The sequence below is a fragment of the Cnuella takakiae genome (genome assembly GCF_001953305.1).
Taxonomy (GTDB): domain Bacteria; phylum Bacteroidota; class Bacteroidia; order Chitinophagales; family Chitinophagaceae; genus Flavisolibacter; species Flavisolibacter takakiae.
Genome location: NZ_MTFE01000010.1, coordinates 923,683 through 975,966 on the forward strand (window position 1 = coordinate 923,683; position 52,284 = coordinate 975,966).

Sequence of the window (52,284 nt, forward strand, 5' to 3'; positions counted from 1 at the left end):
GCCGCGGTGGATTGGCATTCTTTGTTTTTGGAAGCTACTGGGCCAGTAGGGGATGCCGATATGCGTTGGTATGACCTGCACTAACAACACCAACTAAAACCTTGAAGGTTTGAAAAGAGCCTGGCAACTGCGCAAAGCAAAAACCTATAAGGTTTTTAAAACCTTATAGGTTTGCAACTAAGGCATTAGCTAACACCGGCCGCCATTGCGGGTTGTTCTTCTTTTTGGGGCAAACCCGCCTCCAGGCACTGGAACACCGCGCGGTAAAAATCGGGGTGCGACTGCCAGGTTTGACCCGTTACGATGCTGCCATCGCGTACACACTGCGGACCGGCGCAATAGGTGCCGCCTGCCATTTCCACATCACCGCGCACATGCTCGTAAGCGGTAAGGTTGCGGCCTTTGGCCAGCCCGGCGGTAGCCAGGATTTGTATGCCATGGCAAAGGGCAAATACCCATTTGCCCTGCTGGTGAAACTGGCGCACCACTTCCAGGAGCTGGTCGTTGTGACGCAGGTACTCGGGTGCCCGGCCGCCCAGCAGCAGGATGGCGGTATAATCGTCGGCTACAATTTCGTTGATGGTGATCTGCGCTTCCGACACATAACCGGGCTTCTCGATATAAGTGTCCCAGCCGGGTTCAAAATCATGGATCACGAGGTGCAGGCGGCCCGTGCGGGGCGCGGCCACTACGGCAGGTATCTGGGCTTCGGCAAAACGGTGGATGGCATATAGGGCTTCGTAGCTTTCGCCGCCATCGCCGGTAACAATCAGGATCTTGTGTTGCATGGTTGGAGCAATCTGTTTTTAGAGATAAGTGAGGTATGGACCATGGTCCATCGTCCATGGACCATGGTCTACATCGTACTAAACTTACAAAGCCCGCAGCGGATGGAAAAATAAAAGAAGATACCCTGCACCCGGCAGCCCGGTGCCGCAGCCGGCAAAGCCCGATGTTTATCCCCATCCGAAATAAATAGCCGCCTCTTCCGTTTTCCACCGTATTGTTGCGCCCCAAAGCCAGCAAGCCGCCTATCGCTATGAAAAAAATTATTGCGCTCCTGCTCCTTTTGCCCTTAGCTCCTGCATTGTATGCACAGGAGGCCAGTACCCTCGTATTGCCTGAAACAGCAGGTGCCGCCAGCTTTATTCCCATCCCCAAGCTGCGGCAGCACAACTACGGCGCCATCATCGGCATCCAGCGGGGCCGCACTACGGCATTTGAAATGGGCGCCGAAATGCACTGGCGCAAGATCAGCCTCTTCAAGCCGCATATCTGGGGCGCCAACGCACAGGTGGAATACAGCTTTTCCGATCATATTGTAGGCTATAAAGCAGGCGTATGGCGCAAGCAGGGCCGCGTCAACCTTACCTATGGCGCCAACCTGGTTTACTTCAACAATTTTGAAGGCGGCCAGCAGTTTGGCATCGGGCCGGCGGTAGGCTTCCGCTTTGCAGGCCTCCACCTCATTAACGGCGTAAATATCCTTGCCGGCGATATGAAAAGCGATAAGACAGGTGCCGCAACCATGGGTGCCAACACGCTGTACATGAGCCTGCGGTACTATTTCCCGGTACAAAACAAGTTTACCTGGGACCGCAAGAACAAGAACAAAAAAGGAAAAGAAGGCGGCGGGCTGTTTCGCAAAAAAGAAGAAGAAAAAGCACCCGAACGCAAAGGCCTTTTTGCACCTCGTAAACAGGAACCCGAAAAGCGCAAAGGTTTGTTTGGCAGTAAAAAGGAAGAGCCCAAGGAAGAACCCAAAGGGCTGAAGAGGATATTCGGCAAAAAGAGCGAATAATAGCGAGGAGACGACGGACGACAGGTTGTCCGTCGTCCATTTCGATTCTGCCAACATAAAAAATGCACAGCCATGTTTGGCGAACCCATTCCCGACCTCAACCTGTATGCTCAGAAAGAAGGGGTGTACTGTTGCAGCAAATGCGGCCAGGCGCTTTTTGCCGCCAACAAAGAATTTGCCGCTGGCTGTGGCTTTCCTTCTTTTTATGAACATTGGGGTGATGGCGTAACCTTAAAACCTTTGGATACTAATGGCAGGCACCGCATCCAATTATTATGCAATGGCTGCGGCCAGCACCTGGGCCACCTTTTTCCACACAAACACACACCAACCAGGGTGCGTTACTGCATCAATGCGGATAGCATCATACCCAGTTCTATTGTGTAGTGGAAAAGCAGCAAGCTGTTAGCTACAAGCTGCAAGTGAAATTGGAGCGTATAAGCCTATTTTCACCTGCATGCGGTCCTGCACCCTGCTTAACTGTATTTGTACCTTGTGGCTTGCAGCTACACCCCTAGAATCCCGTCTTGCCCATCCGCACATACACAATGCGGTGCCTTGAAGTAGAATATTCACTGCCGGCCAGGTACTTCTGAAACAGGATACCGGCTCCCAGTGCACCCGTAGAAATACCCAGCTTGCGGATATTACCGCTGCTGCCGATCGGGTCTTTAAGGATGGCGCCGTTCAGCAGGTTGAGGAGCAGGTAACCCCCACCACCAATGATGAGCAGCGGCCCTGTGCGGCGTTGCCAGAAGCTGCGGCGTTTATTGAGCCATACGCGTTGTATGGCCAGGTAATGGATGGGCAATAAGGTGGTACCAATGGTGTCGAGCTGGAGCACGCCCCAACGCATATACCGCTGCACCCTGTACTGGCGGATGATCAGGCTATCGTTGCGGATGGCTTCGATGGGGCCTTCCAGCCAGCCGCCGCTCTTTGTTTGCAGCACAATGGGCAGGCCGGGCATAAAGCTGCGTACCGTGCGGCCATTGGGTTTGCGCACCGAAATAAAATCGGGCGACTGTGCCTGGGCATACAGGGAAATAAATAGCAAGGGGAGCAGCAGCAGCCGGTTCATGCCCGACAAGATAGCCCATGCCGGGATAAACCTCATGTGCAGGTTTGTTAAACTGAATGCTAGCATAGAAATACGGCTTGGAGCTGGTGCACTCCGCCTCCTGTCCCATGTCATTTTCCGACAGGTATGGCTCCTGTTTGCACAATTCAATACCTGTTTTCCCCCACTCGTACAACATGTGCTAGCTGCCTTTACTAACCCTGCACAATTTTGCACCACCCGACCCCCACTGTCCGTTTTTAATTCATTTCATCACCCCAAACCAACTGCATGATGCCCTTAACCATTACCCGGAACAAACCCCCATTGAAGCTGCGCAAAGCAGTTGTGCTGATCCTCCAGCTTGCGCTGATGTTGTTGAACATACCGGTAAGCGCACAGGATGTTTTAATGGGTTTAACTTCAAACGGCGGTCCCGAAGGAAAGGGTACCGCCTTTACCATTAAGAGCACAGGCAGCAACTTCGGCATTGTAAAAAGCTTTGCCGACTGGGGCGCACATCCCAACGGCGACCTGCTGCGGGCAACCGATGGCAACTACTACGGCCTGACCTATGATGGCGGCATCTATGGTCATGGTACGCTCTTCCGCATCACCCCGGCAGGCGCCATTACCATCCTTAAAAACTTCAACCTTCCCGTTGATGGCGGCTACCCCAAGGGCAGCCTGATGCAGGGCACCGACGGCAACCTGTATGGCACTACCAGCAGCGGCGGCCCCAACAATGGCGGGGTGGTATTTAAAATCACAACCGGTGGCCTGTACAATATTGTTCGCAGCTTCCTGATCAACACCGAAGGCGGCAGGCCGCAGTCGCGGCTGGTGCAGGACGCCAGCGGCAATATTTATGGCACCAACAATACCGGCGGCACTTATGGCTACGGCACCATTTTCAAGATATCGGCCACCAATGCTTACTCGGTATTAAGGCATTTGGATAAACCCGATGGTGCCAGCCCTTACGGCGGCCTGCTGCTGGCCAAAGACGGCAACCTGTATGGCATGACCAGTTCGGGCGGGCTGTACAGCCGCGGTACTGTTTTCCGGATTGCTACCGGCGGCGGCTTTGCCGTAATCCACCATTTCAACTCCGACGGCAAGGATGGCCAGTACCCTTCCGGCGACCTGATACAGGGTAAGGACGGGCTGCTGTATGGTATGACACCCGATGGCGGCGTCAACTATAACGGTACCGTTTTTAAAATCAATTATACAGGCAGCACCTATAATGTTATGCGCAGCCTGTCGGCAGCCGTGGAAGGTGGCAGCCCCGGCGGGCGCCTGCTACAAACTTCCGATGGCAGCTTTTACGGCATGGCCTACAGCCTCAGCGGCAGCTACTCGGGCAGCATCTTCAAAATGGATGCAGGCGGCAATACATCGGTGGTAAAAAGGCTTACCTGGGCTACCGATGGTGGAAGGCCTTATGGCAGCCTGGTGCTGGGTTCTGATGGCCTGCTCTATGGCATGAACAAGGAAGGTGGCCAGCTGGGCAACGGCACCATTTTCAAGGTAAACACCAGCGGCACCACGTATACCGTGCTGGCCCACCTAAGCGGATGGTCGGCAGGTGCCGAACCAAAGGGCCAGCTGGCTATTGGAAAGGACAGCGCCTATTTCGGCGTTGGCGAAGCAGGAGGCAGCTTCAACAACGGTACCGTATATAAAATCTGCGGCGGCACTACCACCGTTCTGAAATCTTTCAACCGCAACCTGGATGGCGGAAAACCCGTGGGCGGCCTGGTGCGTGCCCACGACAACAACCTTTATGGCGTAACCACAGAAGGGGGCGCCAACAGCGGCGGTACCATCTTCCGTATTTCTCCTTCCGGCTCCTTTGGCGTGGTGCGCCACCTGAAAGGCACTACGGATGGCGCCTCGGTAAAAATGGGGCTTACCCTCGGTGCGGACAGTGCCCTGTACGGTATTGCCACCAGCGGCGGCACCAACGGTGCCGGTACTATTTTCCGCATCACTACCGGTGGCGCGTTTTCGGTATTGCGCCATTTTTTGTACACCACTGATGGCAGCCCCGCCGAAACAGGGCTCACCCTTGCCAAAGACGGCTATTTCTATGGGCTTACCAACAGCAAGTTTTTCCGCATCAGCAAGGACGGCAAAACCTTCAATTTGCTGGGCAGTTACAGCTATAGCACCGAAGGCAGTGAGCCTTACGGCAAGCTGATACAGTCCACCGACAATAACTTTTACGGCACCTTCCGCACCGGTGGTACCAATACCCGCGGCGTTATCTTCAGGGTTACGCCAAATGGCGTGTTTACCAAACTGCGGTCGCTTACCGAAGCCACCGATGGCGCCTATCCCAAGGCAGGCTTGGTCCGGGGTGTTTCCGATACGGCCTTCTTTGGTATCACTACGCAAGGCGGCACCAAAAAGGGTGGCACCATCTTCCGCATCACCCGCACGGGCACCTTTAGCGTACTGCGGCACCTGGACCTTGAAAAAGATGGCGGCATGGCCCTGTCCGGTCTTATTGTTTCCCCTGTGGTCGTAAATACGGCCACCGCGCAATCGGGGCTCACCACCAATGAAGACGTGACCAAAGCCATTACCCTGAGTGGCACCGGTCCTGCAGGTACTACTTATACCATCATTACACAACCGCGCAATGGCACCATCAGCAGTGGCACCAGCGCAGCCCGCACCTACAAGCCCAAGGCCAATTACTATGGCAAAGACTCCTTTGCCTTTGTCTCCAATTTTGGCTGCCTGGCATCATCACCGGCCTGGGTAAAGATTGATGTCCTTTCGGTAAACGATGCGCCGGTGCTGGACTCCATCCGTAAAAAAAGTGTAGTGCGCGGAACCGCCCTTGCCTTTACCGCAACGGCTAAAGATGTGGATGCAGGGCAAACCAAAACCTTCTCGCTCGTAACAGCACCCGCCGGGGCAACCATTAATGCCACCACCGGTGCCTTCAGCTGGACGCCCACTGCTACGGGCAGCTATACCCTTACCGTACGCGTTACCGACAATGGCTCGCCGGTACTGTACGACCAGGAAACCCTCACCATCACCGTTACCGCACCTGCACTCAATGCCATTGCGCCGCAGGATGAACGGAACAGTACACTACAGGAAAATGCCCCTGCAGCATCCGGTTCGGTATTGTATCCAAACCCTGTGCAGCAAAGGTTTACCATACAACTGCAGGCACCCGCACAACAGGCCTTGCTCCGCATATACGACAGCAAGGGCAGCTTGGTGCATGTGGAAAGTATAAAACCTGCAGGCAGCAAGCTGGTACAGGCCGATGCAAGCCAGCTCAGGCCCGGGCAATACTTTGTGGAGCTAAAAACCGAAACCGGTACTGAAACACTCAAGATGATCAAGAACTAGCAGGTGGTTTGTTGAAAGGGGACCGGCGGCTGTAATGGCTGCCGGTTTTTTTGTGCCTGCTGATTTGGGTGCAAAAAGCATCAGCAATCGGGTGTTCTTTATTCGTTTTAACGAAAGAAAAATGCAGTTTGTAAACCGGATGTTTGCATTTGCAAGGCCTGATGCGAATGGTTATTGCAGGAAACATCCAAAGTCAAAAAAATGGGTATCGCAAAGACCGCTGAGGAGTGGCAAAGGGGGTGCGAAGAAGCGGCTTTGCGTCCTTTGCGATCCCTTTGTGTTCTTTGCGATACTACAGTCAACACTTAGAAGGTCTTTGTCTTCTAACCGGGAATGCAAACAAAGGCCGCTGGTTGCAGGAACATACCCACCTTGTTACTATACGAGTCCAGGTGGGTACTGGTTGAAAAATTCAAAGCACATCGGGCTTAGACCTTTTAATATCTGTTGTAACAGGTAGAAAAATCACTCAGCACCCCAGATAAGTTGAACCTACACATTTTTGCTGCAACACTTATTCATCCATGTCTGAAAAAGATCAAACGTTTTGGTACACTCGCGCTCTTTTTTGCCAATCAGACAATGTCATGCCGAAACAAGTTCGGCATGACAAGCACCTGGTGGCAACCTGGTTCTTATAGCTGCGGAAACTTCATACAAATCACAAACGCAGCGGAGTAAAAGATTGCTTGTTCACTTGCTTTTTCAAGTTGCTATTTCCACTGGCTACACCAAGGTTTAACAGGGATAAAAACAAGTAAGCTTAATGCAAACAACTCCTCATACCAGCATAAAAAAACCGCACACCTTACGGGGTGTGCGGGATGCTCATAAGCGGTTGCTGGTTGGGAGCAGTTGTTGGTTAAGGGCAGTTGTCTTGGTTGTCAGCAGTAGTTTTGGTAAAGGCCTTACGGGGCCTTTGATACCGGATGCAGACCTTACGGGGTCCCGTTCCGGTAGTTAGGAAGCTTCGCGTTTCACAAAGCTTTCCAGTATAAAATGGGTAGCCCCATCTTTCTTTTGAATCCGCATTTTGGTAGGATACCAGCCGCTTTTTTGCACTTTGGAAGGCTGGGGTATATCCCTTACAAACGTGTGGTTGTTCTTGATAAATTCCTCGGTGATCATGGGTTCATAGAAAGTAACCTTACCATCGTAAGAACCATAAATAAAAGTCTGTGTGAAAGGGCTGCCATTGAGTTCGGGAGCCGTGGCATCCAGCCAGTGTACACCCATTTGCGGAACGCCTCCGGGACCGGGAATATAGGTGGTCGGGAAGTACGCAGGTGCAGGATGGTTGTCGAACTTTTCCTTGGCCGCTTCATAGATTGGAATGGCCAGGCGCTCTGCCTCGGTGCTGGTGTAAAAATGAAAGTCGAAATGCGGCTTGTCGTAAATGGGTGCCGGCTCATGACCACTGGGGTTCCAGTCGAGCAGGGCATGGGTAAACGGCGTGGCGCCAGCCTCGGAATGGAGTTGCAGCGATACCGCGTTGGCATGGTTGTGCCCACCTCCTGTATTGCGGTCAAGACTGGCCATGGCAGCATCGTCAATTACGATGGCTATGCGCATCGGATCGCCCTTGCCGTTTTCTTCGTACCAGGTCCAGCTTTTACCATGCTGGAAAGTTTGCTCGGGACCTTTAAACAGTTTTTCCTTGGGCTTGTCGTCCTTGCTACAGGAGGCTAAGGCCAGGATAGAGGCAGCGGCAAAAAGCCATACTTGTTTTTTCATAACAGTTCGTTGGTTTGGGTTTGATGCAACAAAGATGGCCTGCAAAAAAGGTGAAGAAAAGTGACGCGGTAATGAACTGCAGGTAGCCTTGTATGAAGTGCAGGTTTGCAGGTATTGAATCGAAAGCTTACACACCATGCATTTTGTATTTCGAAACAGCAACCTCAAATACAATACTGCTTTTTCTCGCATTGTAACATCATCGCTATTGCCCTACTGGTGCGCCTTTGTATATTCATAGCTCCAAACCATCACCTTGAACCGAGCCTTGCTCCTTTACTTCCTTTGCCTGCTGCTGCATACAGGTTTTGCACAAAGCCTGAAGCCTTTTGCATTTGCACACTACACCATGCAGGAAGGGCTTGCCTCCAACGAAATAAATGCCATGGTGCAGGATGCAACAGGTTACCTGTGGATCGCTTCCAACAACGGGTTGCAACGGTTTGACGGGGTGCAGTTCAAAACCTTCCGCAACCGCAAAGGGGATACAACCGCCATACCAGAAAATGTGATCAACGAACTGCACATTGATAAAGAAGGCACCTTATGGATCCTTACTGGCAACGGCACGGTGGGCAGTTTCGACAGGGACCGTTTTCGCTTTCGCAAAGCCCCCCTTTTGCCCCGCACCGATACCGCATTTCTTGCCGAAAAACATTTCCTCTCTGACCGGGATGGGCGCCTGTTCCTGATGATGATGGGCCACGAGCTGCTGGGGCTTGACAAAAAGAGGCATGCGTTTACACCGCAGGCTTCGGTGGTGCCCTTGCCTAAAGGCATGCCCATCATGTGGATGTCGCACCAGCCCGGCACGCAAAAGTACTGGGTGAGTGTCTTTGGCCGCAGCCTTTCCATTTACAACCGCCAGACCAATACCTGGAGCGATGCGGAAAACAACCGCGAAAACGAACCGGCTGTAAGCCAGTTCAAAGGCAAGCTTGGCGTGATGTATTCCTTCTTTGATAAGCAGGGCAGGCTTTGGTTTCAGAACTGGGATAAAGGCGGGTTCCCGTTTGTGATGAACTGGGACACGCGCAGCAATAAACTGCAGCAATTTGAGTACATCACTTCGCTGAAAACCTACCACGAGGTGAACGGTTTTATGCAACAACAGGATGGCCGCGTGTGGGTGCGCGGCCTCCAGGTGTTTGGCTATATGCAGGAGGCAGAGAACAAATTTTACCTCATACCCAACGATGCCCGCAACCCCGAAGGCATCGCCTACGAAAGGGTTAACTGCCTCTACGAAGACCGGGAGCACAACCTTTGGGTGAGTACCCAAAACCATGGCCTGTACCGGTACAATCCGTCGGCCCAGTACTTCGCCAATTTCACCCACAAAAACCCGGTTACCAAGACGCTTGGTGAGGGCGCCATCCTTTCTTTTGTACAAACAAAAAACGGCGACCTGTTGGCCGCCTCCTGGGGCGATGGGTTGTTCCGCTACGACAAACAATTGCGGCCCGTACCACTGGGTGTCCGTGATCTTTCCGATGGGCTGCTGCACCCGTTCTGGAGCTTGTATGCATCAGGCGACAGCAATACCATCTGGATCGGTTGCCAGCCCGGTGTATACCAGTGGGACCAGGCTAAAAACACCATGTACCACCGCAACCCGCCCATCCTGAAAGACCACACCGTGCGGCAGCTGGTGGAAGACCGTGCAGGCAATCTTTGGCTGGGCATGCATGGCTTTGGCGTGTACCGGTGGATCAATCCCAAACAACCGGGGAAAGATTCGGTGGTGCATATTGAAGCAACCGGCAAAGCCATGGTCAATGTGGTGTATGCGGATACAAAAGGTTGGATATGGATTGGTACCGGCAGCAGCGGCTTATTTGTTTACCATGGTGCTTCCGCAAAATTACTGGCACATTATACAACCGGCACCAAATTGCTCAATGGCGCCTTTACCAGCGAAATCGGCGGCATAACGGAGTACAACGACAGCATGATGCTGGTGGCAAGTCCCCGCGAGTTGTATTGGTACAACCGGCAGCAGCAAAGCCTGCGGCTGGTGCAACTGCCCGACGCGCTGATGGGCAATATCATGGCCCTGCAAACCGACAAAGCCGGCTCTATCTGGATCAGCACCACCAACGCATTGTACCGCTACCATCCTTTGCGTAAGGTGCTGGTGATGTTCAACCGGGTAGACGGTATCAACAACGATCATTTTGTACACAGCGCCACCTACCGCCGCCCCGACGGCCGCCTGTTTTTTGGCAACTCCAATGCCTTTATCAGCTTCGACCCGGCGGCCATCCGTATATCGGAGCAAACACCCGGCGTTGTGCTTACCAGCATACAGGCGGGCAAACGCGAGCTGCCGGTAGACTCAGTATTGCGGTTGCCGCAGTTGGAGTTGGGCGCCCGCAACAATTCGCTGTCGTTTAGCTTTTCGGCACTTACCTATACCGGCTATTACCTGATACAATACCGCATGGAAGGGTTGGATGATGAATGGCAGCTTGCCGACCGTGAAAACCGGGCTTCCTTCCCCATCCTGCCGCCTGGCAAATACACTTTGCAGCTGCGGGCCATCAATGCCGAAGGAGTGTCCTCGCCGCAACTCACCGCAATAAGCCTGCAGGTGCTGCCACCTTTTTATCAAACCTGGTGGTTTTTTACGCTGCTGGCGCTGCTGGTATCCGGTGTGCTTTTCTTTATCGACCGCCAAAGAATGCGGCGTAAGCAGGCGTTGGAAAAAGTGCGTACCGATATTGCCAACGGCCTGCACCAGGAGGTAAATACCGCGCTCAACAACATCAATATCCTGAGTGAAATAGCCCGCCTGAAATCGGACCGCGAGCCGGAGAAAGCGAAGGAATACATTGAGCAGATACACACCAAGAGCCACAATATGATCATTGCCATGGACGATATGCTCTGGAGCCTCGACCCCGACAACGACACCATGGACAAAACCATCAGCAGGGTGCGCGAATTTGCCGATGCCCTCACCCAGCGTTATGGTGTGGCCATCGACATGCTGATTGATAAAAAAGTGGAACGTTTGGAACTGGATATGAAGCTGCGCCACGAAGCATTCCTCCTGTTCAAGGAAGGCTTGCGCAGCCTGGTGGCGGCAGGCACACCGCACTGTATCGTCAACCTCTCACTCGACAAAGCAAAGCTGCTCTTCACCATCGAATTCGTTACCGAAGGCTGCGACATGCAGCAGCTCACCAACCTCCTCCACCGCCGCGATATGACCGCCCGCATCAACAACCTCAAGGCCAAGCTACAGGTGCAGGTGCATAAGAGCAGGAGTATGTTTATGTTGCAATTGCCGTTGAGTTAGGTTTGGGGTTGGGAGTGTGGGGTTTGGAGTTGAGGAGCAGAGTTTGTACTTTTTAGTATAAAACTCAGGTTATGCCGACTGTTGAAAAGTTTGAAGAATTGGAGATATGGCAATTAGCAAGAAAGGTTTGTCAACGTATTTACCTGTTAACGTTTTTAGAACCTATCAAGTCAGACTATCGATTCAAAGATCAAATAAGGGGCTCCTGCGGCAGTATGATGGATAATATAGCAGAAGGCTTTGGTAGAGGAAGCCAGTATGAATTCATCAACTCCCTCACTATTGCAAAAGGAGAAGCAGAAGAATTGAAGTCTCAGTTATACCGGGGTTTGGATATCAAATATTTTCCGCCCGCACTTTTCGCAGAATTGTATGACCAAGTTGAATTGACGGCAAGAAAAATCGGCACACTAATCAACTACTTAAATCAAAGCAATATCAGGGGTAAAAAGTTTTCTGGCAGAAACAATCCTTCAGCCACCACCAAAAATCCCAAAGGAAACACTCCTACTCCCCCAGAACAATCCCCCAACACCTAACTCCTAACCCCAAACTCCTAAACCTATTTCCCCATCCACTTCTTAAACTCCCCAACCTTTTCCCTGCTTACCAGGGCTTCTTTCTCCGTACTGGGTTTGAGGGAAAGAATGAGGCGGTTGCCGAAGTAGTCTTCCATCTTTTCGATGGCTTCGATGGCTACGAAGAAAGAACGCGAGATGCGGAAGAAGCGGTCGGGGTCGAGCATTTCTTCCAGCTCGTCCATGGTGTAGTCCACAACAAACTTTTTGTTGTCGGCGGTTTTGAAGAAGTTGAGGCGGCCATCGCTGTAGAAATAAGAGATTTCATTCACTTCTACCGACACGAGTTTTTGTGCCAGCTTTACGAGGAAGCGCTTGCGGTATTCGCGGGGCTGCATCTGTTGCTGGATCTGCTTTACCAAGGAGTCGATGTTGACATCGCCGCCCCTTGAAGCCGCCAGCTTTTTGTATTTGTCCAAAGCCACCTGCAGGTCTTCCGACTGTACGGGTTTGAGCAGGTAGTCCACGCTGTTTACCTTGAACGCCTTGAGGGCATACTCATCGTAGGAAGTAGTAAAGATCACCGGCGCCTTTACATCTACGAGGTTGAATACTTCGAAACTTTGCCCGTCGGCAAGCTCGATGTCCATAAGGATAAGGTCTACCGTGGGGTTGTTTTGCAGCCAGCCCACGGTGCTTTGAATGCTGTCGGTGATGCCCACCACTTTAGCGGAAGCATCTACAGCACCCAGTGTTTTCTGCAATTTTCTTTGTGCCAGTTCTTCGTCTTCAACAATGAGGATATTCATATCAGAAGCTTTTTTGTTCTTTGAGTAATGCAAGGCGGCCTTCAGCCGAATTGTTCCAGATCAGCGGCAGCACCACGGTAAAGTTCTTACCGTCTTCAATCACCTGGAAACCGTCCTGGTTCAGCAACTCGTACTTGGCGCGGATATTATCCAGCCCGATGCGGTTGCTGGGCGCCTTTACGGTGCGCCGTTGCAGGTTGTTGTTCACCACCAGCTTATTGCCCGCCGTGGTAAAAATCTCAATCACCAGGGGCTGTGTTTTCGACAGTTGGTTGTGCTTTACCACGTTTTCCACCAGCAGCTGCAAGGATAAGGAAGGCAGCAGGTATGGATGGTACCGCTTATCAATATCCAGGGTCATCGAAAGGCTGTCGCCATGTCTTGTTTTCAGGAGTCCATAGTAGGAACGGATAAACCGCACTTCACTTTCCACCGTACTCAGGCCGTCTTCATTGTTGCGCAACAGGTAGCGGTACACCTTGCTCAGTTCATTGAGGAACTCTTCGGCTCTTTGTTTATCCTCTGAAATTAAGGAAGACAGGGTATTAAAACAATTGAATAAAAAGTGCGGGTTAACCTGGTTCTTCAGCACGTCAAATTCGTGCTGGAGCGCCTGCTGCTTGAGGTTCTGCTTTTCCTGCATGCTCTCCTTCAGCCTTTCCACCACGTAGTCCAGTTCGTAGAGGGTGATGAAAATAAGGTTGACGCAAAAGCCTACCAGCACACCGTATTTGAGGTCTTCGAAATTGAAACGATAACCCAGGATGCCGAAATAACTATAGCTGTAAAAAACAATCGAAATAGAAATGGCCATGATGGGCATGATCAGGGTGCCAAGCCATATAACCCGTGTACGGGTTTGCTTCAGCGATGGCAGGCGCAACTGCAACAAGTTGTGCACCGTTATCTGCGAACGCCACGAGCCGATGCCTACTACAAACAACAAAGGATAAGAATAAAGCCAGATGCGCCCATCATGAAAGAGCGCTTCATCGTACAGGATGTAGTTGAGTACAAAATCAATCACCGGCATGCAGACCAGGAAGCTGAACACCTGTAGCCGGGTGGGTTTGAGTTTATTTTTCATAGAGTACTTCCTTGTTTTCGATTAGGGGTAGATAGATACAGCGTTGCTTTATTTCATCGCGGATCACCACTTCCGAGGAGTTGAGCAAACGGTATTTGGTAACGAGGTTGTCGAGGCCGGTTTCGAAGTCGATGACATTGCTCACCATCTTGGGCTGGCGGCTATTGCATACCAGCAACTGGCTGCCATCCTGCGACTGGATGCGGATATGCAGGGGCTCGGTGCGCGTCATGCTGTTTTGCGAAAATGCGTTTTCGATGATTACCTGCAGGCTGAGTGGGGGCACCAGTTTATCAAGGTCCACTGCTGCTATTTCAAGGGTCACCTGCAGGCTGGAACCAAAGCGTTTGTTGAGCAAAAAAAGGTAAGACTCTATAAAGCGCAATTCGGTGCGCAGGGTTACCAGTTGCTCATCGTCGCCGCGCAGCATATAGCGGTACACTTTGGTCATTTCGTTGAGAAAACCTTCCGCGGCCACCTCATCTTCCTCAATCAGCGAGGACAGGGTGTTGAGGCTGTTGAACAGGAAGTGCGGGTTTACCTGGCTTTTCAGCCCCAGCAGCTGGCTTTGCATGATGGCTTTGCGCAGCTGCTCTGTTTCCTTCAGGTTGTCGCGCCAGCTGTTGTAACGGTGTATGCCTTCAATGAGCAGGGTAAGGAAAATATTCATGATGCTCATGAACACGTAGGCCCACACAAACCCATTGAGGTTGAAACTGTAATTGAAGCTGCGGAACACCTCGTAGCCATTAAAGGCAATGATGAGAAAAAGTCCGCTCATGGCCACAAAGGCGAGGATCATGTAAAACAGGCGGCGCGGTGTGTCGGAACCGCGGGGCATCCGCCTTTTGAGCGATTCGGCAATAAAGCCGCACAACACAAATTCAAGTGCCAGCCAGAGGCTGGTGAGGATGGTAGCCGGCATAAAAATGCCGACATGTATAAAATAACGGCCGCCAAATATCAGGCTGTTGATGGCCAGGGTGAGCGGCAGTATCACTATTGCCAGTACGAAATAATCTTTTCCGCTGTATTGTGGAAGCCTGATCTTCATGCCCGAATAAATTAAGCACATTACTGCATTGTAGCCACCGTTCCAACCTGTACCGCATAGCTTTTTGTATGAATTGTAGAAAACAGCGGATGAATTGTGGAGGAGACCATGGACGATGGACGATGGACCGTGGACCATGGAAGATCGACCATTGACCACGGACGACGGACCACAATGGCCGGCTGTCGCCTATGGTCCATGGACTATGGACCATAGATTAATTCAGCAATGGCACAAAAGGAAAGTCAAACGAAATATTTCCCTTTTCAGCCGGCATAGGGCTGTTTGCCACTTCGCCGCCAGCGATACCGGTTTTAACCACCGGTTGTTTGTAGGCATGTATGGCTATTCCAACCGGCAACAGGGTTACCAGCAAAAGAGCCATCATCAGGCAGATCATCCAAGTTTGTTTACCGTGGCGCATAACATTTTCTTTAATCGGGTGCAAACTAAGCCGCCACAACCCCGTTGCCAACCTGCCGGTGTATGAAATGTAATTACCGATGCATGAATTGCGGGGAACCCTCCACATCAGGGAAGCCATCATTGTTTTACCAAAATAAAACAGGGCTATCGGTCCGCTGGCACTGCCTTTGCTACAGAAGCCCACCCGATTTCCACTTCAACCAATCTATTTTCTATGGAACCGAATACAAAACCAATAACAGGCAGTGTACCCGAAGCCCCCGGCAGTGAAGAGCAGCGCCTGAAGGATTATTTCGGGCACCATACCGTGGATGAAAAAGAAGCACTCAAATTGCACTCGGCCGATACTCCCGAAGGCCTCAGCAGGGCACTGAACGAACAGATGGGCGGCGGCAATACGCCGGTGCGGCCACATCCCAATGAATTATAGCGGAGCAGTCCGGAGTTAAAAGTTCATAGTAAGGATTCCCTGTTTTAAACTGCAGCCTTTGAACTATAGACTTTGAGCTTTGAAACCGGCACTCCCCGCTGCCGTTTCATTTCCTTCTGCGGCGGCATCTGGGGCAGTCTGCCTTTCCAGCCATCAAGGCGGTATACGTAAAAGCGGCGGGCTTCCTGTCCGTTGCGGTGCAGTGCAATGGTTTGTACCCATACAGCCCTGCGGTAATAAGGAGCAAAGGTTTGCTGCGGGTTGTAATACTCATCGGAAGGCACGATGCAAAATGCCTGTGTAAAATCGGTTTGCGCCTTGCGGATATAATTGGTCCATAGGTAATGATGGGTATGCTGCAGGCTGCCCAACCCAATCATGGGAGCACCGGCGGGGCGGGCAAAATAGTACTCCACGTGTGCACCCCACCAGGTAGGACAGACCAGCGGTGTGCCGGGGCGGACGGCACCCGAAGCCACCTGCTGGCCGTACCAGGCAGCAAAGTCCCCACCGCCCCGCTTCCAGCCATAACGATCCAGGCTTACATCACCATCGCCAAAGGCGGCTGTTTTGGTTTGCCCCCAGGTGCCGGGATAAAAATGCAGCACCACCGGCCATCCGGTCATAAACAGGGCGGTACCGAAAAGGGCAGCCTTGAGCCATGCCGGAAATAAGACACCTGGCTTTTGCCGTGCCAGCCAGATTGCTGCCAGCGGCAGCAGGCTCACATATGCCGGTCCGCTCCAGTGCGGGTACACCGTTCGGAAAAGGGAAAGGTAAAGCAGTACCGCCACCAGGGGCAGGGCCATATACACCAGGAAGGCGAAACGGCGCCACCACCGGCGCATCCCTTTTGCCAGGGCAGCAAGGGCAAAACAGGTAAGCAGATAATTATAGGGATTGTTGAAAAGGATCTGGCCCAGCACTTCTTCGGCAAAGCTGCGCCAGTTGATGCCCCAGCCTGCCACCACAACCCGCTCGCTATGGAAACGGTAGGTAACAAAATCGTACTGGAAATTCCAGTAGAGTATGGGACTTGCCAGCAACAGGCTGATGGCCGCTGCTGCATAAAGCCGCGGGTTTTGCAACCATTGCCTGCGGTGCAGCAATACATATAGCCCCATGCCGCCCCACAGGAATACACCATGCACCTTGCACAGGATGCAGAGGCCCGCACCAAGGCCAAAAAGCAGCCAGTTGCGCCAGCTGTCGGCGCCGGTCACCAGCCGTGCGGCCATCCATATTGCAAAGGTCCAGCACAGCATTTGCGGCGAGTCGGGCATCAGCAGCATGCCGGCTACCAGGCCCGCATAAAAAGAAGTGTTGTACAATACCGCAGCATACCAACCAGCTTTGGGCGAGTAGAGGGTGGCAGTAGCCTTATAGATAAAAAGGGAGGCAATGGCCGCACCCAGGATACTGCCCAGCCGCACTAGGGGCACATAGTCGTTCAGAAGGCCGCCTGCAGTAGTAAGCCAGCCTTGCAGGGCCACCATCGGCGGGTGATCAAAATAGTTCCATTGGAGGTTGCGGGTATAAAGCCAATAATAAGCTTCGTCGTTGCCCAGCTCCACTACCGATGCCAGCAGCAGCCGGGCGAGGGTAAAAAGCAGGATGAGCAGGAGCAGGGGCTTGCGGTAGCTTTGCATGCCTGCAGCCGGCAGGGATGACGCAGCAGGGGCAGCCAGCAGGTATGGTAATTCGGCGGCTTTATCCATCGGGTGAACTGAATAGGCAGGGGGCGGGTGAACCCCCATGAATAAAATGTCCTGAAACAACTTCAGGACAGGCAGAAAGGTAATACGTTTCATCCGGAATGCTAAGCGTCATCCCTGCGGGCCTGCTTACCGGCTTCGATGCCTTCCCGCCACTGCCGTTGTCTTTCCTCATCGGCTTCACTCAGCTGGTTGCTGCTGTCCGCATCGTCGCTGTTTTCCACATCCAGGAAGTTGATGTGCTTATCCTGGTTGGCTTCCGAAGGGATATCCAGGTGCCGGTCCTTATCTTGCGGCTGTTGGTTATTTTGTTCCATCGTGCTTTTTTACAGAGGTTGCCAATATGATGCCACGCAATGTTTTTCGTAAATTGAAACAATAGGGATCATGCCCCTCATTGCCGGCAGCCGTGTACGGGTGCAGCCCGCACTCTTTGGAACGGTTTCCGCCCACCCTAAATACCATGATATGACCAAGCAAAACGAGAAAACACCCGCCCCAAAAACAACGGACAAAAAGACGGTACCACCCAAACACCAGACCGAAGAGCTGGGCAGTGACTATTGGGACCGTATTGCCAATGACGTGGCTTCGGGTTACGAGAGCAAGGAAGATGTGAACGATGTGCTCAATACCGACCAGGAAGCCGACGACCATACCCGGGGCGATGCCGGCGTCTGAACCATTGGTCCGGAATTTTGTTTGCAGCAGTACACCCCCAAAAATCAGCTATATATGCGTGTTACTTTCTCCATGGCAGCCCTGCTATTGGCGGGCAGCCTGGCCCTTTCCTGCGGCAACAATGCCGGCGACAACGAACCCCAATCTGAGCAAAAGAGCGACAGTATGACCCAAACTGCAGCAACCGGGGCCATCCGGGAAGAAGCCGTTAGCTACAATGTAGGCGATCAAACCTTTAAAGGCTATGTAGCTTTCGACAGTGCCAGCACAGCGCCCCGCCCCGTGGTACTGGTGGTGCACGAGTGGTGGGGACTTACCGATTACCCCCGCATGCGTGCCAAACAGCTGGCTGAACTGGGCTACCTCGCCATGGCTGTAGACATGTATGGCGATGGTAAAACCGCCAATACACCCGACGAGGCACAACAGGCTGCCATGGTGTTGTACAAAGACCCGCAGGCTGCCAAAGCGCGTCTGGATGCAGCGCTGGCAAAAGCCCTCAGCATGCCACAGGCCGATACGGGCCGCACCGCTGCCATCGGGTATTGTTTCGGCGGATCGATGGTGCTTAATGCCGCCAAACTTGGAGCGCCATTCAAAGGTGTGGTGAGCTTCCACGGCGGGCTGGAAGGCGTGCCGCCACAAAAAAACATGCGCACACAGGTGTTGGTATGCCATGGCGGCGCCGACAATTTTGTTCCCGAAGCACAGGTAGCTGCCTTTAAGAAAAGCATGGACTCGGCAGGTGCCGCCTACGAGTTCAAAGTGTACCCAGGCGCCACGCATGCTTTTACCAATCCCGATGCCGATAAGAAAGCCGCCGAGTTCCAGATGCCTATCAAATACAATGGCGCTGCCGACACGGCTTCCTGGAATGATATGAAGGCGTTTTTTGCAAAAGTTTTTTAAGGTGAAATTCTAAACCCGGAAATGGCAAGGCTACCGGGCTTTGAACCACACAGCTCTTAGATCATTCAAACCAGTTGCTGCGGGTCTGTGCTGCGCACCATTCGTGGCACTCTTTGTGTTGCTGGAAAACAACAATACATACAACCATGAGCGATCAACAAAACAATAAGGATGTGCGCCGCGACGACCTGCGGCAAAAAGACGAGGGCGGCAAGGACGTAACCCGCACGGGTAGCACCGGCGGCAATGTACAGGCTGGTGAATGGCAACTGGGAGATGAAGAGGCGGAACGCACCACCAATCCTGATGCTGGCAGCTATACCGGCCGCGGTACGAATGCAGGCAATGGCGGCGATATGTCGGACGCCAAACAAACTACCTGATCAGGCCTGCCCGGCTTTATTAAATTTTGCCAGCCTGCTGCAACCATTCAGCAGCCTGTATTGTCTTTGCATTACGGCGACAACGATTGCAACTTACCGGAACAGTTAAAGCAGAATTCATCGGTTTCCCTGCTTGGCTGTTCCGGTTTTTTTGCGCCTTGTGTAAAATGCCGGCCTTGATTGTTCCTACATCCACCCGCCAACTTAGCTCAGCTGGCAGCGCATTTCACGCGTAATGAAAGGGCCCTCGGTTCGATTCCGGTAGTTGGCTCAAACCCTGGAGGTTTCCAAAAACCTCCAGGGTTTTTTCTGCCCGGCAAACCTATAAGGTTTTAAAAACCTTATAGGTTTTACAGGCGAACGCGAAATAGATTGTACAGAAAAGATCACTTTCAGCTTGCCGCTAAAAGCTAACACCCAACAGCCAACAGCTTTCTCCTAAAAACTGACCCTACCGATTTTCATCCATCGCCTTTTGCAAGGCAGCTTTTGCTTTTTGATACAATGCGGCATGGCCGTTGGGAATCACGGCCAGTATCTTTTTACACTCCCGCAAAAACACGGTTGCAAAGCTGGGATCGTGCACTATTATCTCGGAGCAGTTGTCCAGTATATCGGCGTACTTGATGGTTTGCGCATCGGGGCTCGTTTTACGGATGCGCTCCCGCTCTTCTTCCTTCCTTTTTTTGCGGTTCCACTGCGGGTAGTTGGCTTTGATATACACATCCGTTAGTTCCACTACCAACTGCGTTGTTTTTGCCGCCTCCTGTTGGCTCATTACCGATAATAAATACCGGTGCATTTCGTCCTTTGTTACCGGGGTGTCTTCCAGTACATCGTGTAGCAGGGCAGCGGCCAGCACCGGCAGGTCATTGGTATAAGCCGCACACAACTCCATTACCCTTACCGGGTGTACAATATAGCGGTCGGGTGTGTACTTGCGCATCTGGCTGCCATGTGCCGCATCGGCATAGTCGCGTACTTGTTGCAGTATTGCATTCATGTGGTAATACAGGCAAAGAAAAAGCCAGTACCGCAATTTATTGCTACCTCATGGGTAAACAACGGCTGAGCCCCGCCTGCCTGTTGCGCCACAGTAGCTGTAACACCAGCATTCCATCTCCGGCAACGTATTTGTATCTGCTAACCAAAACCTTTTTATGAGCAACAAAAGAGAAGACGAGCTGGCTGGCAAGCACCGCGATATGGGGATCAAAACCGCCGACGGACAGGATAATGAAGGCCACCTGGCAGGCAGCAACCTGAGCACCTTCAACGAGCAAAGCGCACAGGAACACGAACGCAACGACAACAGCGAGCTCAACCGCCTCGATGCACGCGGCGATGTAAAAGGCACAGAGTCGGTATAATACAGCATTGCTGAAACCCCGTTTGGCCTGTAAGGCTTTGGCAACAACTATTCACCCTAAACCCATACAATATGATTGAACACCAGAATATCGACGGTAGGGATGTTTGGCTTAAAGTAGATCCGCACCCGGCAAACAGGGAAAACCCCAACATCATCCCAACGGAATACTTTACCGCCACCTACTATACACAGGAGCCGCTATCAGGCCCGATAACAGGCGAAACCGTTACCGATGATGATGGCACACCCAAGCTCTTCGAGTCGCCGGTGGCAGCGCTCACTTTTGCATGGAAACGGTTAAAAGGATCGGCATGATGATCATCAAAAAGCCGGTGCGTTGGCACCGGCTTTTTGCTATTTATTTGTTTTTGACCTCGGGGAGTAATTTAAAGTAGGTAGCCACAAACCGGTCCTTTTCCACGCGCCCCTTTACCTCGGCCTTACGGATGGCATTGCAAAAGCCATCCTGTGCATGCGCATCGCCATGGTCGTCGATGGCAGTGCCGTCAACAAAATAGGCTTTGCCATTGATCCGCACCGCCAAGTTGCAGCCTTCACCTTTCATTCCAAAACGGCACTGCCCGCAGGAGGCTTCCACTACCTGTTTCTGGGTGCTGTCGGCAGACTGGGCATACAACAGGTTTCCGGTAAATAGCAAGGCGGCAGCCAGGAGCATTTGTTTCATTGTACTTGAATTGAACCAAAGATAAATGCAGGCGGGCAGCAACGGCGCATTTAGTTGCCCGGCCACCAGCATGCATTTTCTTTTTATGTTTAAGCATGAAAACGATCTTGTCTTTCCTGCGTATTGCCTTGCTTTCCTTCATCCTGTTGCTGGCCGCTTTCAGCCAGCGCGAACATACCTGGGTGGCCATTGGCGACTCAATCACCTACCTCAACGATCATCCCAGTGAAACAGGCAACCGCATTACCAAAGGCTATATGACCCTGGTGCAGCAACAAGTACCGGGTCTGCACGTCATCAACCAGGGGCACAATGGCTGGACGGCTGGCCGCATTGCCGACAGCATCCACAACCTGGGCCTTGTGAAAGCCGATCTCTATACCATCTTCCTGGGTACCAACGACTGGTGGCGTGGCCGCCCGCTGGGTAGCTTTGCCGATTACAAAAACAATTCAGGCAACGCCACCGTGAATGGTTCTTTCCGCATCATCATCAATAAGCTAAAGGCCCTGAACCCCGATGCGCAAATCATTTTGATCACACCCATGCCCCGGGTGGATTTCGTGTATATCAACAATCCCAAAAACAACGCATGGGGCAGCTACCGCGACAAGGAAGGCCAGCACCTCGAGCAGTTTGCCAATGCCATCAAAGCCATCGGCAGGGCCGAAGGGATCAGGGTGGTGGACCTGTACCACGAAAAGAAACTGGCCCATAAAAACCTGGTGCGTTTCAAGCGCCTGAAAGACCCGCAAACAGCAGGCGCTTACCGCAACTATTCCTACCCGGATTTTATCGGTGTTCCTTTCAACCCGGATACAGACGAATACCCTTACCCGCTAGATGCTGTTGCCATGACCTATGATGGGCTGCATCCTTCCGACAAAGGATATGAAGTGATAGCAGGCAAACTGCTGCCGCTTATAAGGAAAAGTATTCAGTAATACCAAGTTAAGGTTACAACTGAGTTGGGGTTGAGGTCATAATAATTAGCCCACGGTTTCAACCGTGGGTAATGCCGCCAAATTGAAAAACAGGAAACCGTTTCAACGGTTTCCACAACCCGCATGACCTACACAAAACGAACACAGCAGGCAACATCACCATAAAAAAACCGCCCTTGGATCCATCTATTTTTCACTCAAGAAAACGTGACTGCAACTGCGGCGCAGGCACCCAGCAGGTTTGTTTTTGCCCAAACCAGCGATAGCGGTTTTTGGCAATAAAACGGTATACGCCGTTACGAATAAATGGAGGCACAATCATCAGCCCATACAACAAAGGCCAGGCGCCATCGAGCCGGCGTGCAATGTGCAAAGCTGCCGTGGAGTACCGGTACACCCTTCCGCTTTCCACCAGCACTACGCTACCCATATCATCCTTCAAACCGGTCTGTGCCAGCAGGTGTTTGCCGCTTTCCGATTGTAGGGAAGCGAAGCGGAACACTCCATTTTTATCGTTGCGGATCACAAACTGTACGGTGCTGTTGCAAAGGTTGCAAACACCGTCGAACAGGATGATGGGATGGTCACCGGGGGGCTGCATACGTTTTAAAATTTACTGGCTGTAAAAACCTTTTAGCAACTGGCTAATCAGGAGCAGCTTGTTTCTGATTGCAGCAATTTACGGCTATAACGACAATGCGACCGGATGCCAGTTCGGTATACCCTATACAGGTTGGGCATGCCAGGGGATTTGGGAAGTTTGCCTGCACGCAAACAATCAAAGAAGCGCAGTGCCAACTGCTTCATTTGGCTACACTTTTAATGAAAAACAACCTGAACATTGTATTAAACATCCGGGTGTGCAGCAGCAAAAAGAACAGCAACAACACCGACAGGCTATGAATGATCAAGTGGTTGAAGGGAGTGAACCGCATTGCCGATGCCATGACTTTTAGCAGGGAGCGAAACTCAAGTGCATACTTGTTGCCGGCAAGACTAACCAGCCAGAAGACCAGAAAAGCCGTTGCCAGCAGCAGGGTGGCGCCATAAAACAACTTCTTTAAACGGGAGTAGGCAGGCAGCAATTGTGTGCTCAATTTATCCCAATTGGCAAACGGAAGATAAGCCAGCAGGTTGCCGGCAAATGAAATGTTGAAGGTGAGCAACACAACAAGATGGAACACGACGGCTGTTCCCAAAAACACCCGGAAAACACGGGCGTTGATGGCCGCAGGTAAAAATCCTACTTCGAAAATCAGCGTGGAATAATCCATCAGCTTCCAGAAGACATGGTTATTGATGCGCATCAGGTGACTTGCGAGAAAACGGGTCCTTCCCGATGTATAATAATTTTGAAACAACTGGTACTTCACACCCTCCACGTGCCACTGTCCCCATCCGCCGATGATCTTGATGCTGCCGGCTGTGAAAAAGCCAAAGCCCAGGCAAAGTGCCAGCAGGGCAAGGGCGAAGCTCCGCGAATCCGATGGTACGGGCGGCACCCAGATATCCTTACGCCGCGCCAGGTAATCATCGACAGAAAAATGACGCTCCCAGCCGGTGAAGGCCATGAACAATGGCGTGAAGTACATCAGACTGCCATGGTCAATTTTGCCAAAGGAAAAACCAAAACTGGCCAGCAGGATATAAGTACCCGAAAAGACCAGTGATGCCCACCTGGTATACCAGCCAATGAACATCAGGAAAAAAGACAGCAGGTTGACAAGGGTAAATGCAATAAAAAAACCGGCCCCAGGGAAACCCCGGAACAAGGCAGCAAAACTGAAAGCAGGTGGATGGAATATATAATTGAGATGGGGTCCAAGCCAGGCAAAAGACGGAAGCCCCATGACCAGCACCACAAACATGCAGTACACCAAGCGGTAAAGGGAAAGGCCTTGTGCTCCGTACTGGTAGGTACCAAACAGCTGTTGCGCCAGAAATTTCATAACAATGGAATTCGGGTGATTTGCTGATCATGCAGTCCGCCGTCAGTAAGGCCACTTCTTGCATCATGCCGCTTCCTTCCAACAACTACCACCAGCATCAGGAAGTTTTTTTGGGGATACAGGGTCTTCAGGTGTGCACGGGTCATCTTCAGGAATTGCGCCCGCTCCCGGCGCATGTTTTCCAGCGTAGGATCCCGTGGCCTGGCCCTGATAGCTTGCTCTTTGCGCATAAGGGTTTTGAAAATGGTAGGGGCGTAAATCAGTTTGGCTTTTCCAAACACATGGCGTTTATTCAGCACTACCGAGTCGCCCCGGTCATCGAGGGCATACACTTCCATCACATCGGTATGGTACAGGCCGGTGATGGGCGCCACACGGGCAAATGCAGGAAAAACAAAGGAAGGAAAAGGCTCCTTGAATAGTTTGGAAAGACCAAAATGGAGCACTAATGCCATACCCGCCAGTAAATAAATCAGCACACTTTTTCTTCTGCTCATAATAGCAAACTGTTGTTCCCGCACAGCAGCACCGCAACAGGCGGCCCCGGAAGTCAGGATTGGTTTATGCACGGTTTACAATCAGTATGGGCTGGACAATAAAAACGGGGAAGAAATGCATTCCACCCACATTGGTTTTAGAAAGGAACTGGGGCGGGTAACAGATGTGCTTTGGGGTGCTCTTTTTCTGAGCAGTATTATATTTCGACAAACAAATTATCGATTTTCAGTGGAAACAAATGCATTTTTTTTATGCGAAAAGGCATAACAAGCCTCATTAGAAAGCATAACAAAATCCGGGGATTGTCAGTATTTGCAGTACCATAATTGCACCGCAAAGCACTGCTTATGCTTAAATTGTGTGCTGTATGAAAAAGTCGAATAATGTGGTACTGTGTAGCGTGCTGCTGGCCGCCATCAGCAGTTGCGCACAAAAGGAAAAAAAGGATGAATGGATTGTGGGAGCCCAAAACGGCAGTACCCGCGATACAACCCTGCATGGCAACCAATACCGTTATTTTGGCGGCTTCTGGTACCCATTGATACTTGGCCGCATCAGCCCTGCATCTTACCAGGGGGCTACTGCCACACAGATCAGCAACCCTGGGTTCAAAGCAGGAAAAATACGTACCGGAGGCTTTGGCCGCTCAGGCCGTAGTGGTATCAGTTGATGGTTGCTTATACCAGTTGTAAATAATTGGGTAAAAGCTACAAGCTTTTAGCTGCAAGCTGCAAGATTTCCATGTTCACGACCAATGTAAAAATGGTATTAGTGATTCCCTTTTCCAACTATTACAGCCTTTTGCTCGTTGCAATACCTATGTAGCCTTGTTGGCTTTTTTACTGCAAGGCTACCCAAATACAAGGGCGGCCACACCCCATCAAAACAACATTAAATAGCTCTCCGAAACCAAGCTTATGCAGCGCATACCCATCACCCCACGACCCAACTGGACCCAGAAAATAGCAGACCAGGGTTTCCTGTTTTACGACATTGATTCGTATTACAACGAAAGCGCAGCCTATGCATTTACCGCAGCCGAAATTGATGTTATAGAAAAGGCTACCTCCGAGCTGCAACGGATGTGCCTGGAGGTGGTGGATCATGTTGTAAACAAAAAGCTGTACAAAGAATTTCATATACAGCCCGCCTTTGCCGACTTTATTGAATGGAGTTGGAAGAATGATAATCCTTCGTTTTACGGCCGCTTCGACCTGGCATATAATGGCACCGACATCAAGATGCTGGAATTTAACGCCGACACACCTACTTCCTTGCTGGAAGCTTCGGTGATACAGTGGTACTGGCTTCAGGAGTTTGACCCTATGTACGACCAGTTCAATTCCATTCACGAAAAGCTGGTAGCCCATATGCAGGCGTGCAAGCAATGGCTATACAATGGGCCGCTCTACTTTGCCTGTATCAAAGACAGCGTGGAAGATTATATGACGGTAAAATACCTGGAAGACTGCGCCTTCCAGGCAGACATACTTACTGGTTTTACCTATATGGAAGACATTGGTGTTGACGACCCCGGTCATTTTCATACAGCCGCGGGCCAGCCACTCACTAATGTATTCAAGCTATACCCATGGGAGTGGTTGTTCAACGAGGAGTTCAGCTCCTACCTGCCTCACAACATGGACCATACCTTGTGGATTGAACCGCCTTACAAGGCCATTCTTTCCAACAAGATGCTGCTGGTGTACCTGCACGAACTTTTCCCGGACTCGCCCTATATCCTGCCGGCTTATTTCAACAAGGACGGTGGTATGCGCCACTATGTAAAAAAGCCCGTGTACAGCCGCGAGGGCGCCAATGTGAGTATTGTTTGGAATGGCCGCACCATAGAAGAACAGGGTGGCGATTATGGCAGTGAAGGTTTTGTGTACCAGGAGTATTTCGAACTGCCCGACTTCAAACACAACAAACCCGTACTGGGCAGCTGGATCATCGGCGGTATGCCCGCAGGCATGGGCATCCGCGAAAGCAGCGGGCTTATAACGGGCAACGGCAGCCGGTTTTGTCCCCATTATTTCATATGAAAAAACAAAGCGTCCTTGCATGTGCAAGGACGCTTTGTTTAGGAATGCAACGAACTAAAATTTCTAACTGCTTCCAATCTTTTGCTGCGTATATCCATTCAACTTGCTACAGCTTCAGGATTGGTGTTGCCTCTAATACCAACGGTTTACTGCAATGAAGCCTTCAGCCTCGATGCAGCAAAGTCCTGTGCCGCTTTGGCTTCGGGCACCACGGTGGCCATTCCAAAGAATTCGTGGGTAACACCGGTGTACAACTGGCGGGTTGCATCCACACCGGCAGCACGCATCTTATCGGTCAGCAGTGCACCTTCCGTTTCCAGCGGGTCAATTTCCGCGTTGATGATGGTAGTGGTAGGCAAACCGCTAACATCGGCAGCCAGCAGGTTGATCATGGGGTTGGCGGCCTCATCCATGCTATTCAGGTAATGACCCAGGAACCAGGGCAGCATGGGCGTGTTGAGGGGCTTGGCTGCGGCATAGGTAATCTTTGAAGGCAACGACAGATCGTTACTTGCAACGGGGTACACCGACAGGATGTGGCGAGGCATCTTATAACCATTATCCCTTGCCATGATGGCCACATTCACAGCCAGGTTGCCGCCAGCACTTTCGCCTGCAGTGGCCACCTTGGCTGAGTCGGCACGGAGGGAAGCTGCATTTTCAACGGCCCACTGGTAAGCGGCATAAGCATCCTGGTGTGCGGTAGGAAACTTGAACTCGGGGCCTTTGCGGTATTCTACCGACACCACTACAGCATCTGTTTTTTCGGCAAGGGCCTGCGCCGATGCATTATAGGTATCGATGGTAGCGATCACCCATCCACCGCCATGGTAGTATACAATGAGGGGATAGTTGGACCTGCCGGTACGGGGGGTATACACACGTGCATGAATGGTACCACCGGCAACGGGAATTTCACGGCCCATGGTATCAACACCTGAAAGCGGCATGGGTATCCTGAAATTATTCATCACCCGCATCACAGCTTCTGTTGGGCCGGGTTGCAGGCGTGCCTGCTCGGGTGTGAGGGATTCGATGGGTGCAGGCGCAATGGTATCGAGGGTTTCAATTACAGCTTGCATTTGCTGCGTTAACGTCGGACCCCAGGCTGGTTTTGCCTTGGAAGGTTGAATGCTTTCGTAGCCGGGAGCCGGTGGTTCGTAATCAGCTTTTTGGCAGGCGGTAAAACCAGCCACTACCATCAGCAACAGCGACATCATTACGGCTCCTTTGCGCATACCAAACAAACGCTGGGAGTAAGGGTGTTTTTTCATGTGTTTAATGTTTAGCCAACTAAATACCCTAAATCTGTACCACGAGTTTGTTCACTGATTATCACAACCATGCACAGCAGGGCTTCTACAGGGTAGCTTTTCGTTGGGCTAATATGTACACAGAAAAAAGCTATAGGTCACTCCTTACCAAAGCATTTGTTTTGCGGCCTGCTTTGGACCTTGAAATTTGGCAGACTCCAGGAGTTGCACATACATTTTGGTACCGAGTATAATTACACACTTATTAAAACGTCTTCCCCGTAGCCTTCACCGGGTGCTGCTCGCCGCCAGCGCTCACCGAAGAAGAACCAAATACCTGTATGCTGCTCTTGATAAAATCCTTCTCATCGGCTTTGTAAATATTCTCCACAAACTTCTGCGGGTTGCGGTCGATATAAGGGAACCAGGTGCTGTGTACCTGCACCATGATGCGGTGTCCTTTTTTGAAGGTATGCAACACATCCTGCAGCGGTATGCTTACATCGGTAGGCTGGCCGGGTACAAAGGGCTCGGGTTTTTCAAACGAATTGCGGAAGCGGCCGCGGAACACTTCGTGGCGCACCAGCTGCTGGTAACCGCCCATCACGATGTTCTTGGGATTGTGTTCATACTGTGGGTGGTTGTCGGGGTACACGTCAATGAGCTTTACCACGAAGTCGGCATCGGTGGTGCTGATGGCCACTTTTAGTTTGGCCAGTATTTCACCGGCAAGCGTCACGGCATCGGTGAGGGGCTCGGTTTGAAAGGTCAGTACATCGGGGCGACGGCTGGCTTCGCGCTGGTCGTCGCTCATAAAGGCGCGGGGCGTAAAGGTGAGGCCTTCTACCTGCGAGGTATAAGGTACCGGTTTGGCAGGGTCGCTCACATAATCGAATGCGGTGCTTGGGTCAACGGGTTTGTTTACCGACAACTGGCCGTTGGGGCCGAAATACAATTGTACCTGCGGTGTGTTCTTAGGCGGCCACACATCAAACTTTTGCCACTCCTTGCTGCCGGTGTTGAACAGCCATGCTTCGGGCAGGGTATCGGTGCCTTTGTCCTTGAGGTAGTAGTTGAAAAACGGCAGCTCTATGTTTTTCTGGTAAAATGAGGCAATGCTGTCGCCAAAATAAATGTGGTTGTGGATGCCTTTTGCGGTTTCCCTTGCCCAGTCGCCATGTGCCCATGGGCCCATTACGATGCGGTTCTTGGTGCCGGGATTATTGCGCTCGATGGTTTTGTAAATATTTAAGGGGCCATAGAGGTCTTCGGCATCAAACCAGCCGCCAACAGTGAGCACCGCGGGTTTGATATCTTTCTTCAGGTGGGGCAGGATGCTGCGCTTTTGCCAGAAGGTATCGTAGTTGGGGTGGTTGATCACCTGGTTCCAGAATACGTCTTCGCTGTAATAGTCTTTGGTGATGTTTTTCAGCGGTCCTTTTGCCAGCCAGAACTTATAAGCATCCCTGGGGGCATTGTTGTACAGCTTCATCAGCTGTGGCTCGTACCATTCCTCGCGGGTGGTGTCTTTTTTCGGAACGCCAAACACAGGAAAAGCAGCCGTATAGCTTTGGAGGTAGGCACCCATGTGGTGGAAATCGTCGAAGAAAAAGTCGGATACCGGCGCCTGCGGGCTGGCAGCTTTGAGTGCAGGGTGCGCATCGGGAAGCGAAGCGGCACTGTAAAAACCTGGATAGGAAATACCAAAGATGCCGGCCTTGCCATTGTTGCCCTTGATGTTTTTTACCAGCCAGTCGATGCTGTCCCAGGTGTCGGAACTTTCGTCAATATCCTGTTTGTTCTTAGGGTTGTTGCCCGGTATGTTGGGCGTCATATTGTTAAAGCTGCCGCCGCTCATGTAGCGGCCGCGCACATCCTGGAACACCAGTATATATCCTTCCTGCACCAGGTACTTCGATGGGTGTCCATGTGTATCGAAGTTGCGGTAGCTGGAGGCGTTGTAACAGGTGCGGTTGATGAGAAAAGGATAAGCCTTCGACTTGTCCTTGGGTGTGTACACGATGGTATACAGTTTTACGCCATCGCGTGCCGGGATGAAGTACTCGGACTTGTCGTAGTGGTCGGCCATTTTCCAGCTGGTATCTTGCTGGGCCTGTGCTGCGCTACAAATCAGCAGCAGGAGCCATAACAGGGGTGTGCGCATGTGAACGGTATTTGCCCCGTAAGTTAGCTGGATTTAAGGTTTGCCCGGTTTACAAGATTGATTTGCTTTCGATGGCAGGTGTAGCAAAAACAATAAGGCAAAAGGCAAAAAGCATCATACAATTTTAAAGATGGTTACGGAAGGAGTTGCTGGTTGTTGCAAACCCGAAGCAACACAGGTAATAGGATAACCCTTCAAAATAGCTTCGGAAATGGCAACAGAAGCCTTCAGGGCTTCAACAAAAATAGCCGCCGGTGCAACCGGCGGAAAAGAAAGTAGCGCCAGTTTTCAAATGCCCAACCCCGTAGGGGTTGAAACAGCTTAAGGTTCGAGGTTCAACCCCTACGGGGCTGGGCGCTCCGTTTGATTGATACGTTCTTAACCGCCGGTTGCACCGGCGGCTATTCAAATTATAGCCCTACGGGCTCACTTGCCAGATCTCAAACATTTTCAAGAATAGGGACGAAAAGGTGCAAGCTATCAGTTACAGTCTTTGAGCATACAAGCGCCCAAACTGATGCTATAATCAAAATGGAAAAGTATAAAGGCTGCTGTAGCATCACCCCTTATACTTTTTGACCTTACCAGAATTTTATTTTAAGCTGCACTTCAGTATGATACCATGTTCAAGTAGGCAGTACAATCTCTTATTGTACAAACTGAACTACCTAGTTAAAAATGGCATGACACAAAGGACGCTGAAATACCCTTTTCCTTACCTGATTTTTACATGCGCAAAACTGCCTTCCAATTGCAGGTTGCAGCGGTTGGCTACATCGGGCGGCGTGTTCCCGTTGCGGATGGTGGGATCGTAAAACAGGTTGGTGGCATTGATGGTAAAACTGCCGCTGATGGTGCGGTTAACTGCATCAAAACCGGTGATGCGCAGGTTGCCACTCCACTGGCCTGGTGATAGGCTTTCAACAAGGTTGGACCAGAAACTGGTGGTGCTTACATTGTTGGTAAAATTGTAGCGGGCGTACAGGATCTTTTCCCCGTTGCTGTCGAAGCTGTAGTCGCGGATCAGCGACTTGCCGATGGCTGCTGTGCTGAGGTCCAGCGCAATGCCTTCGCCAGTGCTGCCTTCGGTGGCCGCAGGCACATTAAAGAATAATCGCAGCTTGCCATCGTTAATCGACACAATGGACTCCATTTGCGGCAGCTTGTTATAAGTGGCAAGTTTTATTTCACCGTTCCTGTTGGGAAAAGAGAGCGTGCGGTTGAAACTGAGTTCGGGAGCGGGTGCTGACTTTAGCGGCTCTTTGGTACAACTGGCAAAAACAAACAAGAGTGCAAAGGCATACAGCAGCCGGGTCATAAGCGTTTGGTTTGAACCAAAACTGCAGCAAACACCGGTACCGTACAATATTTTTTGATGAGCAGTATCCAGCCTGTTATTACCGGTTGGTAACAGGGATGCACCGCACCTGCATCACCGCACGGCAGGCCGCCATTCATCACTTTTACAATTGGTGCATTGCTCCTGTCTTTCACCCGCTGTTTTGCTTGATGTGCCGCAAGTGCAGCACACCTGTTCCCCTACCGCTTCCTGTTCTTTTATAAAAGCATCATCAAAAGCGGGCAGTACTGATAATCCTGGCTTAGGTTCCTGTTCGCGTACCAGCGAAAAGCTGCCCTTGGCTTCAAAGTAAAGTCTTTTCACTTCGCCCAACTGCTTTACGCCAAGACTGCGCAGTTTGGCATTGAGCCGGTCGATGGTGAGGCTTGTTTGTCGTAGTTCCTTCATCTGCACCACGCCATCTTTTACCAGTATGGCGTAATTATCTTCGGTAAGGTTTTCAAAACGTTGGTTGTTGAAGGCCGTCCACGCCAGCAGTTTGCCCACGCTCACTACCACAAAAGCAATGATAACGGCAGGCAGCAGGCCTTTATCCGGTACCTGCAGGGGCACACCAATAGCTGCTGCAAGTGAAAAGAGCGCCAGCATTTCAATGCGGTTCAGTTGGGCCGCCATGCGCAGTCCCAGCAGGCGCATCGATACAATCAGCAGCACAAAGATGATGAGGATGCGCACTACCACTTCGAGCAAAAAAAGTGGCGGCACTTCCCCCATCCACATACGCATCCAGTCGCCCAGTTTTATTTCTTCCGGTTTCATAGTTTTTTATTGAATAGCTGCCGTCCATTTTTGTTGTCCGCAATTGCTGCAGGGGCCCTGTACTTCCTGCACGGTACCACAGTTGGTACATGCCTGTTGCCCGGTGTCAGTAAGGTTATCATTCAGCTCTTTATCGTTGGGTGGTAATATGGACAGACCCGGTGCGGGCCCTTCACTCCGGTACACGCTGAAGTCGCCATAAGCTTCGAGGTACAACCTTTTAACCTGGGACAGGTTGGTGATCTGCTGGCTGCGCAACACACCAAAAAGCTGCTGTTTGGAAATGGTAGTGGCCTTCAATTGATCCAGTTGGAGGATGCCGTCTTTGATCAGCACCACGGCTTCACCATGGATTAGCTTTTCTAGTTTGGGCCGGTGGAAAGCCATCTTGTTGATACCACGTAATAAAAACAACACCGTCAGCAGGGCCACGATGCCCTGCACAATACCCCTGTCGGGCGACTGCATGGGCAGGGAAAGGATGGCACCCATCAGCACCATCACCGACATTTCGATAATGGAAATCTGGCCGTTCATTCTTTTACCCAACAGCCGTACAATGATGATGGCCACCAGGTAAACGATGAGGGTGCGGATGAGTACTTCCAATAAAAATTCAGGCGGTGCCTGCCCCAACAGCATACGCTTGAGGTCGAAAGGGATGATCTCTTCTTTTTTCATTTTGTGCTTGCTTGCCTGCAGCAAGTACACACAAAAGGTGCCTGTTTTTAATAGCCCCGGTAGCTGCCAAAATTATCGCGGCTGTGGCGGCCGCTTTTCCGGATATGGCTTGAATGCTTATGCTTTTTCTCTGCTTGTACGGCAGCTTCGTCGCGATGGTCGCCCGGTGCAGCTTCATCACCGTGGCGCTGCTGTTCATCGCGGGTCGTTTGATCCTTTGTGGTCTTGTGCTGCACTTGTTCTTGCTTCCTTTTCATACCCTGCCTTTTTGGAGATAAAACAATCGTTATCCTGTTATTGCAGACAGGAATGATGCCAGTATGCATTGTGGGAAGCACCGCAGCCGGTGCAATTTTATGGACGCTATTGGGGATAAAACAGGTACAGGCCTTTTGCCGATTTTTTGTACACATCGGCTGGTGAAGGTGTTGGTTGCTATGACCTTGTTGTAGGGTGCACAGAAAAAGGTACTGCAAGCGGCAAATTTCAATCGCCTGCTACCGCCCCCGGTGGGCAGGGCTGCATTAGTTGGTGCCTACCCTTGCTTTTTCCTCGCCGGCAGCGCCCTCGGAGCGCCGGGCGGTTTTATAGGCCTTGCCAAAACGCCAGGAAAAGGAGATGGTTGCCACGCGGGTATCGCGGGTAAGTTTGAAGTATTCGTCGGCCTGCTGGAAATAGGTATTGCCCTTCATCCACTGGGTGTACAAAATATCACGTACGGCCAGCTTCACGGTACCTTTTTGCTGCAGTACCTGCTTGGCTACACCCAGGGAAAGCTGCCCTGCGGGATCCACCACTTCCTGTATGTCGTGCTGGCTCCGCGAGGTGTATACGCCGGTCAGTTCGCCCGACCAGCCTTTGCGCAGGCGGAACTGGTTGTTCCAGGTAAAGTTGAGCTGGTTGATATCGGCACGCAGGGCCCTGCCTACAAAGCCTTCCATCTTTTTATGGGTAAATACCGACTGTGCATTAAAGCTCCACCATTTTGCAGGGCTCAGGTTCAGGCCCACCGCTGCGGCCCATGTTTCCAGCAGGTCCAGGTTGCCTTCGGTATATAGCACAATGCCGTTGGTGGCAATGGGAAATATCTGGGCAAAATAATCGGTGGTGCGGCTATAGGTAATGCCGGTGATGAGCATGCCCTTGTACTGGTGTTCCAGCTCTATGTTCCAGGTATACTGGGGCCTGAAATAAGGGTTGCCCTGCTGGTAGGTGTATTTGTTGATGATGAACAAAAAAGGATTGAGCTTTTGAAAAGCCGGCCGGTCGATGCGGCGGCTGCTGCTCAGGCTGATGCTGTTGTTGGAGTCGATATCGAAACCCAGCTGCACCGATGGAAAGAAATTGTTGTAGGTGCGGCCAAAAGTAGAATCCTTTTGTGCGGCATTGCCCAGCTGGCGGGCATTGTAGCGGGTCTTTTCCCAGCGGAGGCCACCCTGCAGGTTCCAGCGGCCTTTTTTATAGGCCGCACTGCCGTACAACGCATTTATATTTTCGTGGTACCTGAAGTGGTTGCTTTTGCCCAGGTCTTCCTGCCAGGAGCTGCCATCAAAATAGTGGTACTGCGCATCGTTGTCGGTATGCACAAAGGAAGTTTTGGCGCCGGTTTCCAGCTTTAGCCTTTTAAGTTGCACGCTGTAGTCCACCCTGGCCGATGCAATATTGAGCAGCGAAGGAATGGAGGCGCGGGTGGCTTCGTTGTAGGTGCCTGGAAAAATGCGGGTGTTTTCAAAAGCCTGGTTGCTGCCAATGCGGTAAAGCAGCAGGTCCACATCGGCGCCCAGCTCGCTTTTGGCATTCAGCTGGTGGCGCATGTTGAGGTTGAGGCCCGCGTTGCGAAAGCGCGTTTCGGCATGGCTCACGGTCTTGATCAGCGAGTCCATCTTGCGGTTGGCATCCATCCACAGGGCACTGTTGCCGCCCTCGCTGTTGCGGCTGATGATGGTGCCGCTCAGCACCATACCCAGGGATGTTTTCTTGCTGGCTTCATAATCGAGGCCGGTGCGCAGGGTGTTGTTGGTGCCCAGGCTCCGCAGAAAGGAAGGTTGCTCCAGCAGGCGGTTGGCCTGGCCGGCACTATTGTAATAGCGGCGGAGGGCTTCGATGCGGGTAAATTGTTTGTTGGCGCTGGTGCTGTAGTTGAAAAAGTAGTTGAAGCGGCCGTTGCGGTAGTTCAGCTGGAGGCTGTTGTTGGTTTTGGGGTAAAAACCCTGTGCAAAGGCGGCGTTGATGGTACCGTTGAAACCCTGCTGCCGGTTCTTTTTTGTGCGGATATTGATGATACCCGCATTGCCTGCGGCATCGTAGCGTGCCGGGGGCTGGTCCATGAGCTCTACCTGCGATACCTGTGCTGCGGGCATATTCTGCAGCAGGGTGGCCAGGGCTGCCGGTGCCAGGTAAGTTTGTTTGCCATCAATAAGCACCAGCACCTGGCTGCGGCCCTTGAGGCTGATATTGCCGTCTTTATCCACCGTTACGCCGGGCATCTGCTCCAGGGCTTCCAGCATGGTGGTGCCGGTATTGGAAAGGCCGGCGTCGAGGTTGATAATGGTTTTGTCGGCCTGTACTTCCACCAGTTTCTGGCGGGCCATTACCGTGATGCCGTCAAGGGTGGCACCCTGGTCGGGATAGCCAAAGCTGATCTGGATCGTAAGGTTATCCTGCAGGTGTACCGGCTGGTAGCGGGGTGTATAGCCAAGGAGGGATGCCTGCACAATGTAGTGGCCATTGGCTATGCCGGAAAAAGTGACGGTGCCGGTGCTGTTGCTTACCTGCGTGGCTATTGCTACGGAGTCGGGCGACCTTAGCAGGGTAAGGGTAGCAGCAGCAAGAGGCTTTCGGGCCGAATCGTGTACGGCCACTACCAGGCTTGCCTGCTGGGCGGCGGCCAGGGTGCTAAGGGCGAGAAAAATAAACAGGACAACTATCCGCATACGGGCTGGAGCAATTTAACCGCTCCGGGCCACCAGGCAATGGAAATTTTTCTGACGGTAGGATACGGCTGGTAAATATACTAAGCCTTGTGGGCATGTGTCGAAATTTTACTACCTGGGATATGAACCATGGTCCATGGTCCATATCCCAGATTGCTTATCTTTCCCTGTAATAACCCCCGATCACATGAAACGATTGTTTGTTTGCCTGGCAGCCTGCTGCCTTTCCCTGGGTGCTTTTGCCCAAAAAGCCCAGATTTTTAATGGAAAAGACCTCAACGGCTGGACGGTGCACGGCACCGAAAAATGGTATGTTGAAGGCGGCGAGTTGATTTGCGAAAGCGGTCCCGATAAACAGTATGGCTACCTGTCTACCAACAAACCCTACAAGGATTTTGAGTTCAGCGTGCGCTTCAAACAGGAGGCCAATGGCAACAGCGGCGTGTTTTTCCGCTCTGGTATTGAAGGCACTAAAATCAGTGGCTGGCAGGTAGAGGTAGCGCCTGTAGGGCAGCATACCGGTGGAATTTACGAGTCGTACGGCCGCGGCTGGCTGGTAAAACCCACCGCCGAAGGCGAGCAGGCGCTGAAGCCCGGCGAATGGAATGAACTGAAGATCCGTGTAAAAGGTGACAAGGTAAACACCTGGCTCAACGGACAAAAAATGGTGTCGATGGATGATGAAAAGATCGGCAAAGGCGAAGGCTTTATTGCCCTACAGATACACGATGGCGGCGGCATCAAAGTGCGCTGGAAAGATTTTAAAGTAAAAGAACTTTAAGCGCTTTGATGGGTATAAAAACAGGAACCAGCACCCGGGCTGGGGCTTTGAGGCCCTACCCGGGTGTTTCCTTTGGGCGGCAAATACCGCCGTTGGTAAAAGAATAGAACACCCCGGTATGCCATCCGGGGCTAAATGATTTTCTTTGGGGCAGCAAAGCCCTTCGATGAAACTTCTCCTCCTGATCTCCACACTGGCGGTATTATGCAGCTGTAGCTCCAGGCCCAACAAAGCCGCTGCTGCTGCACAACCGGCTGTTTATAGCTACAAAAAGCCGCATCCCGATGGTACGGGGAAGGTATACCTTGGCCGGGAAATAGCCCATGTGATGAGCGCTGCCGGCGGCAACTGGCTGGAGCGCAACAGCCGCGACATTGAAGAAGGCGTAGAGCAGGCCATTGACCTGATGCAACTGCAACCCGATACCAAGGTGGCCGATATCGGTGCCGGTACCGGGTATTATACCTTCCGTATGGCCGACAAAGTACCCCAGGGAAGGGTGTTTGCGGTTGAGGTGCAACCCGAGTTCATCACCGCCCTGGAAGCCCGCCGCACCCAGCTCAGGGCCGTCAACGTGTCCGTTGTTCAGGGCACGGAGCAGGGGCCCAACCTCCCCGAAGGCAGTATCGACCTGGCCATTATGGTGGACGTGTACCACGAACTGGCCTACCCGCAGGAAATGCTGCAAGCCCTCTACAAGGCACTCAAACCTACCGGAAAGATCCTGCTGCTGGAGTACCGGAAAGAAGATCCTGCAATCCCCATCAAGGAACTGCACAAACTCAGCGTGGTGCAGGCCAACAAAGAAATGGCCGCCAACGGCTTTGTTCCCGACCGCCTCAGCGATGCCCTGCCCATGCAGCATTTTTTGTTGTACCGGAAGCGGGGATAGGGAATGGTGATGGGTGCGTGTTGAATGAAAGTTGCCAGGGTAAGCTACAAGGCTTTTGCTTTACAATGCGAAATGCCAGTGCTTGTAGATTTCTTTAGGTTACAACACGCATCCAGCCGTAAGCGGCGGTACAATTCGGAATTGATTGCGTTGCAAAATCCTGTTTTTGCATTTACCGGTTGGTGGCATGCGGGATAAAGGTTTATGTTGGTTGTTTGATTGCCTCCTGCTTACACCGGCCACTGTTCCTGCCGGTAGGCGCTATCCCAGAACATCCATTCAAAGCGGCTGGCCTGTACGAAACATCCGGTCATTTGTGCCTGCTGCTCCGCTGTGGCCTGCGCGGCCATCGCATCACAGTGGGCAATGGCTTTTTGCACCAGCAATCCAAATTCTTCCCCGGCATAGGTGTCGATCCAGCTTTGGTACGGATTACTGCCTTTTTGCTGCTGCTGGTAGATATAGTCGCCTACCTGTTTGTAAATCCAGAAACAGGGCAGCACGGCAGCCATCGCATTGCCAATGGGCGCCAGTGCGGCCTGTGCCAGCAGGTAATTGGTATAATGATGACCCGCAGGTGCCGGTGCGCCGGCTGTTTCAATGGCCAGCTCCCGGAAAAAGCTGGCGTGTAATGCCTGCTCTACCACTATTGCGCCTTCGGCAAAACGGATAAACTGCAGGGAGGTATCTGTGTCCCCTGCACGCGCAGCAATCAGTGCCAGCGCCCGGCTGAATGCACCCAGGTAGAGGGCATCCTGCGCTATGTAAAAACGAAAGCAATCTTTATCCAGGCTGCCGTTCATCAACTCTGTGATAAAAGGATGTTGCAGGATATTTTGGTAAATGGGGGCTGCTGCCTGCCAGGCCTGTTCACTCCACGGCATATTTCTGTAATGGTTTGGGGTTAAAAAAATGATTGAGCGGGCCGTTGCCCCTGCCTGTTTGTACATCGCTGCCATACTGAATGGCATTGGCAATAAATGCCCGGCCCATTACAATGGCTTCGTGCAGGGAAGCACCCTGCGCCATGTAAGCTGCAATGGCAGCAGAAAGCGTGCAGCCGGTGCCATGCACGTTGCTGCTTTCGATATAGGGTGATGCAAACACTTCGGTGCTGCCCTCTTTTTGCGCCAGCACGTCAAATACCTTTTCGCCCTTGAGGTGGCCGCCTTTCAGCAGTACCGCGTTGCAGTTGTGCGTAAGGGCAAGGGCTGCGGTTTGCATGGCTGCCACATCCGGAATATTTTGCCCGTACAGCACGGCTGCTTCATCCAGGTTGGGCGTGATGAGGGTAGCCAGCGGAAACAGCAATTCCCGGAGCGTATGCACGGTTGTTTCCTCAATAAGCCGGGCACCACTGGTAGCCACCATCACGGGGTCGAGGATGATGGGTATTTGTTGATAGCCTTGTAGTGCCTGTGCAATCGTCGTTGCCAGTTCGGCGGTATGGATCATCCCTATTTTGATGGCGGCAGGCTGCAAGTCTTCCAGCACGGCTTCGATCTGCTGGCGAACCATATCGGCAGGGATGCTGTGGATGCCCCGCACACCCAACGTGTTTTGCGCGGTGATGGCCGTGATGGCCGATGTGCCAAAACATCCCAGTGCGGAAAAGGTCTTCAGGTCGGCCTGGATGCCGGCACCGCCGCCGCTGTCGGAACCGGCAATGGTGAGTACTACGGGATAACGGTATTTCATATTCCTTGTTCTATTGCGTTGCGCAGCCTTTCGGCTGCTGTTGCGGGTTGGGGTGCCGAGCAAATGGCCGATACCACGGCCAGGCAGTCGGCGCCAGCTTTGATTACAGCCCTTGCATTGTGTTCGTTGATACTGCCGATGGCAACCAGCGGTTTGGTCGTCTGCTGCCTGATGCGGGCGATGCCTTCCAGCCCCCATTCTGTAACGGTATCCGTTTTGGTGTGGGTGGCGAATACGGGGCTGATGCCCAGGTAGTCGGCGGCTGCGCTGTGCGGGTTATGCAGTTGTGCCTCGTACTCGATTGAATAACCGAGTATGCCCTGCGGCATGGCCGTTCTGGCGGTAAGCGGCGGCATATCGCTATTGCCCACATGCACGCCTGCCGCGCCGCATTGCGGGGCCACCGGCACATTGTCGTTTACAATAAGCGGCACACCATAGCGGTCCAGCAGTTCGCGCAGGCGGAGCGATTTTTCCAGAAAGGCTTCACTGTCGAGGGATTTTTCCCTGATTTGCACTAGGTCCACACCACCCTGCACGGCCTGCTCCACCACCCAGAAGAAGTTGCGGCCCAGGCAGGCACCCTCATCGGTGACGAGGTAGAGTTTATACGGAAAAAGCATCCTGCTGTTGGGTAATTTGGAGGCGTTGGATAAAGTCTTCAGGCTGCAGGATGTACAGTGCATCCAGGAAGTGCAGCTGCATGGTGCCGGGACCCATTGCCTGTTCGGCTGCAATTTCACCCGCCACACCCATCAGGGCCATGGCGGCAACCGTGGCTTCAAACAGCTCGGTGGGGTGGGCTGCGCAAAAAGCACCGATGAGGGCGGTGGCGGTGCAACCCATGCCGGTTACCCGGGACATCAGCGGGTGGCCGTTGTGCAGGGCTACCAGCTTGTCGTTGCCAACGATATAATCCGTAGCTCCCGAGATGCATACCACGGCACCCGTGGCTTGTTGCAGGTGGCGGGCGGCTTCCATGGCTTCTTCGGCGGCATTGGTGCTGTCTACACCCTTGGTTTGGCCCTGCATGCTGGCGAGTGCCATGATCTCCGAAGCATTGCCCCGGATCACGGAAGGCTTATAATCGGTGATCAGCTTGTTTAATACCTCGTTGCGGTAGGGCGTGGCGCCGGCACCCACGGGGTCGAGCACCCAAGGCTTACCTAAGGCAGTGGCTTGCGCAATAGCCAGCTCCATGCTTTTTACCCAATACTCATCCAGCGTGCCGATGTTAACTACCAGTGCACCGATGATGGCTACCATGTCCTCCATTTCGGAATGGGCATGAGCCATGATGGGCGACGCGCCGGCAGCCAAGAGGGCATTGGCTGTATTGTTCATCACTACGTAATTGGTAATGCTGTGCACCAGCGGCGACTGGTGGCGCACGGCGGCGATCCTGCTCCAGGTTTCCTGTTTCATAAATAAAAATTTGGTGGCTCCGGAGCGGAATGTGCAGATAGGCCAGCAGGTGGGCCATGCTTTTCCCTTCGCCGGTATTACCCGGATCAGGTTCAAAGGGTTTGATCTCAGCTTCCTGCAGAAGCACCCCTAAAGCCAGTGCAATGTTAGGGATTATTGCGGTGAACAAACCAGAAGTTTGGGAAGGAATTGTTTTGCTGCGGTATTCAGCAGTGCGGGTTTATTGGCAGTTGGGGAAACCGTTGAAACGGTTTCCTGATGGTTGCGAGGTGCGGCAAACCCACGGTTGAAACCGTGGGCTAAGGATACGGCAAAAGCATTCAGGTTTTTAGTTGATGTCATGCCGAGGCATGTCGGCATCCCCTATGGCTGTAGGAGACCGTGAAGCCTGAGGAGATGCCGAAACAAGTTCGGCATGACACTAGCCTTGGGTGCTGTTATCCCGAGGCACTTTAAGATCGCCTGTTGCTGTTGTACACTCCGGTGCCAGCGGAGATGCCGGAACAAGTTCAGCATGAAAGCCTCTGAGGATAATTAACCACTTTGCACCCTGGAACGCAGAACCAAAAACAAAAAACTAAAAACCCCAAACCGCAAGCTCCCAAACCCGTCAACTCCTTTCAGGAAAACCTCGCTTTCAACTGCAGCATCGGCTTGGTTTGCGCCAGCGAATGAAAGATGATAAAAGCCAGCCCCGAGATCACCATGAAGAAAAAACCCATGAGGAAAAAGTCGTTGAAGTAGATGCTGAGTACCACGCCACCCAGGTAGTACAGCAGCAGTGCTATTTCGAACAGGGTAAGCCAGCTGATGCGCTGGCTCAGGTACACGTTCTGTGTATTGCTGTTCGATTTGGGCGTGCGTACAAAGACGGCTTTTTTACTGAACAGTCCTTGCAATACGGCGCAGCAATTTTGCGCAGCCATACCCATGTTCACTACTAAAAATAGCGGGTAGTGGCGCAGGAAAGTTGCCGGCTCTTTTGAAAGGGCACGTTTGCCTGTATAGTAAAAGAAAGTGATCACAAACAGGTTGAGCGAAGCCACCACGGTATAGCGCGACAGCTGCTCTATTTCGGGATACATGTTGCGGAACACCAGCATGGGTACGGTGAGCAGGGCATTGAAAAACAGGGCCACAAACATAAAGGAGCTGAGCAGGTGAAAGATGCCATGGATTTTTTTACTCAGCGGCATCGCCGTTTGCAGCAGCAGGCTCAGGTTTTTACGGAAGATCTGCGCTGTGCCCTTGGTCCACCGGAACTGCTGCACTTTGTAGGCTTCAATGGCTGCGGGTAGCTCGGCGGGCACTTCGGTATCCTGGTCGTACACCAGTTTCCATCCTTTGAGTTGGGCGCGGTAGGATAGGTCGAGGTCTTCGCTGAGTACGCTGCCATCCCATCCGCCGGCTTCTTCAATACATTGCTTGCGCCAGATGCCCGCCGTGCCGCAAAAGTTAATGAAATAGCCTGCATGATACCGCCCCGACTGCTCGATGGAAAAATGCGTGTCGAGCATAAAAGTTTGGATGCGGGTGAGTGCGTTTTCGTATTCGTTGATATGCCCCCAGCGGGCCTGTACCAGCCCGATTTTTGGATTGTTGAAGTGCGTAATTAGTCTTTTTAAAAAGTTGGGCGGCGGGGTAAAGTCGGCATCAAAGATGGCGATCAGCTCGCCTTTACAGAGGGGCAGACCGGCTTGCAGTGCGCCAGCCTTGAAGCCTTTCCGGTCTTTGCGGCGCAACACCGAAACCTGTATGTCCTGCTGTTGCAACCAGGCTACTTCGGCATCGATAATGCCCTGGCTGTCGTCGGTTGAATCGTCGAGCACCTGCAGCTCAAAGCGGTCTTTAGGATAGTCAAGTCCTGCCAGCGATTGCAGCAGCCTGCCAATCACATAACGTTCGTTGTATACCGGTATTTGTATGGAGACAAATGGCAGCACCGCAGGCATCTGCTGGATAGCGGCAGCTCTTTTTTTACCGCGCTTATAATGCCACAAAAGATGGAGTTGCATCAGCCCGTTTATCAATAGCCATAAGGAGGATAGCGCATACAATACAAACACCAGGTAAGCAAAGGACTTCAGCAATTCGTACACAGGCAGGGATTTCCGCTTGGGGTACAAAAGGAGTGCCTAAGATGGGGAGAGGACGATGGATGATGGGCCATGGATGATGGGGAAGGAAGGACGATGGACAACGGCCAATGACAATCGACGACAGTTGTTGCCGACAGCAGCTGACTACCTAAAGTTTCAAAGTCGTCCATAGTCCATGGTCCATGGTCCATAGTCCTCACTGGTGCTGCAGGTGTGCCTCAATGGCATCAATCACCCGGCTCATCAGCTCAAGGGCAGGTGTGGGTGTGGCATGTCGCATGGCCTGAAAACCGGTGGTGCTGTTGTAAGAAATATTGCCTTCGGGAATGAGGTGGTGCAGGGTGGTGTCGGGCAGGTGGATGTGCACGGAAAAAAGATCGCCACCATTGGAGATCTTGACAAATGCCGTATAACTTCTTCCTTCAAATGTAAATGCAACGGTAAAAATCCTGCCCATATTGATCCTGGTTTCTATTGGTTTTCGTGCAGGGCTGCGCCCCGGCGGTCATTGGCTATTGGAGTAGTTGAAGCTGGTTTTTTTATGGGAAAAAATCCCTGCTTCTGTGAATTGGGTTGAAATAAATATAATGCGTTTAATTAATTATCTATCTCTTTGTTTTCCAACGTGGGCAGCTTGTGCATAACCCTTCGGGCCTGAAAGTGCCACTGGTAAAGGATTGGCAGTATTGTTGGCTAATTGCGCTATTTTGCCGCCTCTAACCCTTAGGCACAGCGCGAAGGATCAGGTGCAGTAAAAGCTATGACTAAAATTCTCATCATATATACGGGGGGCACCATTGGCATGATGAACGACCCCAATACCGGGGTGCTCCGGCCTTTTAATTTTACGCAGATCGTAGACAATGTGCCCGAGCTGAAGCGACTCGACTACCAGATCACCGTCCATTCCTTCGATCCTATTCTCGACTCATCCAACATGACACCGGCCACCTGGATCAAGCTGGCACGTGCCATTGGCGACCATTACGACGAGTACGATGGTTTTGTGGTGCTGCACGGCTCCGATACCATGGCCTATACCGCATCGGCACTCAGCTTTATGCTGGAGGGCCTCAACAAACCCGTGGTGTTTACCGGTTCGCAACTGCCCATCGGCGAAATACGCACCGATGCCCGCGAAAACCTGATCACTGCCCTGGAGATCGCATCGGCCAAACGCGAAGGAATGGCCCGTGTGCCTGAAGTGTCTATTTATTTCGACTTCCAGCTGTTTCGCGGCAACCGCACTTTTAAGTACAGTTCCTCCAAATTTGAAGCCTTCCGCTCACCCAACCTGCCGGCGCTTGCCGAAGCGGGCGTGCACCTGCGGTTCAACGACGCCATTATCCGCCCCTGCACCGATTGCAAGCTGCATGTGCAAACAGAGATCAATCCTTCTATTGCAGTACTGAAACTGTATCCCGGTATCCAGCAGCAAACCGTTGAAGCCATTGTGGGCGCCGATGTGGCGGCCATCGTGATGGAAACTTTTGGTTCGGGTAATGCGCCTACGCATCCCTGGCTGTTGCAAACCCTGCGTAAGGCAATTGATGATGGCAAAACCGTACTCAACATATCGCAGTGCCCGGTAGGCGGTGTGGAGCTGGGGCGGTACGATACCAGCCGTGAGCTCAAGGAAATGGGCGTGGCCAGCGGCTTTGACATGACCTTTGAGGCTGCCGTAGCCAAGCTGATGTATGGCATGGGTAAAGGGCTGCGCGGATTGCGGCTGGAGCAGTTGCTGGAAACAAACCTGGTAGGGGAACTTACCCGCAACCGCGAGCAGGTGTAAACAGCTTTGCTGCCGGGCCCGTAGAGGATTGTTTAAAATAAAGCTGTTTTGTCCCGATAAAGTTATGTTTGTTGCCGCGGCGGCAAAACGAGCAGCCATCGCGGTACATTTTTTACTTTAGTACAACCACAAAAAACAAAATCAACTATGATTCGTAACGCAACAGCCGTTTGGAACGGTTCCGGCAAAGAAGGCAATGGCCATCTATCTACCCAAAGCGGTGTACTTAAAGAAACCCAATACTCTTTCAATACGCGTTTTGCCGATGGCATTGGCACCAACCCCGAAGAACTGGTTGCAGCGGCGCACGCAGGTTGTTTTACCATGAAGCTGAGCTTTGTGCTCAACGAAAAAGGGTTTACTGCCGACCGCCTCGAAACCAAGTGCGAAGTAACTTTTGAGAATGGCGCTGTTACCAAATCGCACCTCATCCTGCAAGGTACCGTACCCGGTATCAGCGAAGAACAGTTTGGCGAGGCGGTAAAAGAAGCTGAGGCCAACTGCCCCATCTCAAAGCTGCTGAATACCCAGATCTCTTCTGAGGCAAAGCTTGGCTAATAAATTTGCAGCCTGCTGTACAAAAGCCCCGCTACATGGCGGGGCTTTCTTATTGTCTCAACTCCGTTTGACCAATCAAGTATTTTCATTTTAATGCTCTCTACAAAAAACCAAAAACAAAAAACCGGCGGCCATACACCTTTTCATGGCACTATTTTTTAGCCTGTTTTCCTGCCATAATATTTTTTGACCTCAAAATCTACAGTTATGTCGGAAAACAGAAACAGCGATATGAACCAGGATCGCAGCGGGATGGATAACACCCGTGGTTCGGAAGGGCTGGGTGGTCAGAGCCAGAGCTCGGACAGCCTGCAGGACGGCCAGCGTCAGGACATGGGCAACCAGCAGCAGGATATGGGCGGCGGCACCCAAGGCCATGAAAGCATGCGTCAGGGCGGTGCAGAAAGCGACCGCCAGGATACCGGTGGCCAGCCCATGAATATCGAGCGCAGCAGCGTAGCCGATTACGGTTCTTCGGGTGTGCCCCTCGACAGTGGCGACTCGGGCCGTGGTGGCAGCACCGGCAGTGGCCGCACCGATACTGGTGGCCTTGACGATATGGATGAAAATAACAGCATGGGCCACAACCGCAGTGGTGCAGGAGGTATGTAACGATGCATTGCCGCCGTGTTAAACGGCAAAACCCGTACGCCTTGCCCATTCAGGCAGGGCGTTCTGGTGTTGGCTAGACCATGGACCATAGACGATAGACCATGGTCCATGGTCTATCGTCTATGGTCCATCTTTGGCATCATAATGGAAACAATACCGGTAACACTAAACCTTTAATTATGTCAGACGAAAACAATAAACAATTGCGTCCGGAATCTTATCCCAAACCAACAGAGATGGATATGGCTTTGCGCCAGCAGGACGAATACACAACCCTCAAGCCTAACGAGCAGGGACATATCAATGGCGTAAGCCAGCTGGACAATCCCGGTGAGGACAATGCCGCCAACCAGGAAGATGTGGCAGAGAATTTTGATAACTACCGGAAGAATAGGGAAGGGGAGTAGAGGTTTTTGGTTGGAGTTTGGAACAAACTTTTTAACGTACAACTAGAAACAACAGTGGCGGATACAAGAAATTGTACCCGCCACTGTTGTTTAGTACTATAAAAAGAAAAATAAAAGACCTTGGCTGCTTTGTTGGTCTTATTGTTCCAAACAAAAAACCAAAAACCAAAAACAAAAAACCACAGACCTCACACCTTATCCAAAACCCTGTCGCCATTATAAATCCGTTCAACGGCAGCGGCGTGTTTGTCCAGTACAACCTTGCGTTTTAAGGATAGTTTGGGCGTCATTTCGCCGGTATCCACACTCCATTCGGTGGACAGCAGCTCAAAGCGCTTGATCTGCTCTATATGGCTGAAATAGCTGTTGAAGCTATCTACCAGTCCCTTGTACAGGTCTTTCACCTTGGGATGTTGTATCAGCTCTTCGTTGTTCAGGTTACCCAGTGCGTGCCGGTTGGCCCAGTCGCGCAGGTTGAGGAAAGAAGGCACGATCAGCGCACCCACAAACTTGCGGTCGGCGCCCACCACCATCACCTGCTCTACGTAGGGCGATTCCTTGAGTTTGTTTTCAATGGGCAGTGGCGCCACGTATTTGCCGCCGCTGGTTTTAAACAGTTCCTTCTTGCGATCGGTAATGGCCAGGAAACCTTGTTCATCGAGGGTGCCAATATCTCCGGTATAGAACCATCCGTCTTTGATGGCTTCGGCAGTGAGGTCGGGGCGCTTGTAATAACCCATCATCACGTGGGGGCCGCGGGTAATGATTTCGCCATCTTCGGCGATACCCACTTCCACGCCATCGATAGCAGGACCTACGGTGCCAAACTTGCGGCCTTCTGCTTCATACCGGTTTACGCAAATCACCGGTGAGGTTTCGGTAAGGCCATAGCCTTCCATTATAGGTATCTGTGCCGCGGTAAAAATGCGGATCAGCCGCACCTGGCAGGCAGCGCCACCAGTAACGATGCATTTGAGGTTATCTCCCAGGGCTTCGCGCCATTTTTTAAATACCAGTTTGTTGGCAATACCCAACTGGGTGCGGTACCACCAGCTCTGCTCTTTGTTGATTTCGAAGCGGGTAGCCAGGTCGTGTGCCCAGAAGAACAGCCTTTTTTTGACACCGGTAAGCTCCGTGCCTTTCTGCATGATCTTATCGTACACCTTCTCCAGCAGGCGGGGCACGGTAGTAAACATATGCGGCTGCACTTCTTTGAGGTTGTCGCCAATGGTTTCCATGCTTTCGGCGTAGCAGATGCTGGTGCCCTCAAAAAGATAGAGATAGGTTACCATGCGCTCAAAGATGTGGTTGAGCGGCAGGAAGCTCAGGGAGCGCATATTGTCGCCGGGCGGAAATACAGGCATAGCGCCCAACACGTTGCTCAAGATATTGTGGTGGCTCAGCATCACACCTTTGGGCGTACTGGTGGTACCAGAGGTATAGATGAGCGTCAGCAGGTCTTCGGTGTTGATGCGTTCGGAGGCGGTGGCCAGTTGTTGGTAATGTTCCTGGCGGCCCAGAGCCAGCAGGTCTTTCCAGTGGCGGCAGCCGGGTGTCAGGTCAAAAGAAAAAACATCCTTCAGTACCGGTACCTGTGGCTGCACCGTTTGCACTTTCTGAAAAAGGCTTTCATCATTTACAAAAATCATCTTCACCTGTGCGTCGTTGAGCACAAAGGCCAGGTCCGTAACGTGCACAGTAGGATAAATGGGTACCAACACGGCCCCGATTTTTTGCACCGCAAGGTCCAGCATCACCCATTCGGGCCGGTTTTTGGCAATGATGGCCACTTTGTCGCGGCCTTCAATACTCATATCGTTTGCCGATATGCCCATGGCCAGCAGGCCCGTTGCCAGCTGGTCTACAAGGGTAGCCACTTCGTTGGTGGCGTACTTGCGCCACTGCCCGTTTTCTTTAGCTGCAAGCATGGCATCCAGTCCGCCATTTTCCTGCTGCACGGTAATGCAATCGAACAACCTGCGTGGCTTGATCATAGTGTTGGTTTTTAATAAGGCAAACAATCAAAGACTAATATAGGCGAAAAGGCAGCGAGTGCAGGTTCTTGGTTTTCAGTTTTTGGTTTTTGGTTTCTTGTTGCCAATCACTGGCTGTAAGGAAGGTTCTATAAACTTCTTACAAAAGGTTGATGTTTCTCTAAGTTCAAATTCAGTCATCCCTGCTGCCTGTAACCAAAAACTAGAAACTAAAAACCAGAAATCAAAAACTGCTTTTACCTGTAATACTGCCCCTGTGGCACCCGGAAGATCCGGCTGCGCTGGAAGGAGGTAAAGGCAGCATGTGCGTCGTTGTGGGTGCGGCTCCAGTTTTCGTAGGCCGGCAGGTTTTCTACGGTGCCAAACAGCCACTGGTTGTAGGCTTCAAACATACCTTCGCGGGCCAGCTGCTGCTGGTAGTCGAACAATTTAAACGGAAACTTGGTAGCGTTGCTGGCATACCAGTCGAGCAGGAAACGGGTACGGATGGCTGTGAGTGTTTCCACGGTAATGCCGGTATTGGCTACGCTGCCCTGCTTTTGCACCGTTTGCAAAAAGGCTTTGGCAAACTCGCTTTCATTTTTAGGCTCGTTGCCTTCGGCAAAAAGGCGCTCCTTGTATTGCTGGAGCAATAGCTTCTTCATGGCGGTGGCCCTTTCGGTCAGGCTTTCCATATTCACGAATATTTCGCCATAGATGAGGGGCCATACCTTATTGCCTGCATTGGCATAATGCACGGCGGCATTGTAGTAGTTGCCGGCAAAAGAAGGGTCGGCCTGTATGCCTTTTTCCCATTGCTCGATGGCTTCCCCGTTTTTGGCGGATGCCAGCAGTTCGCCGTACTCGTTGTACAGTGGCCCGCTGGCCGGAAACTTCTTGATGGCACGGCGATACATCCGGGTAGCCTCTTTCAGGTCTTCCAGGGCGCGGTACACATTGCCTGCCAGCTGAAAGCTCATTACATCGGCGTCATCGTCGTCAATGAGGGATTTGGCTATTTCGAGGGCCTTGCTGTAGTCGCGTTTATAGTAGTGGGCCAGTACGAGGTCTTTTTTCAGCTCGCGGTTTTCCTTGTCCGAAGCCAGTGCCCTGTTGAACACCAGGATGGCATTTTCAAAATCGCCGCTGCGCAAAAAAGCACGCCCTGTTTCCTGCATGTTCTGTTCCTGCGCACCTGCGGTGCTGCTGATGGCGATAAGGGTAGCGAAGAAAACCTGTTTCAGTTTTTTCATCATCATGGTTTGTAGTACATCAGCTGAAATTAGCTGATCCGCAAAGGCAAATATAGCGCCTAAAACCCCTGCACCCCCTGTCCCCTAAAGGGGGAACTTAGGTCAAACAATCCTTTTAACAACAAAGCCACCCTTTGGCGGAGTGGCTTTGTTGTTTTGGAATCAGATACTAGCGCATGGAGCAGAAAAAAGAGCTGCTCCGGCCTAAGTTCCCCCTTTAGGGAGACAGGGGTGTTGTTTAAATCACGTGCGTCAGCAAACCATCCCGCAGCTTGGGTTCAAACCAGGTGCTCTTGGGCGGCATTACATTGCCGCTGTCGGCGATGTCGAACAGCTGCTGGATGCTCACGGGGTAAAGGCTGAATGCTGCCGCCATCTCGCCGCTGTTCACCCTTTTTTCCAGCTCGCCCAGCCCACGGATGCCGCCTACAAAATCAATACGCTTGTCGGTGCGGGGATCGTGGAGGTTGAGGTGCTTGGCCAGCACATTTGCCTGCAGGATGCTTACATCCAGCACACCAATGGGGTCGGTGGTATAGGTGCCTTCTTTAGCGGTAAGCGTATACCACTGCCCGCCGAGGAACAGACCAAACTGGTGGAGTGCTGCGGGTTGTACGGCGCCTTCGGCTTTGGCAATGGTAAAATCGCTTTCCAGCGCTTGCAGGAAGGCTTCAGGTGTAAGGCCATTGAGGTCCTTTACCACGCGGTTATAATCCAAGATGGCCAGCTCGTTGGCGGGGAATATGGTGGTAAGAAAATACTGTGCTGCTGCACTGTCGGGCAGCTCCTTGCTTACCTTGGCTGCCGAGGCGCAACGGTGGTGCCCGTCGGCGATATAGGTAAACGGAATCTGCTCTTCAAAAATGCGGGTGATCACATCGATGGTGGCCGCTGTATTTACCACCCAGATGGTGTGCTGTACGCCATCATCGGCAGTGAAGTTGTAGTCGGCTACCTGCTGGCTTTTCCAGTGTGCAAAAGTGTCGCTGAGGTCCTTATTTTCCTTGCAGGCCAAAAACACATTGCCGGTTTGTGCCCGGATGGTGCGCATATGGTCGATGCGGTCCTTTTCCTTTTCGGGGCGGGTAAACTCGTGCTTCTTAATTACGTCGTTGAAATAATCCTGCACCGATGATACGCAAACCAGGCCCGTTTGGGTGCGGCCGCGCCATGCCAGTTCGTAGATGTAGTAGCAGGGCTCCGCTTCCTGGAACAGGATGGACCGCTCTACCAGTGCATCGAGGTTTGCCTTTGCCTTTTCGTACACTTCGGGGGTATGGATATCGATGCCTGCGGGCAAATCTATTTCCGACTTGGTAACATGCAAAAAAGAAAGCAGGTTGCCGGCGGCTTCTGCGCGGGCTTCTTCGGAGTTCAGTACATCATACGGACGCGATGCCACCTGTGCGGCGTACTCGAGGTGCGGACGCAGGGCCCGGAAAGGTTGGATGGTTGCCATTTATTGCGATTGAGTGATGAGTAAAGAGTGAGGAGTGATGAGTGTGCGGCAATTGTTGATGAGTGATGATGAGCGTGATGAGTGGTGAATATTTTTTTCTGATGAATTAATTGGAAGGAGTTGCCTGCATGGTGCTTTATCCGAATTGATAGTACCAGCAAACAAGCAAGCTCCTACTGCTAATTCATCACTCATTACTCATCACTCATCCTTTTGCTGCAAACTGCTTCATCGCCTCCGTCAGCGCCACTACGCTTTCGTAAGGCAGTGCGTTGTACAGCGATACGCGGAAACCGCCCACGCTGCGGTGGCCTTTTACACCCACAAAACCTTCCTGCTGGCACATGGCGTTAAAGCGGGCTTCAGCATCGCTGTTTTGCATCACAAAGCAGGCATTCATCAGGCTGCGGTCTTCCTTGGCTACGGTGCCGGTAAATACTTCGGGGTAAGCATCGATGGTATCGTAGAGCAGTTTGGCCTTGTGGATATTTTCTTTTTCGATAGCAGCCACACCACCCTTGGCTTTGAGCCAGCGGAGCGTAAGCATACAGATATAGATGGCAAATACTGGCGGCGTATTAAGCATGGAGCCATTCTCGATGTGGTTGCGATAGTCCATCATGGTGGGCAGCTTGCGACTAACCTTGCCCAGCATGTTTTTGTCTACCACCACAAGGTTCACACCTGCAGCGCCAATGTTTTTTTGCGCACCGGCGTAAATCAGTCCAAACTTATTGTAGTCCATGGGGCGGCTCAGGATGTCGGAGCTCATATCGGCTACGAGGGGCACACCGGCATTGTAAAAGGGTGAGAAGTCCTGCCATTGCGTACCATAGATGGTATTGTTGGTGGTGAGGTGCAGGTAGGTGCTTTCGGGGTTGATGGGCGTCCACTCCTTGGGCAGGTGGTTGTAGGTGCTTTCCTTCGAAGAGCAGATAACATCTACGTTGCCATAAAGCTTTGCTTCCTTGATGGCCTTGGCTGCCCACACACCGGTATCGGTGAAGGCGGCAGAGGCATTATCATCCAGGAGGTTCATGGGCACCTGCATAAATTGCGTGGAAGCGCCGCCGTGCAAAAACAATACTTCATGGTCGGCGTCCAGCGACATCAGCTCTTTTACCAGCGCAAGGGCTTCATCCATGATGGGCTGAAACAACTTGGTGCGGTGGCCTATTTCTAGGATGGACAAACCGGTATCATTGAAATTCAAAACGGCCTGGCTGGCCTGTTCGTACACTTCTTTGGGTAAAATAGCGGGACCTGCGTTGAAATTGTGTTGCACTGGCGGTGATTGATTTTAGGGAGGCTAAAGTTAAGGGAAACGCAGGTTAGGCGGTTTGGGGTGGAGGGTTTGGGGTTTGGAGTTTGGGGTTTGGGGTTTGGGGTTGGGGGTTTTT

At 52.0% G+C, this 52,284-nt stretch carries 51 protein-coding genes, 1 tRNA gene and 1 riboswitch; of the genes, 21 read left to right on the plus strand and 31 right to left on the minus strand.

Annotation, left to right across the window (positions count from 1 at the left end; all coding sequences use genetic code 11):
• Positions 1-185 precede the first annotated feature (185 nt).
• Complete coding sequence (locus BUE76_RS04410) at positions 186-788, minus strand: DJ-1/PfpI family protein (RefSeq protein ID WP_073044994.1); 603 nt, start codon at positions 786-788, stop codon at positions 186-188.
• Positions 789-1,039: 251 nt separating this feature from the next.
• On the opposite strand from BUE76_RS04410, the gene BUE76_RS04415 reads away from it, so the two are divergent.
• Both BUE76_RS04415 and BUE76_RS04420 read left to right on the plus strand, forming a co-directional pair.
• A complete protein-coding gene (locus BUE76_RS04415) occupies positions 1,040-1,801 on the plus strand; it encodes a hypothetical protein (protein ID WP_143157368.1) in 762 nt (253 codons plus the stop codon).
• 72 nt (positions 1,802-1,873) lie between these two features.
• Positions 1,874-2,188 carry a peptide-methionine (R)-S-oxide reductase gene (locus BUE76_RS04420; protein WP_073044999.1) on the plus strand — a complete coding sequence of 105 codons (315 nt, stop codon included), beginning with the start codon at positions 1,874-1,876 and terminating at the stop codon, positions 2,186-2,188.
• Between the two features lie 127 nt (positions 2,189-2,315).
• Here BUE76_RS04420 and BUE76_RS04425 read toward each other — a convergent pair whose 3' ends face one another.
• On the minus strand, positions 2,316-2,918 hold the full coding sequence (locus tag BUE76_RS04425; RefSeq protein ID WP_073045001.1) for a hypothetical protein: 603 nt from the start codon (positions 2,916-2,918) through the stop codon (positions 2,316-2,318).
• Positions 2,919-3,152: 234 nt separating this feature from the next.
• Here BUE76_RS04425 and BUE76_RS04430 point away from each other — a divergent pair, with 234 nt between their 5' ends.
• Positions 3,153-6,242: a choice-of-anchor tandem repeat GloVer-containing protein gene (locus tag BUE76_RS04430; RefSeq protein ID WP_073045003.1), complete on the plus strand. Its 3,090-nt coding sequence runs from the start codon at positions 3,153-3,155 to the stop codon at positions 6,240-6,242.
• A 960-nt stretch (positions 6,243-7,202) separates the two neighbouring features.
• Here BUE76_RS04430 and BUE76_RS04440 read toward each other — a convergent pair.
• On the minus strand, positions 7,203-7,976 hold the full coding sequence (locus BUE76_RS04440) for a hypothetical protein (protein ID WP_073045006.1): 774 nt from the start codon (positions 7,974-7,976) through the stop codon (positions 7,203-7,205).
• Between the two features lie 256 nt (positions 7,977-8,232).
• Here BUE76_RS04440 and BUE76_RS04445 point away from each other — a divergent pair, with 256 nt between their 5' ends.
• Positions 8,233-11,280, plus strand: coding sequence for a ligand-binding sensor domain-containing protein (locus BUE76_RS04445; RefSeq protein ID WP_073045007.1), 3,048 nt, complete (start codon positions 8,233-8,235; stop codon positions 11,278-11,280).
• 71 nt (positions 11,281-11,351) lie between these two features.
• On the plus strand, positions 11,352-11,819 hold the full coding sequence (locus tag BUE76_RS04450; RefSeq protein ID WP_073045008.1) for a four helix bundle protein: 468 nt from the start codon (positions 11,352-11,354) through the stop codon (positions 11,817-11,819).
• 23 nt (positions 11,820-11,842) lie between these two features.
• Here BUE76_RS04450 and BUE76_RS04455 read toward each other — a convergent pair whose 3' ends face one another.
• From BUE76_RS04455 to BUE76_RS24125, 4 genes are all read right to left on the minus strand, one after another.
• Positions 11,843-12,607 carry a LytR/AlgR family response regulator transcription factor gene (locus tag BUE76_RS04455; protein WP_073045009.1) on the minus strand — a complete coding sequence of 255 codons (765 nt, stop codon included), beginning with the start codon at positions 12,605-12,607 and terminating at the stop codon, positions 11,843-11,845.
• Position 12,608: 1 nt separating this feature from the next.
• On the minus strand, positions 12,609-13,694 hold the full coding sequence (locus BUE76_RS04460) for a sensor histidine kinase (protein WP_073045010.1): 1,086 nt from the start codon (positions 13,692-13,694) through the stop codon (positions 12,609-12,611).
• Positions 13,684-14,748 (minus strand): sensor histidine kinase, encoded by a 1,065-nt coding sequence (locus BUE76_RS04465; RefSeq protein WP_076026719.1) that lies wholly within the window; start codon positions 14,746-14,748, stop codon positions 13,684-13,686. Before BUE76_RS04465 ends, BUE76_RS04460 begins: the two co-directional genes overlap by 11 nt.
• A 217-nt stretch (positions 14,749-14,965) precedes the next feature.
• Positions 14,966-15,172, minus strand: coding sequence for a hypothetical protein (locus BUE76_RS24125; protein WP_143157369.1), 207 nt, complete (start codon positions 15,170-15,172; stop codon positions 14,966-14,968).
• Between the two features lie 216 nt (positions 15,173-15,388).
• Between BUE76_RS24125 and BUE76_RS04475 the strand changes: the two genes are divergently transcribed.
• Positions 15,389-15,604 carry a hypothetical protein gene (locus BUE76_RS04475; RefSeq protein ID WP_073045014.1) on the plus strand — a complete coding sequence of 72 codons (216 nt, stop codon included), beginning with the start codon at positions 15,389-15,391 and terminating at the stop codon, positions 15,602-15,604.
• Between the two features lie 44 nt (positions 15,605-15,648).
• Here the strand turns inward: BUE76_RS04475 and BUE76_RS04480 are convergent, their stop codons facing one another.
• Both BUE76_RS04480 and BUE76_RS04485 read right to left on the minus strand, forming a co-directional pair.
• Complete coding sequence (locus BUE76_RS04480) at positions 15,649-17,415, minus strand: ArnT family glycosyltransferase (RefSeq protein ID WP_083596595.1); 1,767 nt, start codon at positions 17,413-17,415, stop codon at positions 15,649-15,651.
• Between the two features lie 8 nt (positions 17,416-17,423).
• Positions 17,424-17,636 (minus strand): hypothetical protein, encoded by a 213-nt coding sequence (locus BUE76_RS04485; protein ID WP_073045018.1) that lies wholly within the window; start codon positions 17,634-17,636, stop codon positions 17,424-17,426.
• Between the two features lie 70 nt (positions 17,637-17,706).
• Here BUE76_RS04485 and BUE76_RS04490 point away from each other — a divergent pair, with 70 nt between their 5' ends.
• The 4 genes from BUE76_RS04490 (at position 17,707) to BUE76_RS04505 (ending at position 19,563) form a co-directional block, all read left to right on the plus strand.
• The gene (locus BUE76_RS04490) at positions 17,707-18,000 is read left to right on the plus strand and encodes a hypothetical protein (RefSeq protein ID WP_073045020.1); all 294 of its coding nucleotides are present in this window, start codon (positions 17,707-17,709) and stop codon (positions 17,998-18,000) included.
• A 54-nt stretch (positions 18,001-18,054) separates the two neighbouring features.
• The gene (locus tag BUE76_RS04495; protein WP_073045022.1) at positions 18,055-18,909 is read left to right on the plus strand and encodes a dienelactone hydrolase family protein; all 855 of its coding nucleotides are present in this window, start codon (positions 18,055-18,057) and stop codon (positions 18,907-18,909) included.
• A 146-nt stretch (positions 18,910-19,055) separates the two neighbouring features.
• Positions 19,056-19,292 carry a hypothetical protein gene (locus tag BUE76_RS04500; RefSeq protein ID WP_073045023.1) on the plus strand — a complete coding sequence of 79 codons (237 nt, stop codon included), beginning with the start codon at positions 19,056-19,058 and terminating at the stop codon, positions 19,290-19,292.
• A 198-nt stretch (positions 19,293-19,490) separates the two neighbouring features.
• A tRNA-Thr gene (locus BUE76_RS04505) sits at positions 19,491-19,563 on the plus strand.
• Positions 19,564-19,743: 180 nt separating this feature from the next.
• On the opposite strand, the gene BUE76_RS04510 is transcribed toward BUE76_RS04505, so the two are convergent.
• Complete coding sequence (locus tag BUE76_RS04510; RefSeq protein WP_073045170.1) at positions 19,744-20,295, minus strand: HD domain-containing protein; 552 nt, start codon at positions 20,293-20,295, stop codon at positions 19,744-19,746.
• 157 nt (positions 20,296-20,452) lie between these two features.
• Between BUE76_RS04510 and BUE76_RS04515 the strand changes: the two genes are divergently transcribed.
• Complete coding sequence (locus BUE76_RS04515; RefSeq protein WP_073045024.1) at positions 20,453-20,662, plus strand: hypothetical protein; 210 nt, start codon at positions 20,453-20,455, stop codon at positions 20,660-20,662.
• A 71-nt stretch (positions 20,663-20,733) separates the two neighbouring features.
• Positions 20,734-20,979, plus strand: coding sequence for a hypothetical protein (locus tag BUE76_RS04520; protein ID WP_073045025.1), 246 nt, complete (start codon positions 20,734-20,736; stop codon positions 20,977-20,979).
• Positions 20,980-21,022: 43 nt separating this feature from the next.
• Here the strand turns inward: BUE76_RS04520 and BUE76_RS04525 are convergent, their stop codons facing one another.
• Entirely contained in the window at positions 21,023-21,349 is a 327-nt protein-coding gene (locus BUE76_RS04525) for a DUF6370 family protein (protein ID WP_073045172.1), read from the minus strand.
• A gap of 95 nt (positions 21,350-21,444) precedes the next feature.
• Here BUE76_RS04525 and BUE76_RS04530 point away from each other — a divergent pair, with 95 nt between their 5' ends.
• Positions 21,445-22,293, plus strand: a complete 849-nt coding sequence (locus tag BUE76_RS04530) for an SGNH/GDSL hydrolase family protein (protein WP_073045026.1) — start codon at positions 21,445-21,447, stop codon at positions 22,291-22,293.
• A 193-nt stretch (positions 22,294-22,486) separates the two neighbouring features.
• On the opposite strand, the gene BUE76_RS04535 is transcribed toward BUE76_RS04530, so the two are convergent.
• From BUE76_RS04535 to BUE76_RS04545, 3 genes are all read right to left on the minus strand, one after another.
• Positions 22,487-22,894: a thiol-disulfide oxidoreductase DCC family protein gene (locus BUE76_RS04535; protein ID WP_073045027.1), complete on the minus strand. Its 408-nt coding sequence runs from the start codon at positions 22,892-22,894 to the stop codon at positions 22,487-22,489.
• Between the two features lie 202 nt (positions 22,895-23,096).
• A complete protein-coding gene (locus BUE76_RS04540; RefSeq protein WP_073045029.1) occupies positions 23,097-24,242 on the minus strand; it encodes a hypothetical protein in 1,146 nt (381 codons plus the stop codon).
• Positions 24,239-24,739, minus strand: coding sequence for a hypothetical protein (locus BUE76_RS04545; protein WP_073045031.1), 501 nt, complete (start codon positions 24,737-24,739; stop codon positions 24,239-24,241). Before BUE76_RS04545 ends, BUE76_RS04540 begins: the two co-directional genes overlap by 4 nt.
• Before the next feature lie 368 nt (positions 24,740-25,107).
• Here BUE76_RS04545 and BUE76_RS04550 point away from each other — a divergent pair, with 368 nt between their 5' ends.
• Positions 25,108-25,410: a hypothetical protein gene (locus BUE76_RS04550; protein WP_073045033.1), complete on the plus strand. Its 303-nt coding sequence runs from the start codon at positions 25,108-25,110 to the stop codon at positions 25,408-25,410.
• A 247-nt stretch (positions 25,411-25,657) separates the two neighbouring features.
• On the plus strand, positions 25,658-26,785 hold the full coding sequence (locus tag BUE76_RS04555) for a glutathionylspermidine synthase family protein (protein ID WP_073045035.1): 1,128 nt from the start codon (positions 25,658-25,660) through the stop codon (positions 26,783-26,785).
• Positions 26,786-26,931: 146 nt separating this feature from the next.
• Here the strand turns inward: BUE76_RS04555 and BUE76_RS04560 are convergent, their stop codons facing one another.
• The 7 genes from BUE76_RS04560 to BUE76_RS04590 form a co-directional block, all read right to left on the minus strand.
• Complete coding sequence (locus BUE76_RS04560; protein ID WP_216820624.1) at positions 26,932-28,059, minus strand: alpha/beta hydrolase; 1,128 nt, start codon at positions 28,057-28,059, stop codon at positions 26,932-26,934.
• 244 nt (positions 28,060-28,303) lie between these two features.
• Positions 28,304-30,202: a CocE/NonD family hydrolase gene (locus BUE76_RS04565; protein ID WP_073045036.1), complete on the minus strand. Its 1,899-nt coding sequence runs from the start codon at positions 30,200-30,202 to the stop codon at positions 28,304-28,306.
• Between the two features lie 715 nt (positions 30,203-30,917).
• Positions 30,918-31,520 carry a hypothetical protein gene (locus BUE76_RS04570; RefSeq protein ID WP_073045037.1) on the minus strand — a complete coding sequence of 201 codons (603 nt, stop codon included), beginning with the start codon at positions 31,518-31,520 and terminating at the stop codon, positions 30,918-30,920.
• A 114-nt stretch (positions 31,521-31,634) separates the two neighbouring features.
• A complete protein-coding gene (locus BUE76_RS04575; protein ID WP_073045039.1) occupies positions 31,635-32,321 on the minus strand; it encodes a DUF421 domain-containing protein in 687 nt (228 codons plus the stop codon).
• A gap of 6 nt (positions 32,322-32,327) precedes the next feature.
• The gene (locus tag BUE76_RS04580) at positions 32,328-33,002 is read right to left on the minus strand and encodes a DUF421 domain-containing protein (RefSeq protein ID WP_073045175.1); all 675 of its coding nucleotides are present in this window, start codon (positions 33,000-33,002) and stop codon (positions 32,328-32,330) included.
• A 47-nt stretch (positions 33,003-33,049) separates the two neighbouring features.
• The gene (locus BUE76_RS04585; protein WP_073045041.1) at positions 33,050-33,259 is read right to left on the minus strand and encodes a hypothetical protein; all 210 of its coding nucleotides are present in this window, start codon (positions 33,257-33,259) and stop codon (positions 33,050-33,052) included.
• Positions 33,260-33,526: 267 nt separating this feature from the next.
• Entirely contained in the window at positions 33,527-35,935 is a 2,409-nt protein-coding gene (locus BUE76_RS04590; protein ID WP_073045042.1) for an outer membrane beta-barrel protein, read from the minus strand.
• A 187-nt stretch (positions 35,936-36,122) separates the two neighbouring features.
• On the opposite strand from BUE76_RS04590, the gene BUE76_RS04595 reads away from it, so the two are divergent.
• Positions 36,123-36,716, plus strand: a complete 594-nt coding sequence (locus BUE76_RS04595) for a 3-keto-disaccharide hydrolase (RefSeq protein ID WP_073045044.1) — start codon at positions 36,123-36,125, stop codon at positions 36,714-36,716.
• 166 nt (positions 36,717-36,882) lie between these two features.
• Entirely contained in the window at positions 36,883-37,608 is a 726-nt protein-coding gene (locus BUE76_RS04600; protein WP_073045046.1) for a class I SAM-dependent methyltransferase, read from the plus strand.
• 230 nt (positions 37,609-37,838) lie between these two features.
• On the opposite strand, the gene tenA is transcribed toward BUE76_RS04600, so the two are convergent.
• The 6 genes from tenA to BUE76_RS04635 all read right to left on the minus strand — a co-directional run bounded on the left by tenA (position 37,839) and on the right by BUE76_RS04635 (position 43,287).
• A complete protein-coding gene (gene tenA, locus BUE76_RS04605) occupies positions 37,839-38,492 on the minus strand; it encodes a thiaminase II (RefSeq protein ID WP_073045048.1) in 654 nt (217 codons plus the stop codon).
• Positions 38,479-39,306 carry a bifunctional hydroxymethylpyrimidine kinase/phosphomethylpyrimidine kinase gene (thiD, locus tag BUE76_RS04610; protein WP_073045050.1) on the minus strand — a complete coding sequence of 276 codons (828 nt, stop codon included), beginning with the start codon at positions 39,304-39,306 and terminating at the stop codon, positions 38,479-38,481. Before thiD ends, tenA begins: the two co-directional genes overlap by 14 nt.
• Complete coding sequence (thiE, locus tag BUE76_RS04615; RefSeq protein ID WP_073045051.1) at positions 39,303-39,929, minus strand: thiamine phosphate synthase; 627 nt, start codon at positions 39,927-39,929, stop codon at positions 39,303-39,305. Before thiE ends, thiD begins: the two co-directional genes overlap by 4 nt.
• Positions 39,913-40,731 (minus strand): hydroxyethylthiazole kinase, encoded by an 819-nt coding sequence (thiM, locus tag BUE76_RS04620; RefSeq protein ID WP_073045052.1) that lies wholly within the window; start codon positions 40,729-40,731, stop codon positions 39,913-39,915. The genes thiE and thiM overlap by 17 nt, the downstream gene beginning before the upstream one ends.
• Before the next feature lie 46 nt (positions 40,732-40,777).
• Positions 40,778-40,872: riboswitch (TPP riboswitch) on the minus strand.
• Positions 40,873-41,351: 479 nt separating this feature from the next.
• Positions 41,352-42,830, minus strand: coding sequence for a glycosyltransferase (locus BUE76_RS04630; RefSeq protein ID WP_143157370.1), 1,479 nt, complete (start codon positions 42,828-42,830; stop codon positions 41,352-41,354).
• A 196-nt stretch (positions 42,831-43,026) separates the two neighbouring features.
• The gene (locus tag BUE76_RS04635; RefSeq protein WP_073045054.1) at positions 43,027-43,287 is read right to left on the minus strand and encodes a hypothetical protein; all 261 of its coding nucleotides are present in this window, start codon (positions 43,285-43,287) and stop codon (positions 43,027-43,029) included.
• Between the two features lie 303 nt (positions 43,288-43,590).
• Between BUE76_RS04635 and BUE76_RS04640 the strand changes: the two genes are divergently transcribed.
• From BUE76_RS04640 to BUE76_RS24130, 4 genes are all read left to right on the plus strand, one after another.
• A complete protein-coding gene (locus tag BUE76_RS04640; protein ID WP_073045055.1) occupies positions 43,591-44,622 on the plus strand; it encodes an asparaginase in 1,032 nt (343 codons plus the stop codon).
• 147 nt (positions 44,623-44,769) lie between these two features.
• Positions 44,770-45,180 (plus strand): OsmC family protein, encoded by a 411-nt coding sequence (locus BUE76_RS04645; protein ID WP_073045057.1) that lies wholly within the window; start codon positions 44,770-44,772, stop codon positions 45,178-45,180.
• Positions 45,181-45,387: 207 nt separating this feature from the next.
• Positions 45,388-45,792: a hypothetical protein gene (locus tag BUE76_RS04650; RefSeq protein WP_073045058.1), complete on the plus strand. Its 405-nt coding sequence runs from the start codon at positions 45,388-45,390 to the stop codon at positions 45,790-45,792.
• 179 nt (positions 45,793-45,971) lie between these two features.
• On the plus strand, positions 45,972-46,199 hold the full coding sequence (locus BUE76_RS24130; protein ID WP_143157371.1) for a hypothetical protein: 228 nt from the start codon (positions 45,972-45,974) through the stop codon (positions 46,197-46,199).
• A gap of 188 nt (positions 46,200-46,387) precedes the next feature.
• Here BUE76_RS24130 and BUE76_RS04655 read toward each other — a convergent pair whose 3' ends face one another.
• The 4 genes from BUE76_RS04655 to serC all read right to left on the minus strand — a co-directional run bounded on the left by BUE76_RS04655 (position 46,388) and on the right by serC (position 52,169).
• Positions 46,388-48,193, minus strand: a complete 1,806-nt coding sequence (locus BUE76_RS04655) for an AMP-dependent synthetase/ligase (RefSeq protein ID WP_073045059.1) — start codon at positions 48,191-48,193, stop codon at positions 46,388-46,390.
• Between the two features lie 236 nt (positions 48,194-48,429).
• Positions 48,430-49,425 carry a tetratricopeptide repeat protein gene (locus BUE76_RS04660; RefSeq protein ID WP_158069925.1) on the minus strand — a complete coding sequence of 332 codons (996 nt, stop codon included), beginning with the start codon at positions 49,423-49,425 and terminating at the stop codon, positions 48,430-48,432.
• 238 nt (positions 49,426-49,663) lie between these two features.
• A complete protein-coding gene (locus tag BUE76_RS04665; RefSeq protein WP_073045060.1) occupies positions 49,664-50,884 on the minus strand; it encodes a DUF1015 domain-containing protein in 1,221 nt (406 codons plus the stop codon).
• Positions 50,885-51,089: 205 nt separating this feature from the next.
• A complete protein-coding gene (gene serC / locus BUE76_RS04670; RefSeq protein ID WP_073045061.1) occupies positions 51,090-52,169 on the minus strand; it encodes a 3-phosphoserine/phosphohydroxythreonine transaminase in 1,080 nt (359 codons plus the stop codon).
• Positions 52,170-52,284: the final 115 nt, after the last annotated feature.

Coding starts and splice junctions, on each gene's coding strand:
- BUE76_RS04410 (WP_073044994.1), bottom strand. CDS start 788: ATGCAACACAAGATCCTGATTGTTACCGGCGATGGCGGCGAAAGCTAC.
- BUE76_RS04415 (WP_143157368.1), top strand. CDS start 1,040: ATGAAAAAAATTATTGCGCTCCTGCTCCTTTTGCCCTTAGCTCCTGCA.
- BUE76_RS04420 (WP_073044999.1), top strand. CDS start 1,874: ATGTTTGGCGAACCCATTCCCGACCTCAACCTGTATGCTCAGAAAGAA.
- BUE76_RS04425 (WP_073045001.1), bottom strand. CDS start 2,918: ATGAGGTTTATCCCGGCATGGGCTATCTTGTCGGGCATGAACCGGCTG.
- BUE76_RS04430 (WP_073045003.1), top strand. CDS start 3,153: ATGATGCCCTTAACCATTACCCGGAACAAACCCCCATTGAAGCTGCGC.
- BUE76_RS04440 (WP_073045006.1), bottom strand. CDS start 7,976: ATGAAAAAACAAGTATGGCTTTTTGCCGCTGCCTCTATCCTGGCCTTA.
- BUE76_RS04450 (WP_073045008.1), top strand. CDS start 11,352: ATGCCGACTGTTGAAAAGTTTGAAGAATTGGAGATATGGCAATTAGCA.
- BUE76_RS04455 (WP_073045009.1), bottom strand. CDS start 12,607: ATGAATATCCTCATTGTTGAAGACGAAGAACTGGCACAAAGAAAATTG.
- BUE76_RS04460 (WP_073045010.1), bottom strand. CDS start 13,694: ATGAAAAATAAACTCAAACCCACCCGGCTACAGGTGTTCAGCTTCCTG.
- BUE76_RS04465 (WP_076026719.1), bottom strand. CDS start 14,748: ATGAAGATCAGGCTTCCACAATACAGCGGAAAAGATTATTTCGTACTG.
- BUE76_RS24125 (WP_143157369.1), bottom strand. CDS start 15,172: ATGCGCCACGGTAAACAAACTTGGATGATCTGCCTGATGATGGCTCTT.
- BUE76_RS04475 (WP_073045014.1), top strand. CDS start 15,389: ATGGAACCGAATACAAAACCAATAACAGGCAGTGTACCCGAAGCCCCC.
- BUE76_RS04480 (WP_083596595.1), bottom strand. CDS start 17,415: ATGAAACGTATTACCTTTCTGCCTGTCCTGAAGTTGTTTCAGGACATT.
- BUE76_RS04485 (WP_073045018.1), bottom strand. CDS start 17,636: ATGGAACAAAATAACCAACAGCCGCAAGATAAGGACCGGCACCTGGAT.
- BUE76_RS04490 (WP_073045020.1), top strand. CDS start 17,707: ATGCCCCTCATTGCCGGCAGCCGTGTACGGGTGCAGCCCGCACTCTTT.
- BUE76_RS04495 (WP_073045022.1), top strand. CDS start 18,055: ATGCGTGTTACTTTCTCCATGGCAGCCCTGCTATTGGCGGGCAGCCTG.
- BUE76_RS04500 (WP_073045023.1), top strand. CDS start 19,056: ATGAGCGATCAACAAAACAATAAGGATGTGCGCCGCGACGACCTGCGG.
- BUE76_RS04510 (WP_073045170.1), bottom strand. CDS start 20,295: ATGAATGCAATACTGCAACAAGTACGCGACTATGCCGATGCGGCACAT.
- BUE76_RS04515 (WP_073045024.1), top strand. CDS start 20,453: ATGAGCAACAAAAGAGAAGACGAGCTGGCTGGCAAGCACCGCGATATG.
- BUE76_RS04520 (WP_073045025.1), top strand. CDS start 20,734: ATGATTGAACACCAGAATATCGACGGTAGGGATGTTTGGCTTAAAGTA.
- BUE76_RS04525 (WP_073045172.1), bottom strand. CDS start 21,349: ATGAAACAAATGCTCCTGGCTGCCGCCTTGCTATTTACCGGAAACCTG.
- BUE76_RS04530 (WP_073045026.1), top strand. CDS start 21,445: ATGAAAACGATCTTGTCTTTCCTGCGTATTGCCTTGCTTTCCTTCATC.
- BUE76_RS04535 (WP_073045027.1), bottom strand. CDS start 22,894: ATGCAGCCCCCCGGTGACCATCCCATCATCCTGTTCGACGGTGTTTGC.
- BUE76_RS04540 (WP_073045029.1), bottom strand. CDS start 24,242: ATGAAATTTCTGGCGCAACAGCTGTTTGGTACCTACCAGTACGGAGCA.
- BUE76_RS04545 (WP_073045031.1), bottom strand. CDS start 24,739: ATGAGCAGAAGAAAAAGTGTGCTGATTTATTTACTGGCGGGTATGGCA.
- BUE76_RS04550 (WP_073045033.1), top strand. CDS start 25,108: ATGAAAAAGTCGAATAATGTGGTACTGTGTAGCGTGCTGCTGGCCGCC.
- BUE76_RS04555 (WP_073045035.1), top strand. CDS start 25,658: ATGCAGCGCATACCCATCACCCCACGACCCAACTGGACCCAGAAAATA.
- BUE76_RS04560 (WP_216820624.1), bottom strand. CDS start 28,059: ATGAAAAAACACCCTTACTCCCAGCGTTTGTTTGGTATGCGCAAAGGA.
- BUE76_RS04565 (WP_073045036.1), bottom strand. CDS start 30,202: ATGCGCACACCCCTGTTATGGCTCCTGCTGCTGATTTGTAGCGCAGCA.
- BUE76_RS04570 (WP_073045037.1), bottom strand. CDS start 31,520: ATGACCCGGCTGCTGTATGCCTTTGCACTCTTGTTTGTTTTTGCCAGT.
- BUE76_RS04575 (WP_073045039.1), bottom strand. CDS start 32,321: ATGAAACCGGAAGAAATAAAACTGGGCGACTGGATGCGTATGTGGATG.
- BUE76_RS04580 (WP_073045175.1), bottom strand. CDS start 33,002: ATGAAAAAAGAAGAGATCATCCCTTTCGACCTCAAGCGTATGCTGTTG.
- BUE76_RS04585 (WP_073045041.1), bottom strand. CDS start 33,259: ATGAAAAGGAAGCAAGAACAAGTGCAGCACAAGACCACAAAGGATCAA.
- BUE76_RS04590 (WP_073045042.1), bottom strand. CDS start 35,935: ATGCGGATAGTTGTCCTGTTTATTTTTCTCGCCCTTAGCACCCTGGCC.
- BUE76_RS04595 (WP_073045044.1), top strand. CDS start 36,123: ATGAAACGATTGTTTGTTTGCCTGGCAGCCTGCTGCCTTTCCCTGGGT.
- BUE76_RS04600 (WP_073045046.1), top strand. CDS start 36,883: ATGAAACTTCTCCTCCTGATCTCCACACTGGCGGTATTATGCAGCTGT.
- tenA (WP_073045048.1), bottom strand. CDS start 38,492: ATGCCGTGGAGTGAACAGGCCTGGCAGGCAGCAGCCCCCATTTACCAA.
- thiD (WP_073045050.1), bottom strand. CDS start 39,306: ATGAAATACCGTTATCCCGTAGTACTCACCATTGCCGGTTCCGACAGC.
- thiE (WP_073045051.1), bottom strand. CDS start 39,929: ATGCTTTTTCCGTATAAACTCTACCTCGTCACCGATGAGGGTGCCTGC.
- thiM (WP_073045052.1), bottom strand. CDS start 40,731: ATGAAACAGGAAACCTGGAGCAGGATCGCCGCCGTGCGCCACCAGTCG.
- BUE76_RS04635 (WP_073045054.1), bottom strand. CDS start 43,287: ATGGGCAGGATTTTTACCGTTGCATTTACATTTGAAGGAAGAAGTTAT.
- BUE76_RS04640 (WP_073045055.1), top strand. CDS start 43,591: ATGACTAAAATTCTCATCATATATACGGGGGGCACCATTGGCATGATG.
- BUE76_RS04645 (WP_073045057.1), top strand. CDS start 44,770: ATGATTCGTAACGCAACAGCCGTTTGGAACGGTTCCGGCAAAGAAGGC.
- BUE76_RS04650 (WP_073045058.1), top strand. CDS start 45,388: ATGTCGGAAAACAGAAACAGCGATATGAACCAGGATCGCAGCGGGATG.
- BUE76_RS24130 (WP_143157371.1), top strand. CDS start 45,972: ATGTCAGACGAAAACAATAAACAATTGCGTCCGGAATCTTATCCCAAA.
- BUE76_RS04655 (WP_073045059.1), bottom strand. CDS start 48,193: ATGATCAAGCCACGCAGGTTGTTCGATTGCATTACCGTGCAGCAGGAA.
- BUE76_RS04660 (WP_158069925.1), bottom strand. CDS start 49,425: ATGAAAAAACTGAAACAGGTTTTCTTCGCTACCCTTATCGCCATCAGC.
- BUE76_RS04665 (WP_073045060.1), bottom strand. CDS start 50,884: ATGGCAACCATCCAACCTTTCCGGGCCCTGCGTCCGCACCTCGAGTAC.